Here is a 47,173-nt window from a genome sequence, read left to right as displayed (position 1 = left end):
AAAATGGTAATCATTGATACCGAACTCATGGCCATTGCAGCATCTGTAATTACAGGATTTAGTATACCTACTGCTGCCAGCGGAATGCCTAAAATATTATAAAACAAGAGGTTGAAGTAGCTAAAACCTGATGTCTAGTGTGTTTGTACCAATATATTTTAGCTGCTTGAGAAGTTATTGATGGTTGTCTCCATTAAAGCGCCATTCATATACTTTTAGAAATCAATGAAAATTTCCCAGTTTTATGCCATTGATATGATTTTTCTTGTCGGCAAACAGTTCTGAATGGTGGGTCGCATGTTGGATTGAATCGGATCCTGAGGGTTTTCTTATTGGCAAAATTGACGGCTGCATGCACACCAGGCAGTTTATTGAGATTTTTCCTGATCCGGGCAGCGCATGCAGCGCATATCATTTCCTTGATGGGTAATTCAATCGTTGTTGAAAGAGAGTGTATTCAATTTCCCATCCGGGCGGTCAACAACTTTAGTCTCTTTCACCCAAAAAGGCCAGCAGCAACTGTATCAGGCTGATGAACAGGTTATACAAGCTGAGATAAATACCCAATGTTGCCATGACGTAATTGGTTTCACCACCATTTTCGATACGGTTCACATCAAACAGGATGAATCCAGAGAAAACCAATACTGCTACGGCAGAAATTGCTAGGGAAATTGCCGGAATGGCCAGGAACAAATTGACCAGAGAAGCCAGAATTACCAGAATCATTCCAGCTAGCAAAAAATTGCCGAGAAAACTAAAATCTTTACGAGTGGTTGTGGCTATACCAGCAAGCGTGAAAAAAATGATACCTGTTCCTGCAGCAGCCAGACCAATCAGTTGTGAGCCATTTTTGAAATGAAGTGCGTACTGAAGCAAGGGGCCTAACCACCAGCCAGCAACGAAGGTAAACAGGAAAAGCAAGGCGATTCCCCAGATACTGTTGCGTGTAGCACTGACCGCGAACATTAAACCTATCATCACCGCCAGCATTACAAGTGAGCCTATAATCGGGGGCTGGGCCAGGAATGAGAAATTGGTATCGGTTCCAATGACCGCCCCGACCATAGTCGGAATCATGGTCAAACTAAGCATTAGATAAGTATTTCTCAATACTTTGTTGCGTACGTCCGAATTAACGGTATTTGATACAGGGGTTGCATATTTGGTAATAAATTGCATGTTTCTTATTTTCTTTTGAAATTTAACAATAAAGCAAACCTAGACTACCTTGAGAGCACTAGTTGCAATTAGGCTTCGAACCAAATTACACGAACCAGAATAATAACCATTATATTAAGATGGTTTTGCGAGTTCGTGTGTAATATTTCAAGGTGAGCTGAACCCGCCCCAAATGGATACGATATGCAGAAATTGCTGGCATAAAAAGTTTTTCATAATGTGAAAAAGCAATTAATTCCCATGGCGGCAGCGTGGTAATTTTTCTATAAGAATCATGATTTTCCTTCTTGTGCTGGTAACGTTCGAATGCTAAGATTCCCCCGAAAAATTGTCACCGGGTTTTTATGGCTACTTATGCTCGGGTAAAAGATAAAACAAAAGCCGGTAAGGGCGAGAGATAAGTGTAAAAACATTCCATGGTCACAGATGGAAGGTAAGTATTGATTTTAGTAATTAATGTGGGGGGTAAGATATGAGTGGTAGTAAGTTGGTAGCAGCACTATCAGGTTTTACGGTTCTTGGTTTTTATTCGAGCATGGTGATGTCAAGTAAGTATAACTTTCCTGAGCCGCAGACTCCTATTGCGCAACAAATCTATGATCAGCATATGATGGCGTTATGGATTTGTCTGGTAATTTTTATAGGTGTTTTTGGTGTAATGGGTTACTCCATTATCAAGCACCGTAAATCAGTGGGTTACAAAGCCGCCAATTTTCATCACAGTACAACTGTTGAGTTTATATGGACCATCATTCCAATATTGATTCTGGTAGGGATATCATGGCCTGCCACCAAAACAATCATTGAAATGAAAGACACGAGTGAGGCGGATCTCACTATCAAAGCTACGGGTTATCAATGGATGTGGGGCTATGATTATATCCAGGGTGAAGGTGAAGGAATCAGTTTCTACAGTCAATTAACCACACCTCAGGACCAGATTCATAATGAGGCGGCCAAGGGTGAGAATTATCTGCTGGAAGTAAACAATCGTGTGGTGGTTCCGACCGGGAAAAAGATTAGAATCCTTATGACAGCAAATGATGTACTCCATGCTTGGTGGGTACCTGCTCTCGGTGTTAAGCAGGATGCCATACCCGGATATATTCGTGACGCATGGTTTAAGGTTGAAAAACCAGGGGTATATCGTGGCCAGTGTGCTGAATTATGTGGTAAAGAGCACGGTTTCATGCCGATAGTTGTAGAAGTTATGGAACAGGAAAAATATACCCAATGGGTTGCAGAAAGGCAAAAGAGTGCATCAGCCGAGGTTGTTAATACAGTTCTCGTTGAGCAGGATGCGAGTAAAAACTAATTCATTCAGATTATAAATTTGAGATTTAGATTGCGTTAGATTAAAGGAGAAGGTAATGGCAGTAATACAAGACGTGCATGGTCATCATGGGCATGACCACCCGACCGGCATAATGCGCTGGTTGACTACAACCAATCATAAGGACATCGGGACGCTCTATTTATGTTTTAGTCTTGCTATGTTGTTTGTAGGTGGTTTTCTGGCGATGGGCATCAGGGCAGAACTTTTTATGCCTGGTATTCAGATACTAGAGCCGGAAGTGTTTAATTCATTTACTACGCTGCATGGATTAATTATGGTGTTTGGCGCTATTATGCCAGCATGGGTGGGATTTGCAAATTGGCAGGTACCATTGATGATCGGAGCCCCAGACATGGCTTTTGCCCGTTTAAACAACTGGAGTTTCTGGCTGTTACCCGTTGCAGCGTTATTGCTGATCACATCATTTTTTGTACCTGGCGGCGCAGCGGCGGGTGGCTGGACATTCTACCCCCCACTTTCGGCACAAGGTGGTATGGGTACGGACATGATGTTATTTGCAATCCATATTCTGGGAATGTCCTCAATCATGGGTTCAATAAATATTATTACGACCATATTGAATATGCGCGCCCCAGGTATGACATTAATGAAGATGCCGATGTTTGTATGGACATGGTTGATTACTGCATACCTTCTTGTTCTGGTGATGCCGGTACTTGCTGGTGCTGTGACGATGTTAATTACGGACCGCCATTTTGGGACAAGCTTTTTTAATGCTGCCGGTGGTGGGGATCCCGTGATGTTCCAGCATATTTTCTGGTTCTTCGGACACCCGGAAGTTTATATCATGATTCTCCCGGCATTTGGTGTGGTTTCAGAAATCATCCCAACCTTCTCGCGTAAACCATTGTTCGGTTATTCATCAATGGTGTATGCAACAGCTTCCATCGCCTTGTTATCATGTTTCGTATGGGCACATCACATGTTTACAGCTGGTATGCCTGTGGCAGGTCAATTGTTTTTCATGTATGCAACCATGTTGATCGCTGTCCCGACAGGAGTGAAAGTATTTAACTGGACTGCAACTATGTGGCGGGGTTCAATGACTTTTGAAGTCCCGATGCTGTTTTCAATTGGGTTCATCTTCCTGTTTGTCCTTGGTGGTTTCAGTGGCGTGGTGTGTGCAATTGTGCCAGTAGATATACAGGTACAAGATACATACTATGTTATCGCCCATTTCCACTATGTGTTGGTCTCGGGAGCATTGTTTGCATTGTTTGCGGGCGCCTACTACTGGTTACCAAAGTGGACTGGACATATGTATGACGAGACATTAGGTAAATGGCATTTCTGGTTGTCAATGATCTTCTTTAATGTGGCATTCTTTGTACAACATTTTCTCGGCTTGGCTGGTATGCCTCGCAGAATTCCAGATTACGCACTACAGTTCGCTGATTTCAACATGATTTCAAGTATTGGTGCGTTTGGGTTCGGGCTGACTCAGCTTCTGTTTGTATACATTATTATCAAGTGTGTACGGGGGGGAGAAAAGGCTGCAGATAAAACATGGGAAGGTGCAACTACTCTGGAATGGACACATCTGCCCTCGCCAGCTCCTTATCATAGCTTTGAAACACCACCTGTTGTTAAGTAAGCAGGACGGGATTCAATGTCTCAAGATAAGGATACGGAATTAAGATATAGGAAATTAAGAACTGCCTTGATTCTGGTTATCATGGTAGTAACCGTTTCTATCCTAACAGTTATATTTAGACAGCAATGAAACAAGGCGTGACTAAAACCAACGTAGATATACTAAAGAAATTACTTATTTTTAGCGTGGTTATGTTTGTTTTTGGTTACGCCCTTGTTCCGTTGTATAAAAAATTCTGTGAAGTAACTGGTATATACGAACTGGAGCGTCCGGATACACTGGCAAGACATATCGAAGTAGATAATACGAGATCAATCAGTCTGCTGTTAGATGCAAATATACGTGGGCTTCCTTGGGAGTTTAAGTCATTACAAACCAGTATTCATTTACATCCGGGTAAGCTTACGGAGGTTATGTATGAGATTAGTAATGAATCCGAAGAGGTGCAGGTTGGACAGGCAATCCCGAGTTATAGTCCTAAAAATCTGGAAAGATATCTGAAAAAAATTGAATGTTTTTGTTTTTCAAAACAGGAATTACAAGGCAAAGAGGTTAAGCAGTTGCCTGTCAGATTTTTAATAGACCCTGAGATACCTGATGATATTAACACTGCTACGATTTCGTATACTTTTTTCAACGTAAAAAATTGATCAGGTTGTCGAAATGAGAAAAGAAAATGAAAAGGTAACACTACCTTTGCAAAATTCTGATATAGAAAAAGCATCAATGTATCAGGTGGCAGAAGCAGTTTTATTTTCATTTATCGGTATTAGAAAAAAGAGCGATCTTGAACACGATGCGGCCAAGATTAAACCTGTTCAAATAATAATAGGTGGGCTGGTTGGTGGTGTCATTTTTATTTTAGTTATTTTGTCAGTGGTCAAGCTTGTAACAGGTTAAGTTAATAACGAGGAGGAAGATTAAATGAGTCAAGGAACAACGGGTTATTATGTGCCTTCCCCATCTAAATGGCCAATTATAGGCTCTACTGCCCTGTTTTTTATGGGATTTGGAGCGGCATTTACGATGAACAAAATGCCACTTGGCTATGGCATGCTGATCACTGGGCTGGTTATCCTGGCCTTTCTGATTTATGGCTGGTTTCGTGAAGTTGCACTTGAGAGTGAAGCAGGTAAGTATAAAACTCAAGAAGATAAATCTTTCAGATGGAGTATGGGTTGGTTTATTTTCTCCGAGGTTATGTTTTTTGCATCATTTTTTGGTGCTTTATTTTATATGCGTGTACTTTCAATACCGTGGTTAGCTGGAGCTGATCAGGAATTACTTTGGTCAGGTTTCTCTGCAGATTGGCCAACAGCAGGCCCCGGTTTTGATGAAAAATTTACTCCAATGGGAGCGTGGGGAATTCCAGCGATTAATACCATGTTGCTTTTGACCTCTGGGGTGACAATTACTTTGGCACACTGGGCATTGCAAAAGAATGATCGTGGTGCTTTAAAATTATGGTTATTTGCTACGATAGCACTTGGAATAACATTTCTTGGTTTTCAGATATATGAATATGCTCATGCTTATTCAGAGCTTAATTTGAAAATGACCAGCGGTGCATACGGATCGACTTTCTTCATGTTGACTGGTTTTCATGGATTTCATGTGACAGTTGGTACCATTATGCTGATTGCAATTTTCTTCAGATGCCTGTCGGGCCATTTTAAACCGGAACACCATTTTGGGTTTGAAGGAGTAGCGTGGTACTGGCACTTTGTGGATGTTGTTTGGCTGGGATTGTTCATTTTTGTCTATCTGTTGTAAGTGGGATAAAAATAAACCAGCTAAGCTATCAACTTAATCGTTGTTGGAGGCGGAGGCCCAGCGCTTTACAAAGAAATGGGCCTCTGAAAATGTATATAGTTATCAATGGTTTTAGTTGTGCTGATGTTTAAACAGCAATTTAAACCAGCATTATGGTCAACAGTAGTTACTATTTTAGCGATCGCACTTTTTTCAAAGTTAGGATTTTGGCAATTATCCAGAGCAGAAGAAAAAGAAGCTAATTTCGCCCTGCTGGAACGTTATGCTCAACAACCGCCAGTCACGATTTCAGAGTCGCTAATAAAGCTGGATGATTATTTATATCGCCGGGTAGAAGTTCATGGGTATTTCGAAGCTGAACATACCATATTTCTTGATAATAAAACATATCAGGGGGCTGTGGGCTATCATGTGCTTACACCACTGCGTCAGGTGAATAGTACAACCTATGTGTTGGTTAATAGAGGTTGGATTCCTGGGGGTAACGATCGATCACTTTTGCCAGATATCTATACTCCAGACGGATTGGTTCATCTGACAGGAGTTGTTGTATCACCGTCAATCAGAACATTGTCATTATCAGATAAGCAATTTACGGGTAAAGTCTGGCAAAGTTTTAGTTTGGATAGCTATCAGAATCTGACCGGATTTACTTTTCAGCCTTTCTTGCTATTACAGCAGAATGAGACGCAAGATGACGGTTTGATAAGGCAATGGGAAAAACCTGATTCCGGATCTTCAAAAAATATAGGTTATGCTTTTCAGTGGTTTTCACTGGCTGTCATGACTTTGATTATTTATATTGTGTTAAATGTCAAACGAAAAAGTATCGCGTAGCCGGCTGAAATTAATCCTGATGATGCTTGTGATATTGTCTCCGGTTGTAATTTCATCTTTCTTACATAGATCAAATTTCCGACCGGATCATACTGTCAATTATGGTGAATTGTTGGAAGTCAAGCCATTACAGGGGGAAGCAACGAACCTGATGGATAACACAATTTTTCGTATACGACAGTTGAGAGACACTTGGAATTTGTTAATCATTGACTCTGGAAAATGTGAAGAATATTGCCAGGAAAAGCTCTATACAATTAGACAGGTTCGTCTTGCCCAGCATGTCGACAAAGATAAGATTCAGCGAGTATGGCTAATTAATGATGATATTAAGCCTGACCAGGGGACAATTGATAAATACAAAGGAACCCGGCTGGTATTGGCGAATGGTAAGGATTTATTGAAAGAATTTCCAGCTGAAAACAAGCAGGAAGATCATATTTATGTTGTTGATCCTATGGGTAACTTAATGATGAGATATCCCAGGAACGCGGATCCGAAGAAAATAGTCGGTGATTTGAAAAGGTTACTGAAGCTTTCTCATCTGGAACATTAACTGGTAGATAAAAGTTACGAAATAAAGTTGGATCTGGTATTCATCTGAAACGTAATAGAAATGATGGGCAGTACATGCCTGTAATTAGAAGAGATTGTGAGGAATAAATAATGACTACAAGTTCATTGGCTTGGCAACAGGCAACGGCACGTGTTCAGCAGTTTTATCGGCTTACTAAGCCACGCGTTGTTTCACTCATCGTATTTACTGCCGTGATTGGTATGTTTTTATCAGTTCCTGGTGCAGTTCCTTTGGATAAACTGATCTTTGGAACGATTGGAATCTCACTTGTTGCTGGTGCAGCAGCTGCCCTTAACTGCTTGGTCGAATATAAGTTTGATGCGATTATGGCTCGCACGAAAGGAAGACCTTTGCCTCAGGGAAAAGTAAGTATCCCTGAAACACTTTTCTTTCTAGTGTTGATTGGTGGTTTTGGTCTGTTCATGCTTCACCAGTGGGTCAATCCGTTAACAATGTGGTTGACTCTAGGTACCTTTGTCGGTTACGCGATCATATACACAGTGATACTAAAACCTCTTACACCTCAAAATATTGTAATCGGAGGTGCGTCTGGTGCAATGCCGCCGGTACTGGGATGGGCAGCGGTTACAGGAGAAGTTTCTGCAGATGCTCTATTACTGTTTCTCATTATTTTTGCATGGACACCACCACATTTCTGGGCATTGGCCCTTTACCGCAAATCGGATTATGAAAAAATTGGTATGCCGATGCTTCCGGTGACTCATGGTGAAGAATTTACGCGCCTGCATGTGTTGCTCTATACAATTATCCTGTGTGTGGTAACGGTATTACCTTATCTCACCACTCAGATGAGCGGTCTGATCTACTTGGGGAGTGTGTTGATCCTTGACGCAATATTTCTTTATTACGCAATCAGAATCTATCTGCATTACACTGATCAGATTGCCAGAGAGGCTTTCCGTTACTCTATCGCTTACCTTGCGTTGCTGTTTACTGCCTTGCTGGTAGATCATTACTTTTATTTCTGATGCAAAAACCTGGATTGATATATAAGCGGCTCTGAAAAGAATGATATCGGAGCTGCTTTCGATAAAGAGTTAAGGAAATAGTTTTCCTGGATTCAAGATATTATTAGGATCAAAAGTCAATTTGATCTGCTTCATCAAAGCTAATGTGGCATTGTTGAGTTCTTTGTCAATATAGGGTCGCTTTTCTGAACCGATACCGTGTTCGCCTGAGAGTGTCCCATGGAGACTGATTACCAGATCAAATATCTGATCCAGACATTTATATGCACGTTCACTTTCCTTGGGATTATCCGGATCAATGAGCAGGTTGACGTGAATATTTCCATTTCCAGCATGTCCGAAATTCACGTTGGAAATTTTGTACTGCGTACATAGCGCAGACAATCCAGTTAATAATTGCGGGATTTTATCGACCGGAACTACGATATCCTCATTGATTTTTTTGGGCGCAATATCCCGTAGCAAGGGGGATAACGTTTTTCTCGCTCTCCACAAATCTGCTGTATTCTGAACAAGCACTGCTTTCAGTAATCCTGAGTTCTGGCAAGCAGCTAAAAGTTTTTCTGTTGTTTCTAAAATTTCATGTTTTGTACCATCGACCTCGATCATGAGCATTGCATGAGAGTCAGCTGGTAATAGCTCAGGATTTCTGGAACGAATGAGATTGAGTGAACCGGAATCTAGGAATTCGAGAGCACTTGGCCCTTGTGGTTCTTTCATGATAGATACGATTGCTGATGCGCAGCTGCTTGCATCTCGATAATGTGCAACAAGCCCACTTTTAGCAGCAGGTAGCGGAGTCAGCTTAAGTGTTATTTCCGTTATGACAGCAAGCGTACCTTCCGAACCAATCAGTAGGCGGGTCAGATCATAACCAACGACCCCTTTGGTGGTATAGCACCCGGTTTTAATAATATCGCCTTTCCCTGTTACCGCAGTTAATCCAAGGACGTGATCGCGGGTTGTTCCATATTTGACCGCATGTGGTCCTCCTGCGCTAGTAGCAAGATTCCCGCCAATAGTAGAAAACGCCGCGCTGGAAGGATCTGGCGGCCAAAAAAAACCATGAGGTCTGACAGCAGCTTGGATGGCTTCATTTAAAACACCGGGTTCTGTGACAAGCGCCCGGTTAGGTATATCAATCGATATGATCTGTAGCATTCTTTCCAACGAAAGTGTAACTCCGCCCTTCTCGGCCAGACTGCCACCAGCCGTACCGGTACCTCGTCCACGTGGTGTCAGAGGAATTTCAAACTGGTTACATAATTGGATCGTGTTTACGACTTCACGGGTTGTCAAAGGAAATATGACACTCTCGGGAGGGAAAAACTTCCTGCTGTTATCGTAGGCATACGCGTAACAATCTACCGGATCGAAATAGAGTCGATTCGAAGGAATTTGATTCTGTAGTGATTTGATAAACTCCGCAGGCAGCATTTACTGATGCCGAGGAAAACTCGGAAAGATCAAAAATATTGTTTAATCCAGATACTCAAATACTTTTACAACTTTTGTCACGCTTTCCGTGGTACTGGCAATGCGTGTAGCTGTTTCGCCCTCGTTACGTTTTACCAATCCCAGCAAGTACACCACGCCATTCTCAGTAATGACTTTGATGTGATTGACCTGGAATACCCGGTTATTGATAAAGCGAGCCTTAACCTTGGAAGTAATCAACGTATCATTACTGCGTGAAGCCAATGAACTCTTCGGCGCAACGATGATTTCGTTAGAAACATTCAGTACGTTTTCCACACTCATCGTCAGCTTTTCCACCTCTTTTCTGGTAGATTCATCGGGTGCTTCACCTGTCAGTAGAACGTTACGGTTAAAACTGGTGATATTCACGTGCACCTTGTCACCGAGACGCTCACCGATTCTGCGGCTGGTTTTGAGCTCGATTCTTTCATCTTCAATATACATTCCGCTGCTGCGGCGATCTTCAACCATTAATGCTCCGGTGCCTGCACCGACTCCTACACCTGTCAACACCATCGGCACACAGCCCGTTAGAAGGAATAAAGTTTGTACTCCCAATACCAGTTTGATGAAAGTATTTTGCATAATGATTAAACGTACAATAAGCTTATATTTATTTGTTTGAAATGAAGGGGCACTGAAAACAACGAGGTTTCCTGTGATGTTAGAGCTCGTAACAGAGTAATCCTAAAAGCTGAAGTATATAGTCTAACACCGGAGCAATCTGTACTGATTATTAACCATCACCCTTTATTGTCTAAAGACAAAACTTTAGAATACGAACCGGTTGTTTCCACCGAATTTGAGTTTTTTCAGGTTTATAGATAAGAATGAAGCTTTTTATAGAGAATCGAGCATGACAGTCAGGACGATATTGGTGGTCGATGATTCGCCGACAGATCGTCATATTATTTCCAGTATCCTGACTAGGAGTGGCTATCAGGTAGGGGTGGCCGAAAATGGTGAGGAAGGCGTCATTAAAGCCAGGGAAATTTGGCCGGATCTGGTGCTGATGGATGTGGTCATGCCGGGAATCAATGGTTATCAAGCAACACGTATACTTGCCAGGGATGATGCAACTCGTCATATCCCTGTCATCCTCTGTACGACCAAAGATCAGCAAACCGATAAAATCTGGGGGTTGCGGCAGGGTGCACGAGACTATATTACCAAGCCGGTTGTGGCCGCCGAGTTGTTGCAAAAAATTACCGGACTGGACTGATATTAAATAATGATTACATCGATACCATGTCGGAATATCAATTGCCACTGACTAAACAAATTAGTAAAAAGATCCAGGAAACTTCATTAGCTACTGTCCCAGTCTTGGGAATCACCATGAGTGAAGATCGGTGGCTGATACCAATGAGTAATATCAGTGAAATACTGCCGGTACCTAAAATAACCCCGGTTTTTCTGACACAGCCATGGTTCCTCGGTGTCATCAATGTGCGTGGCAATATTTATGGTTTATGTGATCTGAGCCATTATCTTGACAATAAATCTACCCATATCGGCGCAAAAAACCGGGTATTTCTGACTATTCCTTCCCGGGGGGCAAGTTATGCCATGCTGGCCGGCAACGTTCTCGGTATCCGGAATCTAATGGAATTTGTTCCCCAATCAGGTCACGAAGATAAGCGTCCTGTTGTGGCCGGCATATATAAAGATCGTCAGGATAGACTTTGGCGCTTGTTGAATTTGCCAGCGCTGGTACAACTCGAATCCTTCCTGCAGGCAAGCAGCTAATTATCTACAATACCGGTCGTCCTGCCTTATCCCATGGATATAGCTTGACGGGATTTTATTCAATCCCCTTAACTTTCCAGACATGCCATCTTCTCCTGCCATAAACGAAAAAGTAAATATCCTGGCTGAAGCATTACCCTATATCCGGCGTTTTCACGATAAAACCATCGTGATCAAATATGGTGGCAATGCCATGATTGAGGAAGTACTCAAACAAGGGTTTGCCAGAGACGTGGTATTGCTGAAACTGGTCGGAATGAATCCGGTCATTATTCACGGCGGTGGCCCGCAAATCGACCACATGCTGAAACGGGTCGGCAAGGAAGGTATATTCATCCAGGGTATGCGGGTTACAGATGCTGAAACCATGGATATCGTCGAGATGGTACTTGGGGGTCTCATCAATAAGGAGATCGTCAACCTTATCAACCGCCACGGCGGACAGGCGGTAGGTTTGACCGGGAAAGACGGCATGTTCATTCGCGCCAAAAGAATGCTGATTCAAGATAAGGAAAAATCCGGGGAATGGATCAATATTGGTCAGGTTGGTGAAATCGAGTATATCGATCCTTCACTGATTACGCTGCTCGATACCCGCGATTTTATTCCCGTGATCGCACCCATTGGTGTGGGTGAAGATGGTGAATCCTACAATATCAATGCTGATCTGGTAGCAGGCCATCTGGCAGAAACGCTTAAAGCCGAAAAATTGATCCTGATGACCAACACGCCAGGTGTGTTGGATAAAAATGGCAATCTGCTCACCGGCTTGACTGCCGCTCGGGTAGATGAATTATTTGCAGACGGTACGATTTCCGGTGGAATGCTACCCAAAATCAAATCTGCGCTGGATGCGGTCAAGAATGGCGTCAAATCCTGCCATATTATCGATGGGCGAGTACAACACGCCCTCTTGCTCGAAATATTAACTGACGAGGGAGTGGGAACCCTGATCAAGGGTGATGGTTGATAAACCAAGCTGGAGCAGGAGTTTCTCATACATGGAACGGTGTAATGGCTCTTTGTTCCCTAATGTCGCCAGATCTTACTGACAAAGTGAAGGGCAGTGATCAGCTGCTTGCTGCCCGCAAATTGGCTTGCGCTTGTTGCTCGTAGTGTTCTCTGAAGTAGTTTGTGTTGTAGATGTACTTCCGTGCGAGAAAGCTTCTGAGGATATCCTTGCGCTTCATCCTGTACAGAAAACTTGGCATCCAGCTGTATTCGGATTTTATTTGTTGATCGTACTTTTCAAAGCGCGCCGGAGGGGAACCGAGGATGGCCAGATCGATATCTGTCAACAGTTGTTGATCCGGTTCGGAAGGTACAGTCTGGTGGCATGTAGCGATGATGAGGTCATGTACTCTCTGCTGGGTTTCACTGGTTGCACCGGCTTGATTGAGCGCCTGACCGGCCCATTCAGCGCTGCGATGTTCGTTGTCCTTATTACGCGAATCGTAGATGGCATCATGAAACCAAAGTGCGATTTCAACCTCACCCGGGTGAAACGCTACATCGAGTACATCAGAGAAATGAGCGATGCACTCTTTGAGATGCTGCAGGGAATGATAGCTGCGATATGGCTCGTTGTATGGGGTGATCAGTTGATTAAACAATCCGTCCGGAGCTTGCAGGTCAAGATTGGTCCATGCGCGATTCCAGGAAAGTTCAAGAGAGCCCATTTGTGGGATCTAAACTTGACGTGATCGCTATCGCAGCGTTTTGAGTGCCTGTGCCCATTTATACAATTCATTCAACATCGTTACTGCAGAGCTGGTGTGATGTTCACTGGGCATAAACCGTTTATTTTCATCAATGAGTGTGGAGACATTCTGAATAGCTACGGCTTCCACTATAGGCATGATCTTCAGGGTGGTCAGGGTTTGCTTCAGAACTTGTGCCGAGCGTAACCCACCTGATATTCCACCATAACTTACTATCCCGGCAGGTTTGTAATTCCACTCTTTGTAGACATAATCGAGTGCGTTGAGCAGCGAGGGCGGCGGGCCAAAATTATATTCTGGCGTAACGAATACGTAGGCATCTGCTGCGCTGACGCTGGCTGCCCAGTTTTTTGTATACGTATGCTGATATTGCTGGCGCACGGGATGTTCCGGCTCGTTGTATACCGGCAGATTAAATTGGGCTAGATCGACCGGCACGACTTCAAATTTTCCGTGTTGTGCGGCAACTTCACTAAACCATTTTGCGATATAGGGACCAACACGCCCGGGGCGGGTACTGCAGGTAATGATATGAAGTTTCATGGCCATCATTTTCCTTTCCGAGAAATTTAGAAATATCCTGTCAATCCTGCTCGATCCGGTAATTGGCAATCAGCCGGAATTCGCTGCCAGGTTGAATATGTACCCGGTCTGTCGCGGCATTGGTGGTTTCCACACAGATGAAACGCAGGTAATCATCGTCTTCCAGATCTGTCATTTCAGCCGAAATTTTTGCCCAGGGATTCCATACCACTGCTGTTCGATTACCTTTGGAAGTAATGTGAATACGGCGTTTGCGGGCAGTATCGTGAATGACGAGATTGCTGCCAACCGACTGATAGATCCGATCCACTTCCGCATCGACGGTTACTGGGCCAGTCTGGTTTTTTTCCAGGTTATCGTCCACTTTATCGATATAGCGGGTATTTTCCAGACCGGATACATGGGTCTGGCGAATATCTCCCACGCTGAAATAGGTATGAAAAGCCTGGGTGACTGTGCACGCCTGTGAACCGGAATTGCGGGTTACCAGTTCCAGATTGAGCGTATCACCGATAGTGATTTCCAGCCGCAGTATGAATGACCGGGACCAGATGGATTGTGTTTCTTCGGTATCTGTTGATCCCAGTACGATGCGAGTATTGCCTTCCGGTGTTGCGGATACTTCGACGATATCCCACATACGATTACGCATGAAGCCATGTGCGGGCCGTCCTCTGCCTTCCGGGTCCGGGCCGAACCACGGCCAGCAGATTGGCACACCTCCCTTGATCGCTTTGCCTGCCTGATAATAAGCGCGCTCGCTCAGAAACAGAAGATCATCCTGAATACCTTGGGGCTGGTATGCAAGTACTTGCCCGGCATAAATCGAGATCAGTGCACTGGCTTTGTCATTTCTGACATGAATAAAGGGAAAACCTCCTTCGCCTTCCGCAAAAACTACCTGCTCCCCGATTTTGTAATTTTTGTTTAATTGTTCAATATTCATCATTTTCCCGTTTAGAAATGCAAAAAACCCTGTTGCCGCTGGCATCAGGTCAAGTATCTGGCCGCACTCTGTGCTGAATGATAAACTCAATCGGCTACTGCATAAACATAAAATGCTCTAAGTCTTTTATTCGAGGAATCCATATGGCTCATAATTTATTCAACAGTTTAAGCACGCTGTCACTTGCCAGCGGTAAAGCCGTTCAATTTTATTCATTGCCTGCGCTTGGTGCAGCTGGTTTGGGGGCAATTTCGCGCCTGCCGGTTTCAATCCGTATTGTGCTGGAATCGATATTGCGCAATTATGATGAAAAAAAGATCACCGAAACCCATGTCAGGCAGCTTGCCGGTTGGCAGCCAAGAGCAGAACGCACCCAGGAAATTCCGTTTGTGGTGGCGCGCATCGTACTGCAGGATTTTACCGGAGTGCCGCTACTGGTTGATCTGGCCGCAATGCGCAGTGCAGCCAGGAGATTGGGTAAAAATCCTGAATTGATCGAACCGCTGGTGCCGGTCGATCTGGTAGTCGATCATTCAATTCAGGTGGATTACTACGGGGATAGCCAAGCACTGGCACGTAATATGGAAGTGGAATTCCAGCGCAATCAGGAACGTTACCAGTTCATCAAATGGGGCATGCAGGCTTTCGATACATTTGGCGTGGTGCCACCGGGAATTGGTATTGTGCACCAGGTTAACCTAGAGTATCTCGCGCGTGGTGTGCATCTGAAGGATGGGCTGATTTACCCGGATACACTGGTTGGAACCGATTCGCATACTACGATGATAAACAGTATCGGTGTGGTGGGCTGGGGAGTGGGAGGAATTGAGGCTGAAGCCGGCATGCTGGGACAGCCGGTCTATTTTCTGACACCGGACGTGGTGGGGGTCAATTTGACCGGGCGGCTGCGGGAAGGAGTCACTGCAACCGATCTGGTGTTGACGGTAACGGAAATGCTGCGTCGAGCCAATGTCGTGGGCAAATTTGTCGAGTTTTTTGGCGAGGGCGCTGCTTCGCTCAGTTTGCCGGATCGTGCCACGATTGCTAACATGGCTCCTGAGTACGGTGCCACTATGGGCTTTTTCCCGGTGGATGATGTAACACTGACCTACTTCCGTCATACCGGTCGTACCGATGATGAAATCGACGCGTTTGAGCGCTATTTCAAGGTACAGGAATTATTCGGCATGCCGCATCCGGGCGAGATCGACTACAGCCAGGAGTTGACGCTCGATCTGAATACGATCGTACCTTCTCTGGCCGGGCCGAAACGCCCGCAAGATCGGATAGCGCTCAAAGATCTGAAATCCAGCTTTACTGAACTTTTCAGCAAATCTGTCAAAGAGAATGGTTATGGCAAATCAGCAGAAGTGCTGAATAACACTTATCCCACCCGCGACAGCCGCCACGTGGAATCCGATCTTTGCATCGCCCCCGACAGTAATCAGAGCGAGTTGACGTTACCACCGGGCAGTGCGCGTAATGCGGTTGAAATGGTCAATAATCATCCTACGCAGCAGCCCGCTGTCCCTGCATCGCCAGCACGACCGATCGAGTTGCATCATGGCGATATATTGATTGCCGCAATTACTTCGTGTACCAACACGTCCAATCCGAGTGTACTGATTGCGGCAGGTTTACTGGCTAAAAAGGCGGTAGAGAAAGGTCTGTCAGTCAAGAAACATATCAAGACTTCGCTTGCTCCCGGCTCTCGTGTCGTTACGGAATATCTTGGTGCTGCCGGTTTGCTGCCCTATCTGGAGCAGCTCGGTTTCAGTCTGGCTGGTTATGGCTGCACCACCTGTATCGGAAACTCCGGGCCTCTGCTGGAAATCATTGAAGAAACCATCGTAAAGGATGATCTGGTATGTGCAGCGGTGCTGTCAGGAAACCGTAATTTCGAGGCACGCGTTCATCCCAACATTCGTGCCAATTTTCTGGCTTCTCCGCCGCTTGTGGTGGCTTATGCAATTGCCGGAACGGTGCTGAAAAACCTGACGCATCAGCCGTTGGGAGAGGGTAAGGACGGCAAGCCCGTATGGTTGCAGGATATCTGGCCGGACAGTACTGAAATCGAATCGATGATGAAATTTGCGACCCAGGCGGAAGTTTTCCGCCGGCTGTACAGTGATTTCACCCGGAATCACCCACTCTGGAATGGTATTGCTGCGGTTACAGGCAGACTGTACGACTGGCCGGATTCCACCTATATCGCCGAGCCACCATTTTTCGAGGATTTTTCTCTGGAAATCAATCGGGCCAGAATACCAGATGCCATTCATGGTGCACGTGCGCTGGCGATTTTTGGTGACTCGGTGACTACTGATCATATCAGCCCGGCGGGAGCCATCAAGGAATCTTCACCTGCAGGACAATATCTGCTGGCACATGGTGTTACCCGGGAGGATTTCAACAGTTACGGTTCGCGCCGGGGTAATCACCACATCATGATGCGTGGTACTTTTGCCAATGTGCGTATCAGAAATCTGATGATACCCGGTAGTGAAGGAGGCGTTACGCTGTATCGCAGCAAGGATGATCCCTATGGCAGGCAAATGAGTATCTTTGATGCAGCCATGCGATATATCGAAGATGGAACACCTGTGATCGTATTTGCCGGCAAGGAATACGGTACCGGATCGAGCCGTGACTGGGCTGCCAAAGGCACGCAACTGCTGGGTGTCAAGGCTGTGATCGCGGAGAGTTACGAACGTATTCACCGTAGTAATCTGGTTGGTATGGGTGTGCTGCCTCTGCAGTTCAAGGAAGGCGATAGTGTCAGTTCGCTTGGTATTCAGGGCAATGAGAAATTCGAGCTTCCTGATCTGGGCAATATTCAGCCACAGCAGGAAGTGACACTGGTCATTCACGGGCAAGATGGCTCCCGGCGGGAAATCAGACTACGTTGCCGTATCGATACTGCTATCGAGGTCGACTATTATTACCATGGCGGTATTCTGCCTTATGTACTGAGAAAGGCGTGCGCGTAAACTACTCTGGTTTCATTCAGCGGGTTGTGTACCCCTGCTTCATCACCGCGAATCGACATTAGAATTATCGTGAAGAATCACAGGCTCTGCATGATCCATGAAAGAGGTCATTCAGAGCCGATGACATGTAATAGTGACGCGTATCGCACCGTATAACCGACCAGGATAAATATATGAATAATAGGGTAGTGCCGCGAAAGACAGGCTACTCTAGCCGAACCGGCCAGTGATGTAATCTTCAGTCTGTTTGTTTTTTGGTTTGATGAAGATGGTGTCGGTAGCGCCAAATTCGATCAGTTCACCCATATACATATAGGCGGTGTAGTCCGATACTCTGGCAGCCTGTTGCATATTGTGGGTCACGATCAGAATCGTGACCTTGTTTCTGAGATCCGAGATCAGTTCCTCGATACTTGCAGTTGCGATCGGATCCAGCGCAGAGGTGGGTTCATCAAACAAGAGGATTTCGGGATCCGTTGCCAGAGCGCGGGCGATACATAGCCGTTGCTGCTGACCACCTGAGAGATTAAAGGCAAGATCTCCAAGCCGATCTTTGACTTCTTCCCATAATGCAGCATTACGCAGTGCATTTTCCACTCGCTCCTCGAGAATGGAACGACGTTTGACACCCCGTATCCGGAGGCCATAGGCCACATTCTCAAAAATTGACTTGGGAAAAGGATTGGGTTTCTGAAATACCATGCTGATCCGCATCCTGACTTCGATCGGATCCACTTCAGGCGAGAGAATGTTTGCATTATCCGGGTGGAGGATGATCTCCCCTTCGTAATGGTTACGTGGGTACAGATCATGCATGCGGTTGAAACATCGGAGGAAAGTCGATTTTCCGCAGCCTGACGGTCCAATCAGGGCAGTCACCTGTTTTTCATAGACCATCATATCGATATTTTTAAGTGCCTGATAACTCCCGTAATAGAAGTTCAGTTTATTGACCACTGATTTCTGGACAGTAGAGTGAGTGTGGCCGCCGGCAGGTTTGAATATTTGCATGATTTTGATTTACCACTTGATATTTTTACGCAGACGATAGCGCAGATAAATAGCGAGTCCGTTCATCAGTAATGTCATGACGACCAGTACCAGCCCGGCAGCAGCAGCATTATGCTGAAAGGCTTCTTGCGGCCTCGATATCCAGTTGAACATCTGAATCGGCATGACTGTAAACGGTTCCATCAGCCATTGGAACGATACGAACGGGAATTGATCCTGAATGGGAGAGGGAGGGAGAAAAGCAATGAATGTCAATGCACCGATAGTGATGATCGGCGCTGTTTCTCCGATCGCACGCGCCAGTCCGATAATGACGCCTGTCAGAATACCTGCTGCGGAATAAGGCAGCACGTGATCCGCCACCGTTTGCCATTTGGTTGCCCCCAGGGCATAAGCCCCTTCACGGATGGAAACGGGAATGGACCTGATCGCCTCACGGGTGGCAACGATGACGATCGGCAGAATCAGCAGCGCCAGTGTCAACCCCGCCGAGAGGATACTCTGGCCCAGTCCGAGCTGATAGACGAACAGCCCCAGTGCCAGAAGGCCGTAAATAATAGAGGGGACACCTGCCAGATTGGTGACGTTGATTTCAATGATTTCGGTGATGAGGTTTTTCGGTGCATATTCTTCAAGATAAACCCCGGCCGCCACGCCGAGAGGAACAGCAGCAGCTGCTGTCACCAGCATGATCAGTGTCGTGCCGACCCATGCGGAAAGAATCCCCGCTGCTTCCGGTTTGCGAGAGGGAAAGGAAGTGAAAAACTCCCAGGTCAGGCGCGGCATTCCGTCGATAACCATACTTCCGAACAGCGCGATGAACGTCAGAATCGCGATCATCAGCGCGGTGACACCTGCTGTCAATGCCAGCAAATCCCAGCGTTTGTGATAAGCAATGATGGTACGTATTTCATTCAGGTTGTCAGGGTGATTCATGGGTAGCATGGGTATCAGTAAACCTCACGGTATCGTTTGCGCAGTAAATGCCCCAGGATATTGAAAACCAGGGTCAACAGGAGGAGTGTCAGTCCTGCAGCAAAAATCGTCTGATATCCGACGCTGCCATGCGGCAAATCTCCCAGGCTGACCTGGACGATATAGGTAGTAATGGTCGCTGCCGGTTCCATCGGGTTCCATACCAGATTGGGCTGCATGCCTGCTGCAATCGCAACCACCATGGTTTCTCCGACAGCACGGGAAATTCCGAGAATATAGGCGGCTGCAATACCGGACAAAGAGGCGGGCATTACTACCTTGATTGCCGTCTGAAATCGTGTGGCCCCGATGGCGTACGACCCTTCCCGCAAGTGCATGGGCACAGAACGCATGGCATCTTCTGTCATCGAGCTGACGTAGGGAATGATCATGATTCCCATCACCAGTCCTGCAGACAGCAGACTGAAACCAGGCAGATCCCGAAGAATGGTCTGCAGCAGGGGGGTGACGAACAGTAACGCAAAATATCCATAGACGACTGTCGGAATGCCTCCAAGCAATTCAAGGAATGGTTTGGCTATCTCTCTCACCGTGAAAGGTGCGAATTCTGAAAGATAAATGGCAATGATCGTTCCAAAGGGAAGTGCTATGACAAGCGCAACCAGCGAGCTGATGGCTGTTCCTGAAACAAGTGGAAGTATTCCGTAATGGGCGTCGTCAAACAAAGGTGTCCATTGTGTGTCTGTCAGAAATTCCCATACGGAAACATGCTCAAAAAATACCAGTGATTCCGAAATTAGCAGGTAAATGATCGCAAAGGTGATGAAAACGGAAAGAAAAGCGGCCAAAAACAACAACAATTCTATTATTCGTTCTTTGAGGTATCGTTTATAGCTGCGACGTAGACTTCCGGGTGAATGATCGGTGTTGTTCGGGATGGGCATTCTTATCGTCTGGTAACAATCCGGCTATGTGGGGACGAATCATTCTAGAAACCAATTGTTACAGTTTGATGAAAATGAAAAAAGGTTGAGAAACAAAGTAAGCTGGAATAAGGGAACATTCAACTGGAAACAATTAAACCCGTCATAAATTCGGGTCGATATTGCAGAATGATTATTTTGTTGATAGTCAGGCTGGAGTAAATTTCATGACGCTGAAACATACTATAAAAGAATTCGCCACTTATCTGGATAACCGGGAGTCGATTCTTGACAGAGATTATCCGAGAGTTGCCGGTCAGATAGAGTTATTGTGGGGGTATGTAGAATTTTATCGCTATCTGGAAAAACTGCTGATTACAGAAAAAGGGCGGGATCGTTCCGGCTTTCCGTTTGAAGCAGTGCTGGAGCTCGATAAACTGAAAGAAATTCACGAACGGTTGTATCCCAGAGCGAATTGAGCCGGTGTACAAATAGAGCGATAAACTTGACCTATCCGGTTGATATCACTCGCATTCTTTGGAGGAGGTTGCAAGAACCGCCCTTGAAAGGGCGGTTTTTTGTATGACGTTAAAATGCAGGGATGCAGATCATCTGCAGCTGAATGATTTTCAGCAGAAGGATCTTAGTCAGCCTGCCTTCTGAGGAAAGCGGGAATATCCATCGGATCCATGCCAGCCTGCTGCATGGCTGTGACCGCAGCATTGCTCCTTCTTCCCGTTCTCATGACTGCAGGTTCATCCACCTGATGAGAGGAAATTCTGTCATCGGTACCTGTTCGGGTATGGATAACAGTCATGGGTCTCTGAGATTGCTGGGTGATATTGCCAAGTCCCGTTGCGACCAGTGTTACACGCAGATTGTCACCCATATTTTCATCAATGACCGTACCAACGATGACGGTCGCGTCTTCAGCCGTCATTTTTTTCACGATATCCATGACTTCCTGTACTTCGCGCATTTTCATGGCTGAGCTGGCGGTTATGTTTACCAGTACACCGCGCGCGCCTGTCAGTGTGATTTCTTCGAGCAGCGGGCTGGCAACGGCTTCTTCGGCAGCCATACGTGAACGATCGACACCACTGGCAACTGCAGACCCCATCATGGCCATGCCCATTTCAGACATGACAGTTTTGACGTCGGCAAAATCCACGTTTACGAGCCCCGGACAATTGATGACTTCTGCGATCCCGGCTACGGCCCCATACAGTACGTCGTTTGCGGCCTTGAAGGCATCCAGCATGCTGATATCATTGCCCAGCACTTTCATCAATTTGTCATTCGGAATGACGATCAGTGAATCGACATGTTCTGCCAGTGCTTCCATTCCAGCCTGTGCTGCTCTCAGCCGTTTACCCTCGAAAGAGAACGGTTTGCTGACAACTGCAACAGTCAGGATACCCATTTCCTTGGCAATCTGAGCTACGACTGGAGCAGCACCCGTACCTGTACCGCCTCCCATCCCGGCGGTAATGAACAGCATATCGGCACCTTGGACGACTTCGGCGATACGGTCCCGATCTTCCAAAGCCGCTTCTTTGCCAATATCCGGATTGGCGCCTGCCCCCAGTCCACGAGTAACATGGGTGCCAAGCTGCAATACGGTCTGTGCACGATTTCCCTGGAGTGCCTGCGCGTCGGTATTCATGCAAATGAATTCAACACCTTTTACTTCATTGTGAATCATGTGATCCACGGCGTTCCCGCCACATCCGCCAATACCTATGACCTTAATGACAGCTTCCAATGGTTCGGTATTCGTGATCTCAAACATTATGTTTCTCCTATTGCATGGTGAATTTTCAAACAATATTCCGCAGACAGAACTTTATTTAAATCCGATTTAAAAATTTTCCTGAAACCATCCTTTCATTTTTGCCAGAATCTGCCTGGTAGAGCCGCTCTTCAGTTTTGCCTGATGATGGTGAAGACGATCTTCCATGCCCACCATTACCAGACCGATGGCGGTCGAGTATCTCGGTGTCTGTACGACTTCTTCCAGACTGCCGTTATAGACAGGCAATCCCAAGCGTACAGGCATGTGAAAAATCTCTTCCCCCAGCTCGACCATTCCCAGCATGGAACTGCTGCCGCCGGTGATGACAATCCCTGACGAGAGCAGCTGTTCAAAACCACTACGTCTCAGTTCTGCTTGAATCAGCAGGTAGAGTTCTTCTACACGAGGTTCAATGACTTCAGCCAGGGTTTGCCGCGATAACGGACGGGCTCCACGATTTCCCACATCCGGGACCTCGACCATTTCGCGGATGTCAGCCAGTGTGCGTAAGGCAATGCCATACCGGCACTTGATATCCTCCGCATCTTTCGTGGGAGTACGCAATGCCATGGCAATGTCATTGGTGATCTGGTCACCCGCCACCGGAATTACCGCAGTATGTCTGATTGCGCCATCAGTAAAAACGGCGATATCGGTTGTTCCGCCGCCGATATCGACCAGACATACACCCAGATCTTTTTCATCATCGGAGAGTACTGCTTTGGCTGAGGCCAGTGGCTGGAGTACCAGATCCCGTACATCCAGTCCACAACGATGGATGCATTTGGCGATATTCTGGGCAGCAGATACTGCTCCGGTTACGATATGTACCTTGACCTCCAGCCGGATACCGCTCATTCCGACAGGTTCGCGCACATCCTCCTGGCCATCGATGATAAATTCCTGATTCAAGATATGCAGTATCTGCTGGTCAGCCGGAATATTCACCGCTTTGGCAGTTTCCATTACTTTCTCGACATCTGCCTGAGTGACTTCCTTGTCCTTGACCGCTACCATGCCATGTGAATTGAAACCGCGGATATGATTACCGGCGATTCCGGCATACACTTCGCTGATCCGGCAACCCGCCATGAGTTCGACTTCCTCAAGGGCGCGCTGAATGGCATTGACGGTCGCTTCAATATTGACGACCACTCCCTTTTTCAGGCCGCGTGAGGGATGGCTGCCCAGGCCGATAATCTCGAATCCACCCTCGGGCTTCATTTCAGCGACGATGGCTACGATTTTCGATGTGCCGATATCAAGCCCGACAATCAGATCTTTGCCTTCCTTGATTTTACTCATTTGAAAATCCCCCCGATTTCATAGTCATAGTGTTCTATCTGCCCCGGAATTCAATGCAACATCAGGGTATGCGGACTGCAAACCCGCTGGCATAGCGCAGATCCACATAAGTGGAGCTTCCATAGCGATCCAGACTCTCATTATATTGCGTGCGCACCGCTACATAACGCTTCAAACGCTGCTCAATCTGCTCTCTTCCCAGCTTGAGCCAGGTTCCTGTATTCAATCGAATATGCCAGGCATGTCGTGGAGTCAGTACGATTTCTGTAGCAATTTGTCCGGTTGGCTGCAGTAATTTATTGAAGATGCGGTATTGTTGAGTAATCAGACGACTGCTGTTATCGGGGCCGGCAAACGCCGGAAGACGCACATTATCCATTATTGCGTGAAATATTTCTCCATTCGTATTGACCAGGGCCGTTTCTCCCCAGTATGCAAGCGGCTTATGCTCTTCCAATAATATGTTCAATGCGGGCGGCCACTCACGCAGAATTTTAACTGATCTGACCCATGGCAATTCCATAAAAGCATTCTGTAATGTTTTCAGATCAATCATAATGAAATTACCGTTTGCTGAATTGCGTACGACCTGTTCGATCTGGTCACGAGTGGTATGTGCCAGACTGGTATTACCTGCCCGATTCTCATTCATGGCTTCCACCCGGATTTCCTTCAATGAAAAGAACGGTAATGCCAATATTCTGCTCCCCACTGCGTAAATCGTAGCCAGCAGAACCCCTGTCAGCAGGATATTTGCCAGAAAATTCAGAGATTGATGATCGTTCCACATACGTCTGTTTACAGTTGTCCGATTATTCTGACTGTCCGGAACCAGATGAATAACTCTCTGCAAATGGCAGGGTGTGAAACATAAAAATCAGATCCTTATCAACGTTCACAGCTTAGCTCCAGGATCTTAACGACAAGTTCATCAAAGGAGATCCCTGCTGCCTTTGCCGCCATGGGCACGAGACTGTGGTCCGTCATCCCTGGCGAAGTATTGGTTTCAAGGAAAAAAGGTTGTTCATTTTCATCCAGAATCAGATCCACCCTGCTCCATCCGGCACACCCCAGTATCTGGTGGGCATACAAAGCCTGCTCCTGGATACGGATAGTTAACGCCACCGATAACCCGCTGGGGCACGTGTAGTGTGTGCTCTCGGAAAAATACTTGGCCTGGTAGTCGTACAACCCTTCTGCTACATCGATGCGCACCAGAGGAAGAGGCGTATTGTCCAGAATGGCGGCTGTCAGTTCGATTCCCTGTATGAACTGCTCGGCTAGTACCAGTGAATCGTATTCCGCAGCTGCCTGATAAGCGGATTGAAAATCCTGTTCGTTGTCCACTTTGCTCAGTCCGATGGTCGAACCTTCGCGGACGGGTTTGATGATCAGCGGCAACCCCAATCTGTCCGCCACATCCCGGAAACTGCTGTCGGCATCGAGCATGATGTAAGCAGGCGTGTTGATACCAGCTGCCTGCCAGATCATTTTCGTGCGCCATTTATCCATTGCCAGTGCGCTGGCGAGTATTCCGCTGCCGGTGTAAGGCAATTCCATCAGTTCCAGTGCGCCCTGAACCGAGCCATCTTCTCCGTAACGGCCATGCAACGCGATAAATACCCGATCGAAACCTTGCTGCAGAAGATTTTCCAACGGTTGCCCGACCGGATCAAATGCGTGGGCATCCACTTTACTTCGCTGCAATGCTGCCAGAACGGCTTGACCGCTTTTCAGTGAGATCTCACGTTCAGCAGATCGCCCTCCCAGCAATACAGCCACTTTTCCAACATCAGGAGTGTTCACTGTGCACTTCCTCCGCGCTGTCCGATGATGCGAACTTCGGTGATCAGTCTGATTCCGGTGGTCTGGTGAACGGCGTTTTGCACAGTATCGATGATTGCTTCGATTTCAGAGGCGGTGGCGTGGCCACAATTGATGATGAAATTGGCATGTAACGTGGAAACCATTGCATCACCGATACGGAAGCCTTTCAGACCACACTGTTCGATCAGCCTGGCAGCATGATCTCCTGCCGGATTTCGGAAAACTGATCCCGCGCTGGGGAATCCCAGGGGTTGAGTCTTGATGCGCGCAGTCAGCAGCGTTTTGATCGCTTGGCGTGAATTTTCCATTTTACCTGGACGAAGTCGGAACCAGCCGCCGGTAAACCAGACATTAGGTGTGTCAGGCGAGGAGATCTCCTGCAACTCGACATGACGATAGCCAATTCGGTAATCCTCCGATGTACGTTCGCACACACTTCCGCTGCGATCGATCGTCGTGACGCGCTCTACCCGATCCCATGTTTCAGAGCCGTAACAGCCGGCGTTCATTGCCAGCGCACCACCAACAGTGCCGGGAATGCCTGCCAGAAATTCTGCACCTGTCAGATTGTGTGAGGCGGCAAACCTGGCCAGTTTGGCGCAAGGTATACCTGCTCCGGCATAAATCAAACCACCTTTTTCGTTCTGCTCGATCAATGCCAGATCATTGAGCTTTGCATGCAATGCAATGACTACTCCGGGCAATCCGCCATCCCGCACCAGCAGATTGCTGCCCAGCCCGATCATGACAACTGGCTCATCTTTCGGCCAGTGGCGTAAAAACAGAGCAAGATCTTCCAGATCGACCGGCTGGTAAAAACAGGCGGCATATCCACCAGCACGCCAGGAAACATGTTGCTTCATCGGCTCATGCTGACGCAGCTCACCCCGCAGCAGACGTGTGTCGATACCGGATGTGCAGAATTGCAGATCTGGAGTATCCATATTGATTGGCAGTTGAATTTCTGTCTGCATGCTTTCCTGATCAACCTGTTACCAATGTCAACTTCATCGCCGGTTCTGCCAGATCAGAGGCGGATTTCCCGATCGATCCGGCTCCCATGATAAGTACTACATCTCCATCCTGCACAATGGTATGAATGGTCGCTTTCAATTCATCGATCTGCTCGATATAAATAGGCTCGATCTTTCCCTGCACTCTGATCGCTCGCACCAAAGATTTGCTGTCAGCAGCAATGACGGGTTCTTCACCGGCAGGATAAACTTCGGCCAGTAGCAATACATCAGTACCGGATAATACCCGGACGAAATCCTCGAATAAATCCCGGGTGCGGCTGTAACGGTGCGGTTGAAATGCCAGAACCAGACGGCGGCCGGGAAAAGCGTTTCGGGCGGCCGCTATCGTGGCCGCAATTTCTGCGGGGTGGTGTCCATAATCATCGATCAGGGCGAAAGATCCCCGATCTGGTAAGGGTATTTCGCCATATTGCTGAAACCGCCTGTCTACCCCACCAAAGGCGGCCAATGCTTTTACGATTGCTTCATCCGGCATACCCAGCTCGTTACCAACAGCGATGGCTGCCAAGGCGTTCAGGACATTATGTTTGCCCGGGAGGTTAAGCGTGATTTCCAGTGTTCTTGGCGAGCCATTGATACCAATATGGGCGAGAAAATGCATTTTGCATCGATCGTGTCGGATATCGGTGGCACGTATCTGTGCATCTTCCGATGTAATGCCATACGTAGTTACCGGTTTGGTAATCATGGAAATAATTCCGCGCACGTGAGGATCATCTACGCATAGTACTGCCATGCCGTAGAAAGGCAGGTGTTCGATGAATTCGACAAAGGTCTGTTTGAGCCGGTTGAAATCATGTTCGTAGGTGCTCATGTGATCGGCATCAATATTGGTTACCACCGTCAGAACTGGCTGCAGATAAAGGAATGAAGCATCGGATTCATCTGCTTCGACCACGATGAACTCACCTTTACCCAGTCTGGCATGACTGTCCACCGTCTTGAGCCTGCCACCAATGACAAATGTCGGATCCAGACCTGCTTCTGCCAGAATGCTGGCAACCAGACTCGTGGTGGTGGTTTTGCCGTGAGTACCAGCGATGGCAATACCACGGCGCAGGCGCAGCAGCTCTGCCAGCATCATGGCGCGAGGTACCACCGGGATACGACGTTCACGTGCAGCAATGATCTCCGGGTTATCGGGATGGATAGCAGCTGATATGACAACAGCATCAGCAGACTGAAGGTTTTCGGCTGTATGGGTGTGATGAATGACAGCACCCAGGCACTGCAGGCGCCTGGTGGTGGCATTACTGTTCATATCCGAACCGCTGATCCGGAAACCCAGGTTGATCAGCACTTCAGCGATACCGCCCATACCGGAGCCGCCGATTCCTACGAAATGGATATGTCTGATTTTATGCTTCATGGGTTTGTCCCGATAATTGTTGACAGGCTTCAGCCACCGCTTGTGCAGCCTCAGGCATGGCCAGTGCACGTGCACGAGTGGCCATGGCCTTTAATTGTGCGCGTGAGCAGGTCATCAGCCATTGTGCGAGTGAAGCCGCTGTCAGTTCTGATTGCGGCCATAAGACAGCCGCCTGGTGATCGCTGAGAAACCGAGCGTTGGCCGTCTGGTGATCATCTACTGCATAGGGATACGGTACCAGAATACTGGCAACGCCTGCGGCTGCCAGTTCAGAAACGGTCAGAGCGCCGGCACGGCAAATTACCAGATCGCAGTGCTGATAATGTGCGGCCATATCCTCAACGAATGCCACCAGATTTCCTGTGACGCCATGAGTGGCATAAACCTGCTGCAGGGTACTCAAGTGAGCTTTCCCGGACTGGTGAGTAACGAATGGCCGCTGATTTTCAGGAATCATGCTCAAAGCCTGTGGCAGCACAGTATTCAGAACTTGTGCGCCGAGGCTGCCACCGACTACCAGGATGTGCAGATTGCCCGTTCGGTTTGCGTAGCGTGCTTCCGGTGATGGAAGCCGGGTGATTTCTGTGCGTACCGGGTTGCCGGTAACCCGGGTTCTATTTTCCGGCCCTGTGAGGGCACCCGGAAATGCCAACAGGATACGATCGGCAATTTTTGCCAGTATCTTATTGGTCAGTCCGGCAATTCTGTTCTGCTCGTGAATCAGCAGAGGTTTTCCAAGTAAAACAGCCATGATTCCTCCGGGCAATGCCGGGTATCCCCCCATCCCCAATACCACCTGTGGTTGCTGACGGCGCAGTATCCGGAAACTTTGCCAGCAGGCTTGTGCCAGCCTCCATGGCAGTAACAGATAGCTGCTCAGTTTTTTGCCGCGCAGCCCGTAAAAATGGATCAATTCGATGGAAAAACCGTGTTGTGGTACCAGTGTGGCTTCCATACCGTTACGGGTACCCAGCCAGACGATTCGCCAGCCATTCGCCTGCATGGAGCGGGCGACTGCAAGCCCTGGAAACACATGCCCTCCGGTACCGCCTGCCATGATCATGATCGTGCGGGACAAGGTATGAACTCCATGTGCAGTACATGCTGCTGATCAGAACGGGAGTCTTCTCTCATACATTCAACCCTCTGCGTTTCAATCTGTTTTCCCAGTCGATTCGCAGCAATATAGCGATGGCGATACTGTTGATGACGATACTGCTGCCACCATAACTCATGAAGGGTAATGTCAGGCCTTTGGTAGGGAGTAATCCCATGTTCACGCCCATATTGATGAAAGCCTGTAAACCCAGCCAGACACCGATGCCCTGCGCGACCAGTGAACCGAATTGATCTCCCAGTCGGGCTGCCGTGCGGCCGACTTTGAAAATACGTACCAGTAAAAAGAAGAACAGCGAAATCACGGTGGCTACCCCTGCAAAACCAAGTTCTTCGGCCAGTACGGCAAACATGAAATCGGTATGTGCTTCAGGCAGGTAATTCAACTTTTCCACACTGCTTCCCAGACCGACTCCCCACCATTCACCGAGCCCGAACGCGATCAATGCATGCGTGAGTTGATAACCTTTGTCGAAGGGATCGTTCCACGGATCAAAAATAGCATTGATACGATCCATGCGGTAAGGCTCGATGATGATCAGCAGAGCCAGCAGTATCGGCACCAGACATATCAACCCGAAAAACATTTTCAGACTCATTCCGTTCATGAACATGATGGACAGGACGATGGTCGCGATAACGACCGCGGCGCCCAGATCCGGCTCCATCAGCAATAGCAGGGAGACGATGGTCAGTAATGCGAGGATGGGCAGGAAACCCTTGAGAAAATGATCCTTGAAAGCCGCTTTGCGTACGACATAATCTGCTGTGAAAATCAGAATGATCAGCTTCATCAGTTCAGAAGGCTGGAAATTGGTTATTCCCAGAGGAATCCAGCGACGGCTGCCATTGATCTCATGGCTGATTCCCGGGATCAGGACCACAAGCAGTAACAGGATGCCCAGTCCCAGCAGATAGCGAGAATAAGTCTGCCACCAGCGTAGTGGTATCCGGAAGCAACCTGTTCCGACAGCTATTCCCGCCAGTATGTACAAAGCTTGCCGGGCAAGAAAATAGTAACTGTTTCCTTCACCAAATTTCGCTTCGGCGATCGCGATCGAGGCGGAATATACCATGACCAGTCCCAGACCCAGCAAAAGCAGCACGGTTGAAACCAGCAGTATATCCAGTTCGGATTGAAGGGGCTGATTGTGCGAAGCGGGAGTGGATGGACTCATCATGGGTTTAATGACATGTCTGTGCCGTGAGTACGAGCTTGCGTTCGATCAGGCGAACAGCAGTCGTAAAAACTTCGGCACGATGAATGTAGTTGTTGAACATATCGAGACTGGCACAGGCAGGAGAGAGCAGAACGACATCTCCGCGTTCCGCCAGCAGAAAGCTCACCTGTACCGCCTCATCCATAGTGGTTACCCGGTGTATCGGTACATTGCTGGCCTGGATAGCCTGCGCAACTTTGTCTGCATCTCTTCCCAGCAGTACGACCCCGCGCACGTGCTTGCTGACTGGTTGTTCCAGAGGGGAAAAATCCTGCCCCTTGCCATCTCCGCCTGCAATCAGAATCACGTTCTTGTGAAACCCGTTCAGTGCAGCAACGGCTGAACCTATGTTGGTGCTTTTGGAATCGTCGTAAAACGTTACGCCATTGAACTCGGCTACTTTCTGCATGCGGTGCGGTAATCCCCTGAAAGTACGTAAAGCATGCAACAACGGCTCGAAAGGCAGATCGACTGCCCGGCACAACGCTAGTGCAGCCAGCGCATTGGTGGCGTTATGTAATCCTGTGACGGCAAGTTCACTGGTTTTCAGTAAATGGGTATTGCCTTGTGCCAGCCATACCTCCGATCCGCCAGGGAGCAAACCAAATTCTTCGTCCGATACGGGTGCGGACAGACCGAAAGTCACTTGTTTGCTATTCTTATCCGCCATAGCACATACCCTGGTGTCATCACGATTGAGTATCTGCACGCAACTATTATTATGCGGGCGGGAAAATATCCGTGCTTTTGCGGCGGCATATTCTTCGATACTGTCGTACCGGTCCAGATGATCTTCGCTCAGGTTCAATACCGTTGCTGCATCTGGTCGCAGACTGCTGGTGGTCTCCAGTTGAAAACTGGAAAGCTCCAGCACCCATAAATGGGGCCATTTATTTGCGTCCATCCGCTGCATCAGTGTATCCAATGCTACCGGGCCGATATTGCCTGCTACCTCCACATCCCATCCGGCACTCTTTACCATTTCACCGACCATGCTGGTGACTGTGGTTTTCCCGTTGGAACCGGTGATCGCAAGAATTTTTGTACCGGGTGGTGCGTACTGATCGAGTGCAACGGCAAACAGCTCGATATCACCGATTACGGACACGCCTCGTTGTAATGCTGTCTGCACCAATGGCTCAGTTATTGCTACACCCGGACTGATAGCGATTGCATCGATCCCCTGGAACAGTTCTTCCTTCAACGGGCCGCAGAATATGGCTTCATCCGGTACGATCCGGTTTATCAGTTCGAGATTGGGCGGGCTGGTGCGTGTATCAGCCACTGACAGCTGTGCCCCGAGCCGAGAAAGCCACTTGGCCATGGAAGTTCCGGTTTTCCCCATGCCCAGAACCAGTATGCTTTTGCCGGTATAGTTCATCGCAATTTCAGGGTCGATAAGCCGATCAGTACCAGAATGATGGTAATGATCCAGAATCTCACCACGACCTGATTTTCCTTCCATCCTTTGAGTTCATAATGGTGGTGCAGGGGGGCCATTCGAAAAACACGCTGACCGAACAGTTTGAAGGAAGCCACCTGAATCATGACTGACAGCGCTTCCATGACGAATACACCTCCCATGATGACCAGTACGATTTCCTGCCGAACAATGACAGTAATTACTCCCAGTGCTGCGCCTAATGCCAGAGCACCGACGTCGCCCATGAATACTTCCGCCGGATAAGTGTTGAACCACAGAAATGCCAGACCGGCTCCTGCCAGCGCCCCGCAGAATACTGCGAGTTCGCCTGCATTGGGGATATGTGGAATACCGAGATATTTGGCAAATACAGCATGGCCGGCAACGTAGGCGAAGATGGCCAGAGCGCCACTGATCATGACGGTGGGCATAATAGCCAGGCCGTCCAGTCCATCTGTCAGGTTGACGGCATTGCTGGTGCCAACGATTACCAGATAGGTCAGCACGATAAATAGGAATGTTCCCAGTGGAATGGCCACTTCCTTGAAGAACGGTACAATCATTTCGGTGTGCTGGGGAAGATCGGCTGTCATGGCAAGGTACACCGCGATCAGCAAGGCAATGATCGATTGCCAGAAGAATTTAGATGAAGCTGAAAGCCCTTTCGAATTGCGCTGTATTACCTTGCGATAGTCATCTACCCAACCGATTGCGCCGAATCCCAATGTCGTTAGTGATACTACCCAGATGTAGCTGTTGCTCAGATCTGCCCATAAAAGTGTGGTGATGATCACGGCTGTCAGGATCAGTGCACCCCCCATCGTCGGCGTACCCGCCTTGATCAGATGAGACTGAGGACCGTCATTGCGCACGGACTGGCCGACTTTACGTGCGGTCAGACTGCGTATCAGGGCCGGTCCGACCAGAAATGAGATACTCAACGCCGTCAGCGCTGCCAGCATGGTACGCAGCGTAATGTAACTGAATACATTGAAAGCGCGGATATCTTCCGCAATCCATTGAGAAAGTGCCAGCAGCATTCTATGGTTTCCGTTGTGATGCCCGGCTGTAAATCCAGAAAACGGTTTTCATCTGGTTATTTATTGCCATTCTTTTTAAAATATGTTCACGCCTGCAATTGTTCTATCACCCGTTCCATTTGCATGAAACGCGATCCCTTGACCAGGACAAAAACACGCTCACCCAAACAACTTTTTGCTTGTTCCAGCAAGCTCTCCAGATCGGTAAAATACTGTGCCCCGCGACCAAATCCGGTAACAGCCTGCCGGCTTGATTCTCCCAGAGCCAGTAATACATCCACACCGGCACTTGCGGCCTGTTGACCGATTCTGTGGTGGAATGTTGCTGTATTGGCGCCGAGTTCACCCATATCCCCCATAATCAGAATTTTTTTGCCAGGCATTTCTGCCAGGACATCCAGCGCAGCCTGCATGGAATCCGGATTGGCGTTATAGGTGTCATCGAGCAGAACTGATCGGTTCAACCCGGTTTTTTTCTGCAAACGTCCAGGGACACCTCTGAAGCTGTGCAAACCTTCAGCAATCGAGCTTGTGCGGATACCGGCAGCCGTGGCGGCTGCCGCCGCTGCCAGCGCGTTGTAAACGTTATGATGACCCGGTACCTGCAGCATTATTTCGATTTTTTCATCAGGCAATTGCAGCAACCATTGATCACCTGACGGGTGTGCCATCTGGCGCGCACTGACTGCAGCAGTGCCATTCATACCAAAATCTATAATCGACCTGTTTTCGGCACGCTGTCGCCAAAGCATGGCATGGGGATCATCCGCATTGATGATGGCAATCCCCTGCGCTTCCAGTCCCTCGAAAATTTCTCCTTTGGCATGGGCGATGGCCTCAATCGTACCCAGATGTTCGATGTGAGCTGTACCTGCATTAGTGATCACGGCAATGGTGGGTGCAGCAAGCCGACTCAGATAAGCGATTTCACCTGCGTGGTTCATCCCCATTTCGATGATTGCGCCAACATGACGGGAATCGAGTTGCAACAGCATCTGCGGAACACCGATGTCATTATTCAGATTGCCGGTTGTCGCAAGAACATTTTCTAGCCCGAATTCGCATCTGAAAATAGCCGCAATCATTTCCTTGACAGTGGTTTTGCCATTACTGCCCGTCACAGCAACCAGCGGCAGGGTGAAGCGCCGACGCCAGGATGTTGCCAGTTGCCCAAGACCCAGCCGGGTATCCTTCACTTTGATCCAGCCAAAACCGGGTTGAGTCGGGAGGATAGCCATGTCAGTCGAAACCATGGCTGCAACAGCACCTTGCCTGATGGCGGCGGGAATGAAACGATGGCCATCAAATTGCTCACCGGATAGTGCGATGAAGAGATCACCCGGTTTCAGGGTGCGGCTATCGGTGCTGACTCCGGTGAATACGGGATTGTCACCAGACCAGTTTGCCTGCAGGGCCAGTGCAGCTTCCTGTATGCTCATCATCCTTGCACCTGCAATTCCGGACCGAGCAGGTCATGCAATACCTGTCGTACTACCTCGCGATCATCAAACGGATATTTTTCCCCTCGTATTTCCTGACTCGTTTCTGCGCCTTTGCCGGCGATCAGCACGATATCGCCCTTGCGTGCACCGTGAATGGCCCGGTAAATGGCGGCTGCACGATCCACTTCGGACGTGCAATGTTTACCGCGAGCACCCAGCATGACTTCGCTGATGATATCTGCAGGATTTTCATTACGTGGATTATCGCTGGTGATGATGACTTCATCAGCGAGGCGTGAGGCAATTTCTCCAATCAGTGGACGCTTACCACGATCTCTATCTCCACCGCAACCGGTGACACAGACCAGTTTTGCCTGATCTTTCCGAATCCGTTTTTTGATGCGAGTGCCGGCCAGTGTTTCGCGCAAACCGGTCAACACTTCGTTCAATGCATCAGGAGTATGGGCATAATCAACGATGACGACGGGTTGATTGCCTCCCCCCAGTTTTTCCATCCTCCCGGGAATCGGCTGAACTTGCCGTAACGCAGCAATTGCATCATCGAGATCGATATTGCTGGCGAGCAGGGTGGCCAGAACAGTCAGCAGATTATAGGCATTGTAGCGGCCGGTCACGTTGCATTGCAGGCTGGCATGCCGGTTACAGAATTCGACATCGAATTCGATATATTGTGTGGTGAATTGCAAATTGCTACCGTAGAGTATTTTTTTGTTACCGGCTGTTTGTGCAGTCTGACGGGGTTGCCTGAAACCATAGCCGATGACCGACAGCTCTTTCCCGGCCAGTTGTTGTGACAATTCCACACCCAGCACTTCGTCCAGATTGAGGACGGCATGTTGCAGACCTTTCCAAAAAAACAGTTTTGCCTTGGCAGCAGCATAGGCATCCATGCTGTCGTGATAGTCGAGGTGGTCGCGCGTCAGATTGGTCAGTACGGCGACTGCAAATTCCGATCCGGTCAGTCTATTCTGGGAAAGACCATGCGAAGAGGCTTCCATCACCAATGAGGATGCTCCCTGATACAGATATTCAGCCATCAGCTGCTGCAGATAGACAGCATCGGGAGTGGTGTGTTCGGAAGGGTGTAATGTTCCCGGGAATCCATGCCCGAGTGTTCCGATTACAGCAGTTTTTTTTCCCAGCGCAGCCATGGCTTGGGCATACCATTGACTGCAGGTGGTTTTGCCATTGGTGCCGGTGATTCCAACCAGCCATAAATGTCTGGAAGGATAGCCATACGCTTCACTGGCAATCTTTCCAGCTTCGTGACGCAGTCCGGCTACGCCCAGATTGGGTATCTTCCACTCGGATTTCCAGGAGAACCCCTGCTTTTCCCAGATAATCGCGTTGACACCCAGCGCAATGGCCTGCGGAATATCGTTGCGTGCATCATGACGCTCACCGGCACAAGCCAGAAAAGTATCACCTGGTTTGAGTTTCCGACTGTCTGCCACCAAATGTCGTACTTTGACGCCCAACTGATCCAGCAGACAGGTTGTAGGATTTTCATCTGATCTCGAGTTCGACGAGGTACTCATCATCCTTTGTCTTCCAATCCGGCGGGAACGGGGGATGTAACCAGATTACCAAGCGAATCATCAAACGGCACATTCAGTATCCGTAGGGTGCCTTCCATCGCCCGGCTGAATACCGGTGCTGCTACTGTGCCACCATAGTAACGCCCGCTGGAAGGTTCATCGATCATGATTGCCATGATTACACGCGGGTCAGATGCTGGTGCAAAGCCGACGAATGAAGAAATATAGCGATCGCTGGCGTACCCTTTCCGTTTTTCCAGACGCTTGTGTGCGGTACCGGTTTTTCCCGCTACGCGGTAACCGTTGATGCGTGCGCCACTACCAGTCCCTTCCGGTTGAACTGCAAGTTCCAGCATTTTACGCACGGATTGTGCAGTTTCACGTGAAATGACTTTTTGGCCGACGGCTGGCGTGTCGCGCTTCAGCAGTGTAATGGGCTTCAGTTCTCCATCCGTGGCAAATAATGTATAAGCGCGTACCAGTTGCATCAGGCTGACTGAAATACCATGTCCGTAGGACATGGTGGCCTGTTCGATCGGGCGCCATTTATTATAGGCGCGTAATTGACCGCTTGCCTCTCCAGGAAAGCCAATGCCGGTTTCAGTACCGAAACCGGAACGATTGAGCATTTCCCAGAATGTTTTGGGTGGCAGTAACAGGGCAATTTTTGCTGCACCCACGTTACTCGAGGTCTGAATGACTTGGGAGACGGTTAGATTACCTTTGTCACGCACATCGCGAATGATGGCTTTACCTATTCTCATCGTTCCGCCGGAGGTTTCCATCAGCGTGTTTGCCTTGACTCGGCCTGTTTCCAGCGCTACGGCGATAGCAAAAGGCTTCAATGTTGAACCTGGCTCGAAAGTATCGACCAGCACACGATTGCGAATGACTTTATTATTCATGCTCGCGCGCTGGTTGGGGTTGAAAGCCGGGTAATTGGCCATTGCCAGCACTTCTCCGGTTTTAACATCCAGGGCCACAATACTGCCGGCTTTGGCGTGCTGCTCTTTTACTGCGCGCACCAGTTCCCGGTAAGCGAGATACTGTATTTTGCTGTCGATCGACAGCATCACATCCTGCCCGGATTTGGGAGACTGGATCTGTTCGACGTCTTCCACGATGCGTCCGATCCGATCCTTGATGACGCGCCGTTTGCCATCTTCACCCGTGAGCACATCCTGCCATGCCAGTTCCACACCTTCCTGTCCACGTCCGTCCACGTCGGTAAAACCCAGGATATGCGCGGCCAGCTCGCGTGATGGATAGTAACGATAAAACTCGTGCTTGAGATACAAACCTTTGATGTTGAGTTCAGCGATCTTATTCGCTCTTTCCGGTGGCAGTTGCCGCTTCAGATACACAAATCGCTTGTCGCTGCTGAGACGCTCCTGAACAGCGGCTTCACTTACATCCAGCAGATCAGCCAGATGCCTGATCTGTTCCGGTGTGGCATTCACTCTCTGAGGGTCGGCCCATACAGATTTGACGGGTGCACTGATGGCAAGGATTTCACCATTGCGATCCTTGATACTGCCGCGCTGGGAGTTTTGTTCGATGACCCGGAGATAGCGTGATTGTCCCTGCTGTTGCAGAAAATCCTTGTTCAATGCCTGTAAATAAACAGCCCGGGCAACCAGTATGATCAGGGATATCAGTAATAATCCCTGTACGAGGCGGGAGCGCCATTCCGGAAGATTCACAGCAGCGGATTTGCGGGAAGGATTGAACAGAATTTTCATTCAGTCGCACTCGAGGTATGACCGGGATGGATCGCCAGAATATTTGCGGCAGTGGGTGGAGGCATGGTCATGCCGAGCTCTTTGCGCGCGATTTTTTCCACACGCGCAGGCATGGCCAACGTGGTTTGCTCCAGCCGCAGTTGATTCCATTCGATTTCAAGTTGTTCGGTCAATTGCTGTGCTTCTTCCTGTTCCATGAACAGTTTGCGTGATTCGTACCGGGCGGTTACGATGCCCAGACCACAGATGACCAGCGCTATAAACAGGAAAATATTCAGTTTGATCATTGATCCACCGTACTGCCGGTTTTCAGCTTTTCCGCTACCCGCATGACAGCACTGCGTGCCCGCGGATTGGCAGCCACTTCATTCTCACCGGGACGAATTTTTTTACCGATAATCTGCAATGTCTGCCTGCTGTGCATGCGACTCTCTTCCTCTCGTACAGGCAGTTTTCGCGGAAAAGTGTCTGTTTCTGCCTGTCTGCGTATGAAACGCTTGACGATACGATCTTCCAGCGAATGAAAGCTGATCACTACCAGTCGACCGTTTGCATTCAGTAATTCCACGCATTGCGGCAGTGTCACCGATAATTCTTCAAGTTCCTGATTGAGATGAATCCGTATCGCCTGGAAGGTGCGCGTCGCCGGATGCTGCCGACCGTCCCGGTGGCCGAGCTTGCGCACGACCGCTGCCACGATCTCGGCAAGCTGAAGCGTGGTAATAATGGGCTGGCGTGCCTGTTCCACAACAATTGCGCCTGCAATCTGTCCAGCATACCGTTCTTCGCCATAGGTTCTGATGACCTCCTTCAATTCTGTTTCTGTTACAGTGGCCAGCCACTCCGCTGCTGTTTTTCCCCGGCTGGAGTCCATGCGCATATCCAGTGGGCCGTCATGGCGGAAGCTGAATCCGCGTGAAGCTTCATCCAGCTGGATCGATGACACACCCAGATCCAGCAGGATGCCGTTAACCCGGCTTACACCCAGCGATTCCAGTGCTGTGCGTATTTGTGCATAACTGCTGTGTACTGCCTGAAACCTGTCATCTCGAATGGATCGTGCTGCGGAAATGGCAGCCGGATCCTTGTCGATTGCAATCAATCGCCCTGATTCTCCCAGCCGGGATAAAATCAGGTAACTATGACCACCTCGGCCGAAGGTTGCGTCCACATAGGTACCATCAGCCTTGATATTCAGTGCATCTACCGCTTCTTCTGGCAAAACGGGTACATGCACGGTACTACCAGCGCACTACAGTGAAAACCCTTCCAACTCGGGAGGAATGTCTCCGTCCTTGTAGGTTGTTGCCGAATCGATTTCCAGATTCCATTTCGCCATATCCCAGAGTTCAAATTTCTCACCCTGCCCCGCGAGCACGACTTCTTTCTGCAAACCGGCAAACTGTCTCAGAGGGGCGCTGATCAGAATGCGGCCGGAACTGTCCATCTCAACGTCACTGGCATTACCGATGATAAGTCTCTGCAAACTTCGAATCTGCGGGCTGAAGCTGGAAAAACTGCTCAATTCTTTTTCAATCGGCTCCCAGACGGGTTGGGGGTAAACCAGCAGACACCTGGAAGGATCAGCGGTCACGACGATATTGCCTCCACAACTGGTAAACAATTCATCACGATATTTCGCGGGAATCGCAAGTCTTCCCTTGTTGTCGAGACTTAACTGAGTGGAGCCGCGAAACATTTGGTTCCTTTTGATCTCAAGGGAGGTGCCTGTTTGATGATTTAATTATGTTTCTCCCACTGTCACCCACAATTATGCATATTTCACCACTTTAACCCACTTTACTCAATAAAAATTTGCAGAATTAAGTAATAAAGAATTTTTATATTGTTGTAACAATGGTTTAGCATGGTTTTCGGATAACCTTTTCGAATAAAACAACTTGATAAAGATGGCTCGTTTCGAGATTGAGGCAGGGCGTGGTATAAACCCGAAAACATTTTAGGGATCGATATGGCTTTGATATTTTGGGAACAGGCTGTTAATGATTTATCGGCACGTGATCCGGTGATGCACCGAATCATTCAGTGTTACAGCGATTCGATGTCTGAAGAGCAGGGAAATGCTTTCGCCACATTGGTGCGCGCGATCGTCGGGCAGCAGATATCTGTCAAGGCAGCAGCTAGTGTCTGGCAGAAGGTAACAACTTTGATTCCGGAAATTACACCGGAAGAATTGATGGCGACAGAAATCGATTTATTGAGGACATGCGGGCTTTCAGCACGGAAAGTCGATTATTTGCGGGATTTATCGCGCCACTTTCTGGGAGGAATGCTGGTGACGGTAAACTGGCACGATCTGGATGATGACACCCTGATCCGCAAACTTGTCGAGGTAAAAGGCATCGGCCGGTGGACGGCAGAAATGTTCCTGATTTTTCATTTACATCGCCCGGATGTCCTGCCGCTGGATGATATTGGTCTGCAGCGCGCTGTCAGCATGCATTACAACGCCAGTCAGCCGATTGACAAACAGGCGATTCGTACCATAGCCGAAAGCTGGCAGCCCTGGCGGTCGGTTGCCACATGGTACCTGTGGCGAAGCCTCGATCCTATTCCGGTTATATATTGAAGCGAGTACCGTTTGGTTAAATGGTTTGATCTTATTCCGCAATCAGGATTGGCTTGATTGGCCGGATTTGGTTTTTTCAGACCCAAGTGCTTGTCGATTGCGTTGTCCGGCAACAATCATGCGAGCCCAAAATATTGTCAAATAGCTGCTGTATGCCTATAATCCACCAACATATAAACAATAATAGTTTTCATTATCTTTCATGCTATCTTTTATAGTAACAGCCCTCAGATAATAGAGGACGATAAGGTCCGGGCATGAGCATTCCGGAGGATGTCTCTCCAGCTGTCAAACACCTCGAGCATCTCTACAGTGACCACTATGACTGGCTGCAGGGATGGTTGCGCCGGCGGCTGGGCAGTGCTGCCGATGCAGCCGATCTCGCACATGATGCTTTCCTGCGTCTGCTGACTACGCCACGGCACTTCGGCAGTGCTCCCGAGGCCCGCACGTACCTGCGCACCATGGCCAATGGCCTGTGTATCGACCTCTGGCGTCGTCGCCAGATCGAGCAAGCCTGGTTGGAAGAACTCGCTGCCCAGCCCGGAACTTTGATCCCCTCGGCCGAGCATCAGGCCATCGTACTCGAAGCGCTGCAGGAAATCGACACGATGCTACGTCGTTTGCCGGTGAAGGCAGCCAATGCATTTGTCATGGCTGTCATCTGTGAAATGACAGACAGGGAAGTCGCTCAGGAACTGGGTGTGTCCGCTCGCATGGTACGCAAATATGTCGCCCAGTCCATGCTTCACTGTATGCGGCTGGAAGCACGATATACCGCAACTGAACCGCTGCAGGGGGGTATCTGATGTTGTTCCCGCAATGGCTCCTGTGAGCATCTAGGAATATGGCTGCCACTGATACCTCTCTGCAACCGTCGCAGCCGGATCTTCCACATCAGGCGATGGAGCAGGCGGCTGAATGGTTCGCGCTGCTGCGTTCTGGCGAAGCAACGGCGGCAGATTGTGCGCAATGGCAAGTCTGGCTCAACAGCTCGGCTGACAATGAACAAGCCTGGCATTATGTCGAATGCATCAGTGAACGCTTCAAGCCCATCCAGAACAGCCCCAAGCGGCGCAATGCCGCCAATGTTTTCCGGGCAGTCAACAGTCGTCCGGGGCGGCGCCGGCAAATTGTGCTTGGTATTGCTACCTTGATGGGTACCAGCCTGCTCAGCTGGGTCACCTGGCGTCATTCTCCGCTGCCGGGCATCGCCCTGGCGTGGACTGCCGATTACCGCACAGGTACTGGCGAAATACGCGAAATCACGCTCTCCGATGGTACTCGCGTATGGCTCAATGCTGCCAGTGCCTTCAACGAAGACTATCGAAATAATCAGCGCCGCTTGCACCTTGTGGCGGGAGAAATCCTGATCCAGACTGCGGCCGATGCATTCCGTCCCTTTGTCGTCAATACGCCGCAAGGACAACTGCGTGCATTGGACACGCGTTTCACCATCCGGCTGGATCAGACCGAAACCTTCGTGGCCGTGTACGAAGGAGCTATCGAAGTACGCACCGCTGCTACCGGTACCACCGCCATTCTCCCGGCAGGCCGGCAGGCCCGTTTTACCAACACCTCCCTGGCAGACAGCGGAACTGCCGACCCGGCTCGCGAAGCGTGGACGCGCGGCATCCTCATCGCACAGAACATTCCGCTTGCCGAAGTCGTGCAGGAACTGCGCCGCTACCATAATGGCCATTTGGGCATCGCGCCCGAAGTGGCCAATCTGCCCGTCTTCGGCAGTTATCCGGCCAATGATCCTGATCGTGCGCTGGCCATGCTCGAATCCGTCATGCCTATCCGCGTACGCCGTACATTGCCGTGGTGGGTGAGTATCGAGCCACGGAATCAAACCGCTAACGCCAATCCCTGAACCTGATCAGCCACTAATTTTCCGGCTGTACTGCCTCCGTTGGGCTACCCCGTATATGCGTTGTACGAGCATAGTTATCGAGCGGTGTGCCGGGACTTCTATCCATTCCTCAAAAAAGTAGTTCCGCCTTTTGGTCTCTCGTTCGATTAACAGGATGAGAGATCACTCAGTCATCGCTCAACCGGCTACCCGTGCAGGTGCCTTATCGTGATGCAGCTCATCTGGCTTCGCCTCGTTTTTCTGAAGGTCAGGTGTGTCGTGTGCCCGGCAGCCCGTTCGATTTGCGAGACGGTGTGACTCCGTTTCGTTAATTCACTCTGCGCGAGGAAAAAAGTACATCATGTTTCATTATCGATCCTGCATCGCTCGCAAAACGGCGTTCGTTACCTTCAGTTCATCCGGCTATGCCGGCGCCGGCTTGTCTCTCACGTTGTTCACGATGGCTATCCACCTGATACTTGCCATCAGCCTGCTGGTGATGACAGATGGCCAGACAGTAGCGCATGCACAAACCCCGGCGCCTGCGGCAAGCCAGACACAGCCGGTGCAGGAAACCATACGCCCTTATGATATTCCTGCCGGCTCGCTTAGTGTTGTTCTGGCACGATTTGCCAGTGAAACAGGCATTTTGCTGGCAGCTACGCCTGAACTCGTACAGGGCAAGCAAAGCCCGGGTGTGCGTGGCACCTTTAGTATACAGGCAGCACTGAACGCACTGCTGAAGGGAACCGGGCTGGAAGCGATACGTAATGCCGAAGGGCAGTACGGGCTACAGCCGGTCGCAAACATAGCCGGAACGCTTCCTCTGATGACGGTAACAGGCGCAGCGATCAATTCCGGAGTAACCGAAGGTACCGGTTCCTACACCACCGACTATTCCTCTTTCGGCAAGGGTCAAATCCTCAAAGAGTTGCCGCAGACGGTCACAGCAATGACCCATCAGCGCATTCAGGATCAGAGGCTGTTCACGATGGGCGATGTAATGGCCTATACACCCGGCGTGACCGTACAGCAAAGTTCCGACAGCAGTGGGAAAGGAGCTTTCTATTCTCGCGGCTTTCAGATCACCAATATCTTGCTTGATGGTAACAGTTCAGTCGTTGCCGGAGGCAGTTCACCCGGAGGCCCAACTAATACCTACTCGGTAGGCACTCTGGATATGGCCATGTTTGACAGTGTCGAGGTCATGCGCGGATCTAACGCGCTCTATGGGGTAACTGCAGGCGCGCCAGGCGGCGCTATAAATCTGGTGCGCAAACGACCGACGAAAGCATTTCAGTTGAATGCGCAGGTATCGGGAGGAAGCTGGGATAATTATCGTGGGGAATTGGATGTGAGCGGGCCGGTGGCCCTCCTAGATGGGCGCGTCCGTGGGCGCCTGGTCGGCACCTATCAGGACGGAGAGTCTTTCATTAATTATTCGGATAGCAACAAAAAATTGTTCTATGGAATCGTTGAAGCGGATATTACCAGCAGAACCTTATTGACGGTCGGCGGCCATATCCAGCGCGACAAGGATGGCTATGTTATCAGGGATGGCCTGCCACGCTATTCAAACGGGAACGATCTCAAACTGCCCCGCAGTACCTATTTGGGAACCTCCAACGATCGCTACAAAAGAGACGACAACAATCTGTTTATCCGTATCGGTCAAAAGATCGGAGCAGATTGGGATTTAAGTATCGAAGCAGTACGGGGTAAATATGATTACTCTATACAAAATTTTAACCGGTTCGGTCTTATTGACCCAATTACCAGTGGAGGAATGGAGGCCTATGCCTTCTTGAACGACACCACTGGCACGAATAAAGCGTTGGATGTGTCGCTGAAAGGATCGTTTCATCTGCTTGGCCGCGAGCATCGTCTAACCTTGGGTGCAAATTACAATAAAAATGATGAGTCCATCAAGACTACCTTCCTAGATGACATATTCGAAATTCCCGATATCTTTGCGTACGATCCCAGTAACTATCCCAATCCATACAATAGTGAAAATATTTACGGTTTTTATTCTGCAAACAGATATAACAAACAAAAGGGTCTCTACGGATCATTAGCAATGAAAATCACTGATCCGCTGACCTTGATTGTAGGCGGACGTTTGAGTTGGTACGAATTTGACTACGTATATACCTTTTCCTCTCCATCAGGTGAGCTTGAGGATTCCTATCATTCAGCCGTAAAAGATAATAAGGTCTTTACCCCCTATCTTGGTTTGACCTACGACTTGCTGGAAGCTTGGTCCGTCTACGCGCCAGTATCGCAGAGACCTATACACCGCAGTCATGGGGTTTTAAAGGTCCGCTGCCGGGCACGCCCCTCAACCCCGTCACCGGTCGCACTTATGAAATAGGTACTAAGGGTAGCTTGTTTGATAATCTGTTGAATCTATCTTTTGCGCTCTATCGCACTAAGAACAATGGTACCTCTAGCAATGATGAGAACTATCCGGATACAAGATATCCTGGAACTGGTCGCTTTTGCTGTTATCTGGATGATGGCATACAAATCAGTCAGGGCGTGGATATCGAAATTTCAGGTGAGATCGTCAAGGGTTGGCAAATTCTGGCCGGCTACACGTTCAATGACAATGAGATGAAAGGTGGTAACGGCCGGTTCAGCACCATTACGCCCAAACATCTGTTCAAGTTATGGTCGAGTTATGAACTTAGAGGTATACTGAGTGGCCTGAAACTGGGTGGCGGCATCACTGCGCAAAGTTCAAATTACCGGCAGGGAACAGCAAGAATATTCAACCCAGCTACCGGGTCATTCGATGGTCCCTCGGTCGATTATGAGTTTACCGCACCAGGGCGTGTACTCGTCGATTTGTTTGCACAATACCGCCTCAATAAGCATTGGTCTGCAACTCTCAACGTCAACAATGTCTTTGACAAAACCTATTATGAAACTGTTGGCGATTCCAGACTTAGCAACTACTACGGCAGACCGCGTAATTGGATGGCTAGCATAAAGTACAGTTACTGAGGCGGACCTGCACCCACTAAACAGTGCCAGCTGAAATCTAGTTGATCGTTCCCGCGCGGAGTGTGGAAACTATCAATAACGTTTCTTTCCCGGCATATATCAACCTGAAAGCAGTTTTTAGGATCAACAGGCTTTGTCTTGTTCTGAATCAGCCTGCCTGTGTACCAGTACATTCGACAGGCTGCGTTTACTTGCGTCCGTAGGTGGCATCGTGATCGGGCGGGATGGACAGCAGACGGATGAAAACGCCTTCGCGGCAAGCCACAGCCCGGTGCGTCCGCGTGATACGCAGGCTGTAGAGGGCATCGATGCCAGGCGGCGGCTTAAGGCTGGTGATTTTTTCCCAGTGCAGTCCCTTGTCACGGTGAATCTGATTCCAGGTGAGCTGGAGCAGCTTGGCCAGTGTATCCAGCGCCGCATGGCGCTCGGTCTTTTGCAGACCGAGCAAGTCGCGCTGAAAAACAGGATTGTTAAGATCCAGCCGGATCGCAGCGTCGTGTTCAGCTTTGCTCATCACGCAAGCGCTTCAGCAAACTGCCGATGGTCTCGTCACTGGCGGGGTGAGATTGCGCCCATTCCAGTGCTTCACGAAGGCCGTTGGCAGTCACTTCGTTGTGCAACCAGCGTTCGTTGTCTGGAATTACCGTAGCGGTGCGGACCAGCCATACGCCGGGTTCTTGTTCTTCCACCAATACCTGGCGCCCGGCATATTGCTTACCCAGGGAAATCTGCCCGTTGGCGCCAACGAGCTTTATCATGGGGGAGGATGAGGACGTGGGCATAGGTATCTCCTCGAAATGCTAAAATAATAACGCACTATAGCACTAATATCGAACGTATCTACTGTGCTAGCACCCCGCCACGGCAAACACCCTCATCCGGATAGCCTATTTGAATAACTCCCAGGGATTGATGACTTCGAGACCGGCAGCTTCGAAAGGGCTGGTATCTCGCGTGGCAATGGCAAAATTGTGTGCAGCAGCAACGGCTGCGATATAAGCATCTGCCGTGTCGATGCCCTTACCAGCCGCACGAGCGCGGGTGCGTAGTACTGCATAAGTATCGACACAGTTGGCATTAAACGACAGGATACGCCCGGCGAAAATCGGCATAACTCGTTCATCCAACTGTTGCCGCAGGTTGTTCTTGCGTTTGCCATTCGTCATGACCGCGATACCGAATCGAAGCTCTGCAAGAGTGATAGTGGACAGGTAAAGTGTTTCAATGGCCTGATCGTCTATCCAGGCTGACACTGCCAATGCACCATTGGGCTTCAGTGCCTCGGAAATCACGTTCGTGTCAAGCAGAATCATTCAAAACTCACGGGATCGCTTAGGGTCTTATCACGCACCTGGTCAAAGATTGCACAATCCTCATCAGTCAGACCGACCTCACTGCTGATTTCAGCCAGCAGAGATCCCAGTTTAATACGCTCAGGTGGCCTGGCAGTTGCCTCAAGAATTTCTCTGATTTCGGCTTCAGTGCTGCGACCGTGATGAGCCGCACGTACACGAAGCGCGCGATGTACCTCATCAGGCAGATTTCTAACAAGTATATTTGCCATGTTATCTTATTAACAGTTCAGTTATCAAAGATATCATATTATATTTTTTGATATCGATACGCAAATATCTAAGCCAAGGAGTCCGGAATCAAGAATTCCTGTTCTTGCATAGTGTTGGTTGTAATTGATAAAACTCTGTAATCTCCTATTCTGTGCCAGAACCATTGAAGAATCCTGCTACATCTTGCGTTCAGTTGCCCGGCACTTTTGAGTAGGTGCCGCGTCATGTATGATCTTCAACGCAGACGTGACCAACAATGATGATCATCCACGTAACCATGCCTTGTTGCACATGTTTTCCGGCTGGCGGGGCTCTCGCCGGCTTATGACATCGTGCCAGCGCCACTTGGATTGCCAGCCTGTTTCTACCGCATCGGGCTCGTCGAGGCGATCTGACTGACGTTGCGGAATGCTGGTCAACCCAACCATGTGCAGCGTATGTACCGGTTCCCAGCCGAAAATATTGTCAAATGGCAATCGCGCACCTATAATCCGACGACATATGAACAATAATAATTTTCATTATCTTTCGTATGTCTTTTATAGTAACGGTCCTCAGATAGTGGAGGGCGAAAAGGCCAGATTATGAGCATTCCGGAGGATGTCTCTCCATCTATTGAACACCTCGAACATCTTTATAGCGACCACCATGACTGGCTGCAGGGGTGGTTGC

49 protein-coding genes are annotated in these 47,173 nt (G+C 48.9%); 18 read left to right on the top strand and 31 right to left on the bottom strand.

The features are described from left to right. Window positions 1–205: 205 nt before the first annotated feature. Both ABUL11_RS04180 and ABUL11_RS04175 read right to left on the bottom strand, forming a co-directional pair. Complete coding sequence (locus ABUL11_RS04180; RefSeq protein WP_350282606.1) at window positions 206–415, bottom strand: cation transporter; 210 nt, start codon at window positions 413–415, stop codon at window positions 206–208. A 71-nt stretch (window positions 416–486) separates the two neighbouring features. Then, the gene (locus ABUL11_RS04175; RefSeq protein WP_350282605.1) at window positions 487–1,182 is read right to left on the bottom strand and encodes a Bax inhibitor-1/YccA family protein; all 696 of its coding nucleotides are present in this window, start codon (window positions 1,180–1,182) and stop codon (window positions 487–489) included. Window positions 1,183–1,654: 472 nt separating this feature from the next. Here ABUL11_RS04175 and coxB point away from each other — a divergent pair, with 472 nt between their 5' ends. The 8 genes from coxB to cyoE all read left to right on the top strand — a co-directional run bounded on the left by coxB (window position 1,655) and on the right by cyoE (window position 8,309). Then, window positions 1,655–2,497 (top strand): cytochrome c oxidase subunit II, encoded by an 843-nt coding sequence (gene coxB / locus ABUL11_RS04170; RefSeq protein WP_350282604.1) that lies wholly within the window; start codon window positions 1,655–1,657, stop codon window positions 2,495–2,497. A gap of 55 nt (window positions 2,498–2,552) precedes the next feature. Then, window positions 2,553–4,133, top strand: coding sequence for a cytochrome c oxidase subunit I (gene ctaD / locus ABUL11_RS04165; protein ID WP_350282603.1), 1,581 nt, complete (start codon window positions 2,553–2,555; stop codon window positions 4,131–4,133). Between the two features lie 125 nt (window positions 4,134–4,258). Further along, window positions 4,259–4,783, top strand: a complete 525-nt coding sequence (locus ABUL11_RS04160; RefSeq protein ID WP_350282602.1) for a cytochrome c oxidase assembly protein — start codon at window positions 4,259–4,261, stop codon at window positions 4,781–4,783. Between the two features lie 13 nt (window positions 4,784–4,796). Next, entirely contained in the window at window positions 4,797–5,033 is a 237-nt protein-coding gene (locus tag ABUL11_RS04155; RefSeq protein ID WP_350282601.1) for a DUF2970 domain-containing protein, read from the top strand. A 24-nt stretch (window positions 5,034–5,057) separates the two neighbouring features. Beyond that, entirely contained in the window at window positions 5,058–5,906 is an 849-nt protein-coding gene (locus ABUL11_RS04150) for a cytochrome c oxidase subunit 3 (protein ID WP_350282600.1), read from the top strand. Between the two features lie 105 nt (window positions 5,907–6,011). Further along, window positions 6,012–6,743, top strand: a complete 732-nt coding sequence (locus ABUL11_RS04145; protein WP_350282599.1) for an SURF1 family protein — start codon at window positions 6,012–6,014, stop codon at window positions 6,741–6,743. Further along, on the top strand, window positions 6,718–7,299 hold the full coding sequence (locus ABUL11_RS04140) for a redox-active disulfide-containing membrane protein (RefSeq protein WP_350282598.1): 582 nt from the start codon (window positions 6,718–6,720) through the stop codon (window positions 7,297–7,299). Before ABUL11_RS04145 ends, ABUL11_RS04140 begins: the two co-directional genes overlap by 26 nt. Before the next feature lie 110 nt (window positions 7,300–7,409). Next, window positions 7,410–8,309: a heme o synthase gene (gene cyoE / locus ABUL11_RS04135; RefSeq protein ID WP_350282597.1), complete on the top strand. Its 900-nt coding sequence runs from the start codon at window positions 7,410–7,412 to the stop codon at window positions 8,307–8,309. A gap of 69 nt (window positions 8,310–8,378) precedes the next feature. On the opposite strand, the gene ABUL11_RS04130 is transcribed toward cyoE, so the two are convergent. Both ABUL11_RS04130 and ABUL11_RS04125 read right to left on the bottom strand, forming a co-directional pair. Beyond that, complete coding sequence (locus tag ABUL11_RS04130) at window positions 8,379–9,746, bottom strand: FAD-binding oxidoreductase (protein WP_350282596.1); 1,368 nt, start codon at window positions 9,744–9,746, stop codon at window positions 8,379–8,381. Window positions 9,747–9,788: 42 nt separating this feature from the next. Beyond that, window positions 9,789–10,373: a BON domain-containing protein gene (locus ABUL11_RS04125; RefSeq protein WP_350282595.1), complete on the bottom strand. Its 585-nt coding sequence runs from the start codon at window positions 10,371–10,373 to the stop codon at window positions 9,789–9,791. A 271-nt stretch (window positions 10,374–10,644) separates the two neighbouring features. On the opposite strand from ABUL11_RS04125, the gene ABUL11_RS04120 reads away from it, so the two are divergent. From ABUL11_RS04120 to argB, 3 genes are all read left to right on the top strand, one after another. Next, complete coding sequence (locus tag ABUL11_RS04120) at window positions 10,645–11,010, top strand: response regulator (protein WP_350282594.1); 366 nt, start codon at window positions 10,645–10,647, stop codon at window positions 11,008–11,010. Between the two features lie 26 nt (window positions 11,011–11,036). Next, the gene (locus ABUL11_RS04115; protein WP_350282593.1) at window positions 11,037–11,537 is read left to right on the top strand and encodes a chemotaxis protein CheW; all 501 of its coding nucleotides are present in this window, start codon (window positions 11,037–11,039) and stop codon (window positions 11,535–11,537) included. An 82-nt stretch (window positions 11,538–11,619) separates the two neighbouring features. Continuing rightward, entirely contained in the window at window positions 11,620–12,507 is an 888-nt protein-coding gene (gene argB, locus ABUL11_RS04110) for an acetylglutamate kinase (protein ID WP_350282592.1), read from the top strand. A gap of 100 nt (window positions 12,508–12,607) precedes the next feature. On the opposite strand, the gene ABUL11_RS04105 is transcribed toward argB, so the two are convergent. The 3 genes from ABUL11_RS04105 to ABUL11_RS04095 are packed head-to-tail and all read right to left on the bottom strand — an operon-like array spanning window position 12,608 to window position 14,747. Beyond that, the gene (locus tag ABUL11_RS04105; protein WP_350282591.1) at window positions 12,608–13,216 is read right to left on the bottom strand and encodes an HD domain-containing protein; all 609 of its coding nucleotides are present in this window, start codon (window positions 13,214–13,216) and stop codon (window positions 12,608–12,610) included. A 27-nt stretch (window positions 13,217–13,243) separates the two neighbouring features. Next, complete coding sequence (locus tag ABUL11_RS04100) at window positions 13,244–13,801, bottom strand: NADPH-dependent FMN reductase (RefSeq protein ID WP_350282590.1); 558 nt, start codon at window positions 13,799–13,801, stop codon at window positions 13,244–13,246. A gap of 40 nt (window positions 13,802–13,841) precedes the next feature. Then, window positions 13,842–14,747: a D-hexose-6-phosphate mutarotase gene (locus tag ABUL11_RS04095; RefSeq protein WP_350282589.1), complete on the bottom strand. Its 906-nt coding sequence runs from the start codon at window positions 14,745–14,747 to the stop codon at window positions 13,842–13,844. A 143-nt stretch (window positions 14,748–14,890) separates the two neighbouring features. Between ABUL11_RS04095 and ABUL11_RS04090 the strand changes: the two genes are divergently transcribed. Further along, the gene (locus ABUL11_RS04090; RefSeq protein WP_350282588.1) at window positions 14,891–17,737 is read left to right on the top strand and encodes an aconitate hydratase; all 2,847 of its coding nucleotides are present in this window, start codon (window positions 14,891–14,893) and stop codon (window positions 17,735–17,737) included. A gap of 210 nt (window positions 17,738–17,947) precedes the next feature. Here ABUL11_RS04090 and pstB read toward each other — a convergent pair whose 3' ends face one another. Genes pstB through pstC form a run of 3 tightly spaced genes read right to left on the bottom strand, consistent with a single transcriptional unit; the run spans window position 17,948 to window position 20,628 of the window. Next, window positions 17,948–18,748 (bottom strand): phosphate ABC transporter ATP-binding protein PstB, encoded by an 801-nt coding sequence (gene pstB, locus ABUL11_RS04085; RefSeq protein WP_350282587.1) that lies wholly within the window; start codon window positions 18,746–18,748, stop codon window positions 17,948–17,950. A 9-nt stretch (window positions 18,749–18,757) separates the two neighbouring features. After that, entirely contained in the window at window positions 18,758–19,684 is a 927-nt protein-coding gene (gene pstA / locus ABUL11_RS04080) for a phosphate ABC transporter permease PstA (protein WP_350282586.1), read from the bottom strand. 14 nt (window positions 19,685–19,698) lie between these two features. Continuing rightward, on the bottom strand, window positions 19,699–20,628 hold the full coding sequence (gene pstC / locus ABUL11_RS04075) for a phosphate ABC transporter permease subunit PstC (protein ID WP_350282585.1): 930 nt from the start codon (window positions 20,626–20,628) through the stop codon (window positions 19,699–19,701). 206 nt (window positions 20,629–20,834) lie between these two features. On the opposite strand from pstC, the gene ABUL11_RS04070 reads away from it, so the two are divergent. Continuing rightward, complete coding sequence (locus tag ABUL11_RS04070) at window positions 20,835–21,086, top strand: hypothetical protein (RefSeq protein ID WP_350282584.1); 252 nt, start codon at window positions 20,835–20,837, stop codon at window positions 21,084–21,086. A gap of 164 nt (window positions 21,087–21,250) precedes the next feature. On the opposite strand, the gene ftsZ is transcribed toward ABUL11_RS04070, so the two are convergent. The 16 genes from ftsZ to mraZ all read right to left on the bottom strand — a co-directional run bounded on the left by ftsZ (window position 21,251) and on the right by mraZ (window position 39,181). Beyond that, the gene (gene ftsZ / locus ABUL11_RS04065; RefSeq protein WP_350282583.1) at window positions 21,251–22,399 is read right to left on the bottom strand and encodes a cell division protein FtsZ; all 1,149 of its coding nucleotides are present in this window, start codon (window positions 22,397–22,399) and stop codon (window positions 21,251–21,253) included. A gap of 69 nt (window positions 22,400–22,468) precedes the next feature. Beyond that, entirely contained in the window at window positions 22,469–23,707 is a 1,239-nt protein-coding gene (ftsA, locus tag ABUL11_RS04060) for a cell division protein FtsA (protein ID WP_350282582.1), read from the bottom strand. A gap of 61 nt (window positions 23,708–23,768) precedes the next feature. Further along, entirely contained in the window at window positions 23,769–24,497 is a 729-nt protein-coding gene (locus tag ABUL11_RS04055; protein WP_350282581.1) for a cell division protein FtsQ/DivIB, read from the bottom strand. Between the two features lie 98 nt (window positions 24,498–24,595). Beyond that, window positions 24,596–25,513 (bottom strand): D-alanine--D-alanine ligase, encoded by a 918-nt coding sequence (locus tag ABUL11_RS04050; RefSeq protein WP_350282580.1) that lies wholly within the window; start codon window positions 25,511–25,513, stop codon window positions 24,596–24,598. After that, on the bottom strand, window positions 25,510–26,508 hold the full coding sequence (gene murB, locus ABUL11_RS04045; protein WP_350282579.1) for a UDP-N-acetylmuramate dehydrogenase: 999 nt from the start codon (window positions 26,506–26,508) through the stop codon (window positions 25,510–25,512). The genes ABUL11_RS04050 and murB overlap by 4 nt, the downstream gene beginning before the upstream one ends. A gap of 10 nt (window positions 26,509–26,518) precedes the next feature. Then, complete coding sequence (gene murC / locus ABUL11_RS04040; protein WP_350282578.1) at window positions 26,519–27,940, bottom strand: UDP-N-acetylmuramate--L-alanine ligase; 1,422 nt, start codon at window positions 27,938–27,940, stop codon at window positions 26,519–26,521. Then, the gene (murG, locus tag ABUL11_RS04035) at window positions 27,930–29,003 is read right to left on the bottom strand and encodes an undecaprenyldiphospho-muramoylpentapeptide beta-N-acetylglucosaminyltransferase (RefSeq protein WP_350282612.1); all 1,074 of its coding nucleotides are present in this window, start codon (window positions 29,001–29,003) and stop codon (window positions 27,930–27,932) included. Before murG ends, murC begins: the two co-directional genes overlap by 11 nt. Window positions 29,004–29,070: 67 nt before the next feature. Further along, on the bottom strand, window positions 29,071–30,237 hold the full coding sequence (gene ftsW, locus ABUL11_RS04030; RefSeq protein WP_350282577.1) for a putative lipid II flippase FtsW: 1,167 nt from the start codon (window positions 30,235–30,237) through the stop codon (window positions 29,071–29,073). A gap of 4 nt (window positions 30,238–30,241) precedes the next feature. Next, window positions 30,242–31,657, bottom strand: a complete 1,416-nt coding sequence (gene murD / locus ABUL11_RS04025; protein ID WP_350282611.1) for a UDP-N-acetylmuramoyl-L-alanine--D-glutamate ligase — start codon at window positions 31,655–31,657, stop codon at window positions 30,242–30,244. Continuing rightward, window positions 31,654–32,739 carry a phospho-N-acetylmuramoyl-pentapeptide-transferase gene (gene mraY, locus ABUL11_RS04020; RefSeq protein ID WP_350282576.1) on the bottom strand — a complete coding sequence of 362 codons (1,086 nt, stop codon included), beginning with the start codon at window positions 32,737–32,739 and terminating at the stop codon, window positions 31,654–31,656. Before mraY ends, murD begins: the two co-directional genes overlap by 4 nt. A gap of 86 nt (window positions 32,740–32,825) precedes the next feature. Beyond that, window positions 32,826–34,181 carry a UDP-N-acetylmuramoyl-tripeptide--D-alanyl-D-alanine ligase gene (locus ABUL11_RS04015; protein WP_350282575.1) on the bottom strand — a complete coding sequence of 452 codons (1,356 nt, stop codon included), beginning with the start codon at window positions 34,179–34,181 and terminating at the stop codon, window positions 32,826–32,828. Beyond that, window positions 34,178–35,743, bottom strand: coding sequence for a UDP-N-acetylmuramoyl-L-alanyl-D-glutamate--2,6-diaminopimelate ligase (locus ABUL11_RS04010; RefSeq protein WP_350282574.1), 1,566 nt, complete (start codon window positions 35,741–35,743; stop codon window positions 34,178–34,180). The genes ABUL11_RS04015 and ABUL11_RS04010 overlap by 4 nt, the downstream gene beginning before the upstream one ends. Next, window positions 35,740–37,482 (bottom strand): peptidoglycan D,D-transpeptidase FtsI family protein, encoded by a 1,743-nt coding sequence (locus tag ABUL11_RS04005; protein WP_350282573.1) that lies wholly within the window; start codon window positions 37,480–37,482, stop codon window positions 35,740–35,742. The genes ABUL11_RS04010 and ABUL11_RS04005 overlap by 4 nt, the downstream gene beginning before the upstream one ends. Next, window positions 37,479–37,769: a cell division protein FtsL gene (ftsL, locus tag ABUL11_RS04000; protein WP_350282572.1), complete on the bottom strand. Its 291-nt coding sequence runs from the start codon at window positions 37,767–37,769 to the stop codon at window positions 37,479–37,481. Before ftsL ends, ABUL11_RS04005 begins: the two co-directional genes overlap by 4 nt. Beyond that, window positions 37,766–38,719: a 16S rRNA (cytosine(1402)-N(4))-methyltransferase RsmH gene (rsmH, locus tag ABUL11_RS03995; protein WP_350282571.1), complete on the bottom strand. Its 954-nt coding sequence runs from the start codon at window positions 38,717–38,719 to the stop codon at window positions 37,766–37,768. Before rsmH ends, ftsL begins: the two co-directional genes overlap by 4 nt. A 15-nt stretch (window positions 38,720–38,734) precedes the next feature. Further along, complete coding sequence (gene mraZ / locus ABUL11_RS03990) at window positions 38,735–39,181, bottom strand: division/cell wall cluster transcriptional repressor MraZ (protein WP_350282570.1); 447 nt, start codon at window positions 39,179–39,181, stop codon at window positions 38,735–38,737. A 273-nt stretch (window positions 39,182–39,454) separates the two neighbouring features. Here mraZ and ABUL11_RS03985 point away from each other — a divergent pair, with 273 nt between their 5' ends. From ABUL11_RS03985 to ABUL11_RS03965, 5 genes are all read left to right on the top strand, one after another. Then, window positions 39,455–40,072 (top strand): DNA-3-methyladenine glycosylase family protein, encoded by a 618-nt coding sequence (locus ABUL11_RS03985; protein ID WP_350282569.1) that lies wholly within the window; start codon window positions 39,455–39,457, stop codon window positions 40,070–40,072. A 257-nt stretch (window positions 40,073–40,329) separates the two neighbouring features. Further along, window positions 40,330–40,881: a sigma-70 family RNA polymerase sigma factor gene (locus ABUL11_RS03980; protein ID WP_350282568.1), complete on the top strand. Its 552-nt coding sequence runs from the start codon at window positions 40,330–40,332 to the stop codon at window positions 40,879–40,881. 38 nt (window positions 40,882–40,919) lie between these two features. Then, entirely contained in the window at window positions 40,920–41,948 is a 1,029-nt protein-coding gene (locus ABUL11_RS03975) for a FecR family protein (protein WP_350282567.1), read from the top strand. Between the two features lie 340 nt (window positions 41,949–42,288). Then, complete coding sequence (locus ABUL11_RS03970) at window positions 42,289–44,301, top strand: TonB-dependent siderophore receptor (protein ID WP_350282566.1); 2,013 nt, start codon at window positions 42,289–42,291, stop codon at window positions 44,299–44,301. Continuing rightward, on the top strand, window positions 44,187–44,936 hold the full coding sequence (locus ABUL11_RS03965; protein WP_350282565.1) for a TonB-dependent siderophore receptor: 750 nt from the start codon (window positions 44,187–44,189) through the stop codon (window positions 44,934–44,936). Before ABUL11_RS03970 ends, ABUL11_RS03965 begins: the two co-directional genes overlap by 115 nt. 187 nt (window positions 44,937–45,123) lie before the next feature. On the opposite strand, the gene ABUL11_RS03960 is transcribed toward ABUL11_RS03965, so the two are convergent. The 5 genes from ABUL11_RS03960 to ABUL11_RS03940 form a co-directional block, all read right to left on the bottom strand. Further along, entirely contained in the window at window positions 45,124–45,450 is a 327-nt protein-coding gene (locus tag ABUL11_RS03960) for a hypothetical protein (RefSeq protein WP_350282564.1), read from the bottom strand. Further along, window positions 45,437–45,694 carry a hypothetical protein gene (locus ABUL11_RS03955; protein ID WP_350282563.1) on the bottom strand — a complete coding sequence of 86 codons (258 nt, stop codon included), beginning with the start codon at window positions 45,692–45,694 and terminating at the stop codon, window positions 45,437–45,439. Before ABUL11_RS03955 ends, ABUL11_RS03960 begins: the two co-directional genes overlap by 14 nt. 129 nt (window positions 45,695–45,823) lie before the next feature. Then, window positions 45,824–46,249, bottom strand: a complete 426-nt coding sequence (locus ABUL11_RS03950; protein WP_350282562.1) for a type II toxin-antitoxin system VapC family toxin — start codon at window positions 46,247–46,249, stop codon at window positions 45,824–45,826. Continuing rightward, window positions 46,246–46,500 (bottom strand): FitA-like ribbon-helix-helix domain-containing protein, encoded by a 255-nt coding sequence (locus ABUL11_RS03945; RefSeq protein WP_350282561.1) that lies wholly within the window; start codon window positions 46,498–46,500, stop codon window positions 46,246–46,248. Before ABUL11_RS03945 ends, ABUL11_RS03950 begins: the two co-directional genes overlap by 4 nt. A 264-nt stretch (window positions 46,501–46,764) precedes the next feature. Then, window positions 46,765–46,977, bottom strand: a complete 213-nt coding sequence (locus tag ABUL11_RS03940; protein ID WP_350282560.1) for a hypothetical protein — start codon at window positions 46,975–46,977, stop codon at window positions 46,765–46,767. Window positions 46,978–47,173 lie beyond the last annotated feature (196 nt).

This window comes from Nitrosomonas sp. (genome assembly GCF_040256045.1).
In the GTDB taxonomy this organism is placed as follows: Bacteria; Pseudomonadota; Gammaproteobacteria; order Burkholderiales; family Nitrosomonadaceae; genus Nitrosomonas.
This window is presented reverse-complemented; position numbering and strand designations above follow the sequence as displayed.

What these genes read in the sequence shown, in the direction of transcription:
- ABUL11_RS04180 (WP_350282606.1), bottom strand. Translation starts at nt 415, where the DNA reads ATGATATGCGCTGCATGCGCTGCCCGGATCAGGAAAAATCTCAATAAA.
- ABUL11_RS04175 (WP_350282605.1), bottom strand. Translation starts at nt 1,182, where the DNA reads ATGCAATTTATTACCAAATATGCAACCCCTGTATCAAATACCGTTAAT.
- coxB (WP_350282604.1), top strand. Translation starts at nt 1,655, where the DNA reads ATGAGTGGTAGTAAGTTGGTAGCAGCACTATCAGGTTTTACGGTTCTT.
- ctaD (WP_350282603.1), top strand. Translation starts at nt 2,553, where the DNA reads ATGGCAGTAATACAAGACGTGCATGGTCATCATGGGCATGACCACCCG.
- ABUL11_RS04160 (WP_350282602.1), top strand. Translation starts at nt 4,259, where the DNA reads ATGAAACAAGGCGTGACTAAAACCAACGTAGATATACTAAAGAAATTA.
- ABUL11_RS04155 (WP_350282601.1), top strand. Translation starts at nt 4,797, where the DNA reads ATGAGAAAAGAAAATGAAAAGGTAACACTACCTTTGCAAAATTCTGAT.
- ABUL11_RS04150 (WP_350282600.1), top strand. Translation starts at nt 5,058, where the DNA reads ATGAGTCAAGGAACAACGGGTTATTATGTGCCTTCCCCATCTAAATGG.
- ABUL11_RS04145 (WP_350282599.1), top strand. Translation starts at nt 6,012, where the DNA reads ATGGTTTTAGTTGTGCTGATGTTTAAACAGCAATTTAAACCAGCATTA.
- ABUL11_RS04140 (WP_350282598.1), top strand. Translation starts at nt 6,718, where the DNA reads ATGTCAAACGAAAAAGTATCGCGTAGCCGGCTGAAATTAATCCTGATG.
- cyoE (WP_350282597.1), top strand. Translation starts at nt 7,410, where the DNA reads ATGACTACAAGTTCATTGGCTTGGCAACAGGCAACGGCACGTGTTCAG.
- ABUL11_RS04130 (WP_350282596.1), bottom strand. Translation starts at nt 9,746, where the DNA reads ATGCTGCCTGCGGAGTTTATCAAATCACTACAGAATCAAATTCCTTCG.
- ABUL11_RS04125 (WP_350282595.1), bottom strand. Translation starts at nt 10,373, where the DNA reads ATGCAAAATACTTTCATCAAACTGGTATTGGGAGTACAAACTTTATTC.
- ABUL11_RS04120 (WP_350282594.1), top strand. Translation starts at nt 10,645, where the DNA reads ATGACAGTCAGGACGATATTGGTGGTCGATGATTCGCCGACAGATCGT.
- ABUL11_RS04115 (WP_350282593.1), top strand. Translation starts at nt 11,037, where the DNA reads ATGTCGGAATATCAATTGCCACTGACTAAACAAATTAGTAAAAAGATC.
- argB (WP_350282592.1), top strand. Translation starts at nt 11,620, where the DNA reads ATGCCATCTTCTCCTGCCATAAACGAAAAAGTAAATATCCTGGCTGAA.
- ABUL11_RS04105 (WP_350282591.1), bottom strand. Translation starts at nt 13,216, where the DNA reads ATGGGCTCTCTTGAACTTTCCTGGAATCGCGCATGGACCAATCTTGAC.
- ABUL11_RS04100 (WP_350282590.1), bottom strand. Translation starts at nt 13,801, where the DNA reads ATGAAACTTCATATCATTACCTGCAGTACCCGCCCCGGGCGTGTTGGT.
- ABUL11_RS04095 (WP_350282589.1), bottom strand. Translation starts at nt 14,747, where the DNA reads ATGAATATTGAACAATTAAACAAAAATTACAAAATCGGGGAGCAGGTA.
- ABUL11_RS04090 (WP_350282588.1), top strand. Translation starts at nt 14,891, where the DNA reads ATGGCTCATAATTTATTCAACAGTTTAAGCACGCTGTCACTTGCCAGC.
- pstB (WP_350282587.1), bottom strand. Translation starts at nt 18,748, where the DNA reads ATGCAAATATTCAAACCTGCCGGCGGCCACACTCACTCTACTGTCCAG.
- pstA (WP_350282586.1), bottom strand. Translation starts at nt 19,684, where the DNA reads ATGAATCACCCTGACAACCTGAATGAAATACGTACCATCATTGCTTAT.
- pstC (WP_350282585.1), bottom strand. Translation starts at nt 20,628, where the DNA reads ATGCCCATCCCGAACAACACCGATCATTCACCCGGAAGTCTACGTCGC.
- ABUL11_RS04070 (WP_350282584.1), top strand. Translation starts at nt 20,835, where the DNA reads ATGACGCTGAAACATACTATAAAAGAATTCGCCACTTATCTGGATAAC.
- ftsZ (WP_350282583.1), bottom strand. Translation starts at nt 22,399, where the DNA reads ATGTTTGAGATCACGAATACCGAACCATTGGAAGCTGTCATTAAGGTC.
- ftsA (WP_350282582.1), bottom strand. Translation starts at nt 23,707, where the DNA reads ATGAGTAAAATCAAGGAAGGCAAAGATCTGATTGTCGGGCTTGATATC.
- ABUL11_RS04055 (WP_350282581.1), bottom strand. Translation starts at nt 24,497, where the DNA reads ATGTGGAACGATCATCAATCTCTGAATTTTCTGGCAAATATCCTGCTG.
- murB (WP_350282579.1), bottom strand. Translation starts at nt 26,508, where the DNA reads ATGCAGACAGAAATTCAACTGCCAATCAATATGGATACTCCAGATCTG.
- murC (WP_350282578.1), bottom strand. Translation starts at nt 27,940, where the DNA reads ATGAAGCATAAAATCAGACATATCCATTTCGTAGGAATCGGCGGCTCC.
- murG (WP_350282612.1), bottom strand. Translation starts at nt 29,003, where the DNA reads ATGATCATGGCAGGCGGTACCGGAGGGCATGTGTTTCCAGGGCTTGCA.
- ftsW (WP_350282577.1), bottom strand. Translation starts at nt 30,237, where the DNA reads ATGATGAGTCCATCCACTCCCGCTTCGCACAATCAGCCCCTTCAATCC.
- murD (WP_350282611.1), bottom strand. Translation starts at nt 31,657, where the DNA reads ATGAACTATACCGGCAAAAGCATACTGGTTCTGGGCATGGGGAAAACC.
- mraY (WP_350282576.1), bottom strand. Translation starts at nt 32,739, where the DNA reads ATGCTGCTGGCACTTTCTCAATGGATTGCGGAAGATATCCGCGCTTTC.
- ABUL11_RS04015 (WP_350282575.1), bottom strand. Translation starts at nt 34,181, where the DNA reads ATGATGAGCATACAGGAAGCTGCACTGGCCCTGCAGGCAAACTGGTCT.
- ABUL11_RS04010 (WP_350282574.1), bottom strand. Translation starts at nt 35,743, where the DNA reads ATGATGAGTACCTCGTCGAACTCGAGATCAGATGAAAATCCTACAACC.
- ABUL11_RS04005 (WP_350282573.1), bottom strand. Translation starts at nt 37,482, where the DNA reads ATGAAAATTCTGTTCAATCCTTCCCGCAAATCCGCTGCTGTGAATCTT.
- ftsL (WP_350282572.1), bottom strand. Translation starts at nt 37,769, where the DNA reads ATGATCAAACTGAATATTTTCCTGTTTATAGCGCTGGTCATCTGTGGT.
- mraZ (WP_350282570.1), bottom strand. Translation starts at nt 39,181, where the DNA reads ATGTTTCGCGGCTCCACTCAGTTAAGTCTCGACAACAAGGGAAGACTT.
- ABUL11_RS03985 (WP_350282569.1), top strand. Translation starts at nt 39,455, where the DNA reads ATGGCTTTGATATTTTGGGAACAGGCTGTTAATGATTTATCGGCACGT.
- ABUL11_RS03980 (WP_350282568.1), top strand. Translation starts at nt 40,330, where the DNA reads ATGAGCATTCCGGAGGATGTCTCTCCAGCTGTCAAACACCTCGAGCAT.
- ABUL11_RS03975 (WP_350282567.1), top strand. Translation starts at nt 40,920, where the DNA reads ATGGCTGCCACTGATACCTCTCTGCAACCGTCGCAGCCGGATCTTCCA.
- ABUL11_RS03970 (WP_350282566.1), top strand. Translation starts at nt 42,289, where the DNA reads ATGTTTCATTATCGATCCTGCATCGCTCGCAAAACGGCGTTCGTTACC.
- ABUL11_RS03960 (WP_350282564.1), bottom strand. Translation starts at nt 45,450, where the DNA reads ATGAGCAAAGCTGAACACGACGCTGCGATCCGGCTGGATCTTAACAAT.
- ABUL11_RS03955 (WP_350282563.1), bottom strand. Translation starts at nt 45,694, where the DNA reads ATGATAAAGCTCGTTGGCGCCAACGGGCAGATTTCCCTGGGTAAGCAA.
- ABUL11_RS03950 (WP_350282562.1), bottom strand. Translation starts at nt 46,249, where the DNA reads ATGATTCTGCTTGACACGAACGTGATTTCCGAGGCACTGAAGCCCAAT.
- ABUL11_RS03945 (WP_350282561.1), bottom strand. Translation starts at nt 46,500, where the DNA reads ATGGCAAATATACTTGTTAGAAATCTGCCTGATGAGGTACATCGCGCG.